Source organism: Providencia vermicola (assembly GCF_020381325.1).
Taxonomy (GTDB): domain Bacteria; phylum Pseudomonadota; class Gammaproteobacteria; order Enterobacterales; family Enterobacteriaceae; genus Providencia; species Providencia vermicola.
Genome location: NZ_JAGSPI010000001.1, coordinates 461,372 through 519,042, shown reverse-complemented (window position 1 = coordinate 519,042; position 57,671 = coordinate 461,372). Strand labels below are relative to the sequence as shown.

The window sequence follows — 57,671 nt, the reverse complement described above, 5'->3', positions numbered from 1 at the left end:
CCAGGTAAACTGGTCATTCCATTAGTGGATTAATTTTAACCATAAATTTTTTTGATTGAGAAAAGCATTAAAGGCAACAGAGAAATCTGTTGCCTTTTTAATTCAATCAGAAATATTAATTGATGCTGTTTATTATCGCTCGCAAATAAAAGTGACAGCGTCACTCAAGAACCTTTCATTGACCTTTTTGCATTCCGTAAGCATGAATCAGGTTACCGATAAAATACTCACAAATTAGTCTTCATTAGCCTCGGAATCTAACTCATCTCGCAGTGCAATAATGGCGTCACGGGAAATTTGGGCTAATGTGCGATAAAACGCCGTCGTGGCATGGGCTTCGACTTTACCTAAAAATGCACCGTACCAGCTGAGAATGTAGCTATCAAATAGTTCTTCTTGTGCTGCAGTTTCATCTTCTGCGGCTTGATCTTCTAACCAAGAAGTAGCCAATAATAACGCCCCCAATGTGCTCACTGGCGCATCCGTTAAGGTCATGCCTCTAACGGTTAAAAACTCACGGATTTCAGCTTCTGTGACTTCTGCATCATAATCATTGGCTAGCATTGATATTGTGGCATTTTCACCGACAAACATGGCTTGGTAGTCAGCACTAATCGCTTTAATATCCAGTCCTTTCGCCATACGTGCCCACAATTCATCTTGCTCTAGAGGCCATGATGCTTTCAATTTATCCTGCGCAATCATATCCATAAGAGGTTTAACAAGAGCGTCATCAGCGCTGCGTTGGAATAATGTGCCTAAAATACGGCAGACGATTGAGAATTCGTTCATATGGGTTTTCCTATTTAAAATTCAGTTGCAACTCAGCTCTTAAGATCAGTATACCGAAAAAATAGGAAACGTATTAGAGAAGAAAAACACAACAAAATTGCAAGCTAACAAAAAGTAGGTAGCTTGCAATTCTTTTAGATGTAATTAGTAACCACGTTCCATATCAACCACTCCCACAGGCGCTTCACCCGCTTCAATGCGCTTGATATTACTGACAATCATATCCATTGCTTCTTTCGGCTGGGTAAATGCAGCCACATGCGGCGTAATCGCAATACGTGGATGGGTCCAGAACGGGTGCATTTGGGATAACGGCTCACTCGCAAACACATCTAATGCGGCTCCAGCAACTTGTCCTGTATCCAATGCAGATAATAAATCTTGCTCTATCAAATGTGCACCACGAGCTAAGTTAATCACATAAGCACCTTGTTGCAATTGGCTAAACAGTTGTTGATTTAAAATCCCAACCGTTTCTGGCGTGCTTGGCAATAAATTGATGACCACACGAGTTCCTGAAAGAAATGCAGGTAATTGCTCATTGCCATAATAACTTTTAACATTAGGGATTTGTTTCTCAGAACGGCTCCACGTTCTGACATGAAAACCAAAGCTGACTAAGCGCTTCGCAACAGCTTGGCCCAATGCGCCAGCCCCCATGACACCAATCACAAACTCTTCATGTTGATAAGCGGGTAGTTGCTTCCATTGACGCTGAGATTGTAACTGCCTATATTCATCCATACGACGAAAGTATGCTAAGACTTTTGCACAGGCATATTCTTCCATTTGGATAGCCATGCCTGTATCTTCAAGGCGCATCACAGGGACTCCTGCTGGGAGTGTACCTGGTTTATCTTGCTCTTGCTTTAAGATGGCATCCACACCTGCACCTAATGCAAAAATACCTTTTAAATCATTGCGCCCTGCAAGGCATTCATAGGGTGGCAGCCACACCATAGCGTAATCTGCACTTTGCTTATCCCCTTTTTCCCATTGGCGAATATTAGCTTGTGGTAATCTAGCACGCATTCCTTCAATCCATTGTTCTGAATCAAAGAATGGATGGTAAAATAAAATATTCATGGCAACTCCTCTTAGGTTTCTAACAGAGTGTGCGCAATGGCGTTTATTTTCAAGTCCATACCGCAACCAAGATCACTTTCATTGAGGATTTTGTTAACTAGCTAACGAATTTTATGCTTAATCCTTGCAGTTCTTATTAACATTAAAAAAATGCTTTGTCTTAACAAGCAACAATTAAGATTAGATATTAAACAAATTGATTTTTATTTAGCTAAACGGACATAAAAGTAAGAAAAAGAATCAATAGGGAGTTGACGCAAGACGCTATTTTCCCTATAGTAGCGCCCCGTTGCACAGCAGGATTTCTCTCTGGTCTGCAACGGATTTAGAAAAAACGGTGAGGTGTCCGAGAGGCTGAAGGAGCACGCCTGGAAAGTGTGTATACGGCAACGTATCGAGGGTTCGAATCCCTCCCTCACCGCCATTTTTTCTGCTAGTTTTCCTCTTCTTTTATCTGTAATTTCCCTTTGTTTTTATTATCCTTTTGCTCAATACCAATACCTTGCTCATGATATTCACGGCTAATATCTTCCCATAATTCTGCATTTTCTACCCCTGCAACTTTTGGGCTGAACACAGGATCAACACCTAATTTTTCCTGCCGTTCATAATCTCGCAGCGCTCTTAGTGCGGGCTTAGAAAGAAACACTATCGCAATTAAATTTAGGTAACTCATACTACCAAACCCAATATCACCTAGGCTCCACATCAAACTCACTGATTGCACACTGCCCATAAATACAATAATTAAGAACACAAACTTAAGTATCAGTTTTAAAACGGGGTAAGCGAGTTTGCGGTCAAGGTAAACAATAGTTGTTTCAGCAATATAGTAATAAGCCATTAAGGTTGTGAAAGCGAATAGGAATACTGCTATCGACACAAAACCTGAGCCTGCAGAGGTAAACACTGTAGAAACCGCCATCTGTGTCCATGCGGTTCCTGCTGCAACACCGGGTACATATTCCACCAGCGCGGTTGCAGAACCATCAGGGAATACATTGTACATATTGGTGACAAGGATCATTAAGCCTGATGCTGTACAGACTACAACCGTATCAATATAAATGGAGAATGCTTGAATAAGCCCTTGTTTTACTGGATGACTCACTTCTGCAGCCGCTGAACTAAATGTTGCCTCGCCAGCACCTGCCACATTGGAAAATACCGCGCGACGAACCCCCCATGATACTGCGGTCCCAACAATCCCACCAAATACTGCATCCATACCCAATGCACTTTGGAAGATTAAATTAAACATCGCAGGGACTTTTTCATAATGGCTGCCCAAAATAATTACCATCATCACTAGGTAAGCTATCGCCATCAAGGGAACGATTTTATCTGCTGCACTTGCGATACGTTTCACACCACCAAAGATAAGCCATGCCATCAATACGGTGACAATCGCCCCAGTCGCCATCGGAGGAAGGTTAAACGATGTCTGGAAAGAGTCAGCAATGGTGTTGGCCTGAATACCTGGCACTAATACACCGTAAGATAAACAAATCACGGCGGCAACAATGATGGCAAACGGCTTCAGCTTTAACCCTTTTTCAATATAATAAGGGGAACCACCGCGATACTGCCCATCTGAACGTTGTTTATAGATTTGAGCAAGTGTAGATTCAATAAAGGCACTCGCGCCACCTAAGAGCCCCATAACCACCATCCAAAAGATGGCACCTGGCCCACCAGCAGCTATTGCAGTAGCAACCCCCGCAATATTACCAACACCAACACGGCCTGATAATGCTAAACAGAAGGCTTGGAAGGAGGAAATCCCCTCTTTTGATGCTTTGTTTTCCTTTAATAAACAAATCATTTTGATGAGATAGCGAAATTGCACGCCACGAGTCGCTAAAGTGAAATAGAGTCCTACGCCCAGTGATAAAAACACCAGTGCATTACCCCATATGTAACCAACGATGGTATTAACGATGGCTTCCATTTTGTACTCCTTCGTTATTGTAATTGTTTATTGTGTGTTTGCAGGGTAAAAAAAACCTGAGCATTGTAGGCTCAGGTCAACGTTATTTATTGATGAACAAACCAGATAACTTTGGTTTGGCTATACTGTTCAAAAGCCTCTAAGCCATTGTCTTTTCCGCCAAAACCTGATTGACGGAAACCACCAAATGGCGTGGTAATATTACCTTCACTAAAACCATTAACTGAGACCGTTCCCGCACTGATTTGGCGAGCAACGCGCATGGCCTGGTGGACGTCCTGAGTATAAAAAGAGGCCGCTAATCCATATTGTGTCTTATTGGCTAGCGTAATTGCCTCTTCTTCCGTTTTAAATGATGTTACTGCTAAGATAGGGCCAAAAACTTCATGTTTAAACAACGACATATCTGACGTCACATTATCGAAAATTGTCGGCTCAATATACCACCCAGAACCAATTTCATGGTGAACCCGACCGCCAATAGCGATTTTCCCCCCTTCTTGATTTGTGATATCTAAAAACGATTTCACTTTATCAAAGTGCGCTTTTTCAACCATCGGCCCAATTGATACATCCGCTTGCCTCGGGTCACCCACCTTCCATTCTTTTGCTGCAATCGCCAGTTTATCCAGCAGGGCTTGTTTAATATTTTCATGTACAATTAATCGAGAGCCACAGCTACAGTTTTCACTCATATTCCAAAAGGCGGCGGCCATGATATGGGGAACGGCCGCATCAAGGTTGGCATCTTCAAATACAATCTGCGGGCTTTTGCCACCACATTCGAGAACAATTTCTTTTAAGTTGCTTTCCGCTGAGTATTTTAAAAATAAACGCCCCACTTCGGTTGACCCTGTGAATGACACCACATCCACGTCTGGGTGACGCCCCAGTGCTTCGCCCACTTTTTCGCCTAACCCACAAACTAAGCTGAGCGCCCCCTTCGGCACGCCTGCCTCATAAGCCAGCTCAACCATTCGATAAGCACTCAGTGACGTTAGCTCAGCGGGTTTCACAATCACAGAGTTGCCGATAGCAAGCGCAGGTGCAACTTTCCATGCAAACATTTGAGCAGGGAAATTCCAGGGTAGAACCGCGCCCACAACACCAATAGGCTCCCTAACTATCAGCCCTAATTCTTGTTGACTTGTTGGTGCTATTTTGCCAAATAATTTATCAATCGCTTCGGCATACCAATAAAAGGTTTCAACGGTTGCAGGCATATCGGTATTGAGGCATTCGGTAATGGGTTTTCCCGCATCAATACAATCAAGTGCTGCAAGTTCTTCGCTGTTTTCAGCTATTAAATCCGCCCACTTGAGCATCACCTCTTTGCGTTTTTGAGGAGAAAGTGCACTCCACTCACCGCTTTTAAAGGTATTTCGAGCAACTTTTACTGCGGCATCAATATCTCTTGCTTCACCGTCAGCGAGATAGCCAATGAGGCTATTGTCAATGGGAGTTCTGTTTTCTAATTTAGATTGAGAAATATTCACTCCATCAATTAAATTACCCGCCCACAGTTTTCCTTGCTTGGCGAGTTCAAAAACCTGCTGTTGATTTAGTTTCATTATCCTCCCCCTTACCCTTTCACTAATTTGACAAATTCGCCTTTAGCTTCAGCGGCTAAATTTGTTAAAGGTAAACGCACAGGACCTGCGTTAAACGTGCCATTTAAGCAACCTGCTTTGGCTTTTTGGTTATAATCACCAGACTCCATGGAATAAATTCCTGGGTATATTTCATTCATGATTCTTTTCGCTTCTTGCCAATCTCCCGTTTGTGTCGCCTTAAAAATAGCGACTTGTTCGGCAGGGAACACATTGCCTGCACCCGCTATCCAGCTTTTTGAACCCCAAAAGAAGAAATCAACGGGTTGGTCATCACAACCACAAATCACCTCGAAGTTGCTAAACGGTGTCTGTAATAGGCGTAAAGCACGGCTGAAATCCCCGCTACTCTCTTTAATGGCAACTATGTTGTCGATTTCAGCTAGCTTAACTACGGTTTCGTACTCAATTTCGATACCAATACGTGCAGGGAAGTTATACATAATGATCGGCAGCGTTGTGGCCCCTGCAACTTTTTTATAATGCCCGTACACGCCTTGTTGGTCAGGCAAACTATACGGTGGTGGTGATAACATTAAACCTTCATATCCAAGGTCTTTAGCTTGTTTTGCGCGAGCGATCGCACCTTCCGTTGATAAATCATTAATACCCGCAATCAACGTTACGCGCCCCTTCGCAATTTTGCTCACGGTAGATAAAACTGTTTTGCGCTCATCTTCATTTAACGCGTAGTATTCCCCTGTCGTACCACAGACCACTAAGCCTGTGACACCTTGGTCAATAAGTTTTTCGGTTAAATCAGCTAATGCGCTAATATTTAATGAATAATCGTCATGAAAAGGGGTAACTAAAGGGACAAGAATGCCATGAAAATTCATCTGAATTCTCCTTAAAATTATAGAAATCGCTCAATGGAAAAAGGGGTGCAGTCGATAACAGTCGGCTGCTCGTGAATAAAACTATTTACAAGGTCAGCCGTAATTGCTGCCTGTGTGAGCCCTAGGTGTTGGTGACCAAATGCAAAAATATATGGCCCTTTATTATCAATAACAGGCAATGAATCGGAGGTTGATGGGCGAAACCCCATCCACGGTGTTGATTGTTCATCATTTAATGGCGCTTTTAGCATAGGGGCGGCGAGTGGCAAAAAGTGACGAGCCCGCTGCATATTTGCAGGGCGCTTTAACCCTGCATATTCAACGGTACCTGCAAGGCGTAAGCCGCCCGCCATCGGTGTCATAATAAAACGCCTGTCCATACTGGATACGGGAATGCTCAACCGCCCTTGTTCTTGCGGTAGCATTAAATGGTAGCCGCGCTCTGTTTCAAGTGGCACATTAATACGGCTAACCATTTTGACTAATGACTTAGAAAATGCGCCGCCTGCGATAACTACTTTTTTCCCCGTAAATTTGCCTTGTGTGGAAGTGACTATGGCTTCTTTGTTTGATGTCGAAGATATCGCAATGACTTCACAGTCGGTCAGTATATTTCCACCTAGCTCAACAAATGACTGCGCAAGTTTTGAATGTAATTTTGCTAAATCAACCACATGCCCAGTGTTTGGGAAAAATAGTCCTCCAAGTTGATTCGTGGCAAGTGCAGGTTCGCGCTCAAGTAACTCGGTTTGATTGATAACTGAGTTGTGTACGTTAATTTCTTGCAAATATTCGCCATGTTGATGGAGCTTTTTGAGTGTTTCTTTTTTTTCAGCGACTAATAATGAGCCTTGCATTTTAATAAGGTCGCTGAGTTGCCATTTTTGAATAAAGGCTTGCCACGAGTCAAAAGCCGCACTATTTAGCGTCATTAACGTCTGGTGAATGTGGGTAAACGGCTTATGGCGCATGTTACCGACTAGCTTTAACATCCACGGTGTTAATGGTAATAAGTAACGCCAATCCAAACGTAATGGGCCAAGTGGGTCGAGCAACATTTTCGGAATTGATTTCAATACAGAAGGGTCTGCAATGGGGAAAACTTGTTCAGTCGCAATGTGCCCTGCATTACCAAATGACGCCCCAGAGCCAATTTCATTTTTATCCACCAGCAGGACGTCAGTGCCATTAGCTTGTGCCGTAAGCGCAATGCTTAGGCCAATAATTCCACCGCCGACAATAATCACTGAATATTGACTCTTCATCGCCATCCCCTTACGCAACCGAAATACCGAAACGAAATGGGTCTTGCGCATCAATCAGCAACGTATTTTGCCCGCTAATATAGGCATTTCCTCGAATTGTAGGAATAATTCCGTTTTCATCCGCAGGCTGGAAACTCGCTTGAAACTCACTACCAATCACACTCGCTTGATGCCAGATTTCTCCCGCTGCGAGCTTTTTATCCGCAGCTAAACACGCTAATTTAGCACTGGTACCTGTCCCACAAGGGGAGCGATCATAAGCACCACCAGGGCATAACACAAAACTTTGGCTATCGGCTTTAGGGTGTGAACCAAATAGTTCGATGTGATCAATTTCTTGGTCATTCTTACCAAAGATTTTTTGGTCAACAAGTGCTTGCTTAATTTTCAAACTCACATCTGTTAGCAATTTAACGTTTTTAAAATCAATCGAAATAGGTGAGTTTTCTACAAGAAAAAACCAATTGCCCCCCCAGGCGATATCCCCTGTGATCATACCGATATCAGGCACATCCACTTGTACTGCTTTACGGTAACGATATGAATATACGTTCTGGATACTCACGCTGCCATCGTTGTGCAGTTCCGCCGTAACATCCCCTACAGGGGTTTCAATCAAGTGCTTTCCGTAAGAAATTTTCCCGAGAAAATGCAAGGATGCGACTAAACCTATCGTTCCATGCCCACACATCCCAAGGTACCCTTCGTTATTAAAAAAGATCACACCAGCTGCGGCTTTTGGATTTTGTGGCTTACATAATAGTGCCCCCACGAGAATGTCATTGCCTCGTGGTTCTAGGATGGTTGTTCTTCGCCATTCGTCATGGTTATCACGCAGTTTTGCCAAACGTATTGCCATGCTTTCACCGCCTAGCTGAGGGAATCCTTCAATCACTAAGCGCGTTGGTTCTCCTGCTGTATGGGAATCTATTACTTCAATTTTAGAATATTCAGATCGCATTGATTAGCACCCTATTAACCATGATTTGTTAATAGATTGCTTGATTTTTGTTAATCAATCTTGATATCTTTTCATCGAACTTATGCGTTTTTCTGCACAATCTAAAAATATTTAAGAAAATTAGTAACAATAATTTAATATTTGGGAGCGCAGCATGATCAATTTAAATAAGTTATTATTAATCAGCCAAGAAAATATGCTTTTTCCTGTTGATAATATTGAAGTTTTACTAAACCATCTCGGTTTAGTCATGCCGTTAATTAATACACTCCCTAATGTCACTTTTTTTGTGAAAGACCATAATGCACGGTATTTACTTGCCAATGATAATTTGGCGATTCGCTGTAAAAAGAATGGTATTAATGACGTAATTGGTAAAAGTGCAGAAGAGTTATTTCATGCTGAATTAGGCCAAAGTTACAGTTCACAAGATTACCTTGTTATGGAAAAGAAAATCAGTGTGATTAATAAACTTGAGTTACATCTTTATAAAGCAGGGTTACTTGGCTGGTGTTTAACCACAAAGGTACCTATATTTAACACTCGAAATCAAGTAATTGGTGTAGCAGGGATTTCTGTCGATTTACAAGATATTAAATCTGTTAGTCCTAAATTAAATAACCAACTTAGCCTTGTTGAACGCTATATTAGTGACCATTTTGATACTGCAATTAAAATAACGAAACTTGCGGATATTTCAGGACTTTCACTTTCACAATTAAATCGTCAATTTAAAGCTATTTTTTTAATTACACCGCAACAATATATTCAAAAAAAGCGTCTCGAACATGCCATTGAGTTATTAGAAGATGACCATTCAATTACAGATATTTCAATAAAATGTGCTTATACTGATCACAGTGCTTTTTGTCGTAAATTTAAAGAAATGACTACCATGACACCCAGCCAATTTAAGCGTATGCGTTCAACACTTGATAAGCAAAAAATAATCGCATGATCGGGCATCTTATTGTTCATCTCTAGTCTTATTGAGCATAAAACAAGCTTTGTTTAATCTTTGTTGATTAATCTAATTTCCTCATTAATTTCAATAGACTAATCGAAAAAACCACCCTGTTTTGATCTTAATATGCCTCAGTGAAATAAATTAACTTAAGATAGCTCTTATTGCGGCTATTTATGAATAGCGTATTGATATGTCCAATGTAAGACACTATTGCATGTCATATAAAAGGATAAAAAATGACCATTTATGATCTGAAACCAAAATTTCAAGATCTACTTCGTCCAATTGTTAGTAAATTATTTAATGCAGGGATCACTGCTAATCAAGTGACTTTGGCTGCATTATTACTCTCAATTATTGTCGGTTTAGTTTTGTTTTTCTTTCCAAACCCACACCTGTTTGTTTTATTGCCGTTTGTGTTGTTTATCCGCATGGCGCTCAATGCTATTGATGGCATGCTAGCACGAGAACATCATCAAAAAAGCCACTTAGGTGCAATACTCAATGAATTAGGTGACGTCGTTTCTGATGTCGCGTTATACCTACCTTTTGCTATTATTTTTCCCCATGCTATTTGGCTAATTTTGCTTATTTTATTTTTCTCACTATTAACTGAGTTTATTGGTGTCACCGCACAAGCAATCGGCGCGTCAAGACGCTATGACGGCCCTATCGGGAAAAGTGACCGAGCCTTTATTTTTGGCGCCCTCGGATTATTTGTGAGTATTTTCCCTCAGCTACTGTTCGCTGGTTGGATAAATTATCTCTTTATTATTCTATCTTTGTTGCTGCTTTATACCTGCTATAACCGTATCCACCGTGCATTGGATGAATTTCGTACGTCTTCGGATAATAATTAAGGAATAATTATGAACGCTCAGACAGATTATCTGACGCAACGCCCTGTTTTAGAATCGCAATTTACAACTAGTGATCACACTTCGCTTTTTTACCGCCACTGGCCAACAGAAACAACAACAGACAAAGCAATTATTTTATTCCATCGTGGTCATGAGCATTCAGGTCGTGTTGCACACCTTGTTGATGAGCTAAACCTTCCTGACTACGCCATGTTCGCTTGGGATGCTCGCGGTCATGGGAAAAATGAAGGTCCAAGAGGCTATAGCCCTTCTCTCGGCACATCCATCCATGATGTCGATGAATTTGTCCGATATGTATCCACGCAATATCAAATCCCTTTAGAAAATATCATTGTTATTGGGCAAAGCGTGGGAGCTGTGTTGGTTTCCGCATGGGTACATGACTATGCGCCGAAAATTCGCGGGATGGTTCTTGCCTCACCTGCATTTAAAGTTAAACTGTATGTTCCTTTTGCCCGCACAGGGTTAGCTTTAATGCAAAAAATGCGAGGCCTGTTCTATGTTAATTCTTACGTAAAAGCGAAATTTCTTACCCATGATGAACAACGTATTGATTCGTTTAACCGCGATCCGCTAATCACTCGCCCTATTGCCGTTAATATCTTACTTGAATTGTATAAAACAGCCGATCGAATCGTTGCAGATGCAAACGCAATTACCTTACCAACTCAATTATTTATATCAGGTAGCGACCATGTTGTTCATCACCGCCCACAACATCAGTTTTTTGAGCGCTTAAATACACCAATTAAAGAAAAGCATATTTTACCAGGCTTTTATCACGATACTTTAGGTGAGAAAGAGCGCCATATTCCTATCGAAAAAATACGTGATTTTATTAGTAAATTATTTAGTCTTCCTGTTTACCGACACGATTACCAGTATGAAGACACATGGAGCTCTAGCGCAGAAAAGTACCGTAAACTGGCTACTCCATTACCTAAATGGTGCCCAAAAAATCTTGCCTTCAAGATTATGAGTAAATCAATGAGCACCTTAGGTAAAGCTTCTGAGGGTATTCGCATCGGTTACGATAAGGGCTTTGATTCAGGATCAACTTTAGACTATGTCTATCGTGATAAAGCGGAAGGAAAAGGCCTATTCGGACGCGTGATTGACAGGCAATACCTCAACAGTATTGGCTGGCAAGGGATCCGCCAACGGAAAGTCAATATTGAAAATACTTTACGCCAAGCTATCCGTGAGTTAACAGATAACAATATACCCGTACGTATTATGGATATTGCAGCGGGTCAAGGCCGTTATATCTTTGATGCGATTAACGATTATGGCAAAGTTGAATCTGTTCTTTTGCGTGATTACAGCCCAATTAATGTAGAACAAGGGCGTTTACATATAAAAGAGCGTTTCCTTGAAGATAAAATCCATTTTGTGGAAGGCAATGCCTTTGACGCTGATGATTTAGCTGCCGTGACGCCCGCACCTACACTGGGTGTTGTGAGCGGTTTATATGAACTATTCCCGAGTAATCAATTAATTAGAGCTTCATTAGATGGATTATCTCGAGCAATACCTTCAGGTGGGCTACTCATTTACACTTGCCAACCATGGCACCCTCAAGTGGAAATGATTGCTCGTGTTTTACCCAGCCACCAAGGCGGACAAGCTTGGGTTATGCGTTGCCGCAGCCAAGGCGAAATGGATGCTTTAGTTGACGAAGCAGGGTTCGAAAAATTAAGTCAATCTATTGATAACTGGGGAATATTTAGTGTATCAATAGCGAGACGTCGTTAATCTTTCAATCTATTATTTGAGGTTGGTTACCATCAACGTAGCCAGCCTCAAGTTTGCCAATATTGGCTATCTCTATTGCTTCCGATAGGCAAAGCCCCTATGTTGTAAGTTAAATATACATTTTCTTTCTACAAACAGGTAATTGCAGTACTCACTATTTATTCTTAGATGATTTTAGAGCACAAAGGAATATTGCAAAGGACGATGACAGCCCTTCACCAAACCACTAAGCTATTATCTAAACAACAAACTTTGTTGTTTGGCCTGTTGTGGCTAATTTTTTTAGCGCCATTTTTCTTTCTCACTTATGGTCAGGTCAATAACTACACAGCTACCTTACCCAATGTACCTTCCTTTGTGTATTCATGGGAAAAATACATCCCATTTGTTCCTTGGACTATTATTCCCTATTGGAGCATTGACCTATTCTACGGATTGTCCTTATTTATCTGTACAACACGGCGTGAGCAAACAATCCATGGCCTACGATTAATTATCGCTTCCGTTTCTGCCTGCGTTGGCTTTCTTTTATTTCCGCTTAAATTTAGCTTTCCTCGCCCAACTACGGATGGTGCTTTTGGCTGGATGTTTGACAGCTTAGAACTTTTTGACCTGCCATTTAACCAAGCCCCCTCATTACATATCATTTTGCTTTGGCTCCTATGGCTACGTTTTCGAGCACATACACCAACACGGTGGCGTTGGCTGCTCCACAGTTGGTCAGTTTTGATCTTAATTTCTGTCCTCACGACATGGCAGCACCATTTTATTGATGTTATTGCTGGCTTTGTGGTGGGTTTGCTTGTCAGTTATTTGCTGCCTATCAATACATGCTGGCAATGGCATTACACGGGGTCCCCACGCAGTTTTAAAATGAGCAAGAATTATGGCATTGGCTCAATCGTTTGCTTTGCTCTCGCTTTTTTGATTCAAGGCGCTGCTTGGATGTTACTGTGGCCCGCTATTGCTTTATTGTTTATTACCCTCGGTTACTTAGGTGCTGGTGCCAGCATCTTTCAAAAAACACCCGATGGTAAGATTTCCCCGTCCGCCGCTATCTTATTATTACCTTATCGCCTCATTGCTTGGGGAACCTATCATTACTTTGCTAAACATTGCAGGCAACCTAGCATTGTGAATCAACATATCGTTTTGGGAGGCCGCCCGCTTTACCCTTTGCAAACTGCAGCTGTTTTAGACATGACTTGCGAATGGCCTCGCAATTCTTTTAGCAAAGGGCTGAAATATTGTAGCCAACCACAAATCGATTTGTTACCACTGAGCGCAGAGGATATCGAGCAATCAGTCCATACGATGGATAGTCTAGCTCAGCACGGTGCTGTCTATATTCATTGCAAACTGGGTTATTCACGCAGTGCCACCGTTGCTGTTGCATGGCTAGTTCACCATGGTGATGCTCAAACGATAGATAAAGCCGTCAAAATGGTTGAACTTGCTAGGCCACAAGTTATTTTAAACCCAGCAACTAAAGAACAATTAAATAATTGGTTTACGCATTATTATTTAAATAGGAAACATAAATGAACCAACTTACAGATAAAAACTGCGGAGAAGTCATCCAGATACTGACGCGAAGTTGGCTCTATTTGGCTATAGGTTCTGTGTTAGGTTTCATTTGCCAACTTAATCTTTTTTTAGGTATAAATAACGGAAAATACTATTTATTTGTTAGCATTATTTTATTTATTATTAGCCATTATTATATTTATCGTTTGTGGCTTGATAATCATTTTTTTAAGATGATTTATCAACAAGGAACAACTGAGCCCTTTGATTATGCACTCAGTTTCTTTATGCATAAAAAGCCGACTAACCGAACGATGGAACAGCGCTGGCAAGGCACAAAGAACTTATTTAAATATGCTATCTTATCTGTTGTTATCCTTTGGATATGGCTATTAATTACGGTAATAACATTATAATGAGTTAGGTTAATTTTTTATTTATTTGCCATGAAAAATTTCTGCTTATTATTTTAAATTCAAGTAAAAAACCATTAATTTTATTTACCTGGTAAATTAGATGGTTTTTACTTTTGTTACTGAAAACGTTATGATAATTACTGTTTCATTGATGCATAACAGATTTTTTGAGCTTAGCTAAGCGTATCCTTATAGGTACATTTTCGTTTATTTTTCACCCTGTTATTTGGTAGGGTATAATGAGTACAAAAAATATTAATAGGTTGCGCCCTTTTAGCGCACTAATAGATTCGTGTTGGAAAGAAAAATACACTGCTGCACGTTTTTTGAAGGACTTAATTGCGGGTATTACCGTTGGGATTATTGCTATACCATTAGCCATGGCCTTAGCGATCGCCAGTGGCGTTCCTCCTCAATATGGCCTTTATACCGCAGCAATTGCGGGGATAATTATTGCCATTACGGGAGGATCTCGTTATAGCGTTTCGGGGCCGACAGCAGCATTCGTCGTCATCTTATATCCCGTATCACAACAGTTTGGTCTTAGTGGCCTATTAGTTGCCACACTGATGTCAGGTGTCATTTTACTGGCGATGGGCTTTGCCCGCTTTGGTAAGTTTATTGAATATATCCCAGTATCAGTGACTTTGGGCTTTACTTCAGGTATTGCCATCACCATTGCCACCATGCAAATCAAAGATTTCTTTGGCTTGCAGATGGAACATGTTCCTGAGAACTATGTAGATAAATTAATTGCCATCGGCAATACATTCCCCACGTTTCAATTCAGTGACACACTAATTGGTTTATCCACACTGTTTGTCTTAATTTTTTGGCCTAAGTTAAAGCTAAAATTCCCAGGGCACTTACCTGCTCTCGTCGTGGGTACATTGGTCATGTGGGTACTTTCATTATTTGGGCAGGAAGTGGCAACCATCGGCTCTGAATTCAGTTATTTCTTACCTGATGGGACTGAAGGGAGTGGTATTCCACCTATTTTGCCTCAGTTTATTTTACCTTGGGAACTTCCTGGTAGTGCGCCAATTAGTTGGGCGATGATCACCGCGCTTATGCCTGCAGCATTTTCGATGGCAGTTCTTGGTGCGATTGAATCACTGCTTTGTGCCGTTGTGCTTGATAACATGACGGGTAAAAAGCACCATTCCAATAGTGAACTGATTGGTCAGGGAGTCGGTAATATTGCTGCACCCTTTTTTGGTGGGATTACGGCGACAGCTGCGATTGCCCGTTCCGCTGCAAACGTCCGCGCGGGAGCTACATCACCGATTTCTGCGGTGATTCATTCAATCTTAGTGTTACTCACCTTACTGGTGTTAGCACCGATGCTTTCTTATTTACCTCTCGCTGCGATGTCCGCATTACTGTTAATTGTGGCATGGAATATGAGTGCAGCAGGTAAAGTGGTGTATTTAATTAAACGCGCCCCTAAAGATGACATCATTGTGCTTATTCTATGTATGTCTTTAACCGTTTTATTCGATATGGTTATTGCCATTACTGTGGGGATCGTATTGGCATCCCTGCTATTTATGCGCCGTATCGCTAATATGACTCGCTCAGCACAACTTGCTGAAACGGATGAAGAAAATAGCCGATTAGTCGTGCGTATTAATGGCCCACTGTTTTTTGCCGCTGCAGAACGTATTTTCGATGAGTTGCGTGTAAAAAGTGCGGGGTATGAAACTATCATCATGCAATGGGATGCAGTACCCGTCTTGGATGCAGGGGGGTTAGAAGCCTTTGAAAAATTCATTGATGCCGTGCGTAAAGACACCCATGTGATGGTTTGTGATATCCCTTTCCAACCACTAAAAACCTTAGCACGCGCTAAAGTTACGCCGATTGATGGAGTATTAAGCTTCCATAATTCCATGGATAACGCATTAGAAGCGGTTAAATCCATTGAACAAACTAAGAAATTAAACACTCCCCCTAATACTGAAGCAGTATAGTTGTACTGTTCAGCCCGCCACCACACAGCAATGTGGTGGCGGATGATCTATTATTCTTTATTGTTCACCTAAACAAAACATTTCATTGCCTGCTTTTCTACCTTTTTCACAGGCCAAACCCCTTAATTTCTTTGCTTTTTGTTGATCAAGGGTCACGGTTCCTGTGTTATCTTCTGCAAATCGAAAGGCAGCCATCCACTCCGCATAACCTGCATATGTCATCGCATCAGCTTTATCAAACCATTCCTGTGCTTTTTGTTCGTCCATTGGCACACCTTTGCCATCTAAATAAATGATCCCTAACATCAATGGGGCGCTAAAATAATCTGGGTTATTAAGCTCAATCACCTCTTCCAACAATTGAATTGATTGTGGGTAATCTGTACTCCCTGCTATCGGATTAATTAATGATTCTGCTAAGCTAATCTTTCCTCGTACACTGCCTTGTTCAACAGCTTTTGTTGCAAATTGCCTTGCAGCGACAAACTCTTGCGTAAAATAACTATCGCTTAGTAAGCTAATATCCGCTAACAAGGTATATCCTTCTGGGTTACCATTTTTTGCCGCTGCATCCGCCCACAAACGTGCACTATTTACATTTTGTATTACACCTAAACCTGAGTAATACATTTGTGCTAACTGATATTGCGCTGAGGCATCGTTTTTAACAGCTTTTAGTTTCACTTCAGAAAAAAGACGTTTATCTTCAGCGGTCAATTCTGGCTGTGCAACAATTTGAAAAGGAAGAATAAATAAGGAAAGAGTAATAATTGTTTTTTTGAGGGTTAGTTTCATAGATGCTCTCAATTAAGCGGCTACAGTGCGGAACCTTGCCCGCCCTTTCGTAAAAAGTATTGGTATAAGTTATTCATGCCAACCCAGTGGTTTTCACACCACTGCGGAGCGAGTAAAGTGGGCTTTCTGGCACTGGCACTAATGCGGTGGTAAACAATGTCTTTCGGTGTGTGACGTACCATGTCCCCAGCTATAGCGGTATATTCATCTAAAGATAATGTAGATAAACGCCCTGCTCGCCAACTTTTGGCCATCACACTACCTTCAACAATATGCAAAGGATGTAGCTTGATACCATCAGTACCACATTCAAGTACCTTTTCTAAGGTTTGCATATTCATCAGGGCATCCTCACCAGGTAAGCCACAGATTAAATGGGTACACACCTTTAAACCGACTTGCCGTGCCTTTTGTGTTGTCTGCTGATAAGCGTCAAATCCGTGTCCACGGTTAATCCGATGCAATGTTTTGTCATGAGCGCTTTGTAGTCCAAGCTCTAACCAAATCTCATAACCTTGCTGTTTGTATTCACTAAGTAACGATAAAACAGACTCAGGCACACAGTCAGGACGCGTCCCCACACACAAGCCAATAATATCGGCTTGTTGCAATGCTTCTTCATACAATTGTTTAAGTAAATTTACTTCTGCATAGGTACTGGTATAGGCTTGAAAATAAGCAAGATAGCGTTTAGCGCGGGAAATTCGGGTGACTTGATCAGATATTTGTTCACTAATGGATTGACTAGATTGGCTCTCATCGGAAAAAGAAGCCACATTACAGAAGGTACAGCCCCCTCGCCCAAGTGTACCGTCACGATTTGGGCAACTAAAACCCCCGTGTAATGTAATTTTATAAATTTTTTCACCGTATCGGCGCTGGAGATCAGCGCCGAACATGGAAACGACTTCAGTGAGTTGCATTTACGCCAAACTTAACGGCTAGTATCTAACTCAGGGAAACCTTTCACCACATCATCAATGGCTTTCATTTGCTTGAGGAATGGTTCCAGTTTATCTAAAGGTAGTGCTGATGGGCCATCACAACGTGCGTTATCTGGATCTGGATGCGCTTCAAGGAATAACCCTGCAATACCCACTGCCATACCCGCTCTCGCTAATTCAGCAACTTGAGCGCGGCGACCACCTGACGCTGCCCCAAATGGATCACGACACTGCAATGCATGAGTTACATCAAAAATCACAGGGCAGCCTTTAGAAGACTGAACCATTACATTAAACCCAAGCATATCAACAACTAAATTGTCATAACCAAAGTTTGCACCGCGGTCACACAGAATAATTTTGTCATTACCACCTTCGATAAACTTCTCAACAATATTCCCCATCTGGCCTGGGCTGATGAACTGTGGCTTTTTAATATTAATGACAGCGTCTGTTTTTGCCATCGCAGCAACTAAATCTGTTTGGCGCGCTAAAAATGCAGGTAATTGAATGACATCAACCACTTCAGCAACGGGTGCCGCTTGTGCTGGTTCATGGACATCCGTAATAATTTTTACGCCAAAGGTTTGTTTCAGTTCTTGGAAGATTTTCATCCCTTCGTCAAGACCAGGGCCACGGTAAGAGTGGATTGATGAGCGATTTGCTTTATCAAATGATGCTTTAAAAACATAAGGAATGCCCAATTTTTGCGTCACAGTGACATAGTGCTCACACACTTTCATTGCCATATCACGAGATTCAAGAACGTTCATTCCACCAAACAACACAAACGGCAAGTTGTTCGCGACATTGATATCACCAATATTGACTACTTTCTGTTGCATACTCTTACCTTTATGATTAAGACAGGCTGTCTGTCATTACGTTAATTAATGTAATACGATTGGATGATTATCCAATGAATAAATTTGAATTTTGATCATTTCAGATACTGGGTCTTCTGGGCAGTGCTCAATAAAATAGTTGAGATCACTTAATGCCACATGATTGCAATCTAAATGTGCCAGTATCAGCCCGCGGTCACGGATTTCATAGGGATCTTCAGGGTCTAGCGTAAGCAACGTTTCGCAAACTTTTAACGCTAGCTCCATTTTTTTCTCTTCCATTAGAGCGGCTTTTAGCGTATCAAAGATTTTACGAATAACGATGCTATTTTCCGCAACATCAAGTTGGTCTTGGAAAAATTCAGAGAATGGGTCGACTGTTCCTTTTAGCCACATATTCAGCGTATGAAATGACAATGACTCACCATTGGCTGGATTAATAAACCATGGTTCACCATCACGTTTTTCAGTAATAATTAATAGCTGAGTGGGAAAAATGGCAGGCCGAATATCAATATCTAGGTGCTGAGCGATATACAATAAAATGGCACCGAGAGTGACAGGTGTACCTTGTTTAGAAATTAAGACTTTATCAAGCCAAAGCATGTCTGATAATGCATAGATACCCTGTGCAGGGCCGAATGACCATTGTTGATAAAACAATGAAATCAATTGCGCCACTTTAGTTTCATTATCCGCATGTAAATCAATGGCCGATTTTGCAGATACAACAAGGCTATCTAATTGAGCTTGGACTTTCATCAGCGGAAAATCATGACGGATACATTGAGAAACGGTCATAATCCCTTCGCTTAAGGGGAGCTGATTAAATTCAATATTCGCTATGGTCTTCATTACATTCCTACTACTGTGCCCACTTAACCATTCCATTGACCGAGTGAAATTCTTTCTTGCCCACCGTAATCGAGACACGTCTCAATTTGGGTGTACCCATGTATTGCAAATAAATCACGCACAGCCGAACCTTGTGTCCAGCCATGCTCGAGAAGTAACCAACCTTGATGTTTAAGGTAGTTTTTTGATTTATCAATAATATGTGCTAAATCAGCCAACCCTTCATTTTTTGCAATTAATGCCGTTGCTGGTTCAAATCGCACATCACCTTCACTGAGATGCTTATCATTTTCGTCAATATAAGGTGGGTTACTCATAATCATATCAAATTGTTGAAATGATAGGGAAGCAAACCAATCACTTTGCATAAATTGGACGTTAGCAATATTCAAACGTTGTTGATTTCGTTGAGCTAATAATACGGCTTCTGGATTAAAGTCAATGCCAATAACTTGGCTACTGGGCAGCTCAGAGGCTAACGCTAATGCGATTGCCCCTGTTCCTGTGCCTAAATCCAATAAATGACAAGGTTGATTTATTAAACGTTTTAAGGCTTGTTCAACCAAACATTCGGTGTCTGGTCTTGGAATTAATGTGGCAGGTGAAACATATAGTGGTAGCGACCAAAACTCGCGCTCGCCAATAATATAGGCTATTGGTTCACCTTTTTCACGGCGCTGCAATAGCTGCTCGGCCTGTTGCTGTTCCAATGCGGTCAGCGGTGTTTCACTAAAAGCAAAAAGGTAGGTACGGCTGCGCCCCGTCACATGTTCAAGCAGAATTTCAGCATCCCGCTTTGCGCTATCGCTTGCAGACAGTCGGCTGACTGCCTGCTTTAGCCATTCGCTATACTGCATTATTCCTGCTCGGATAATGCAGAAAGTTGGTCTGCTTGGTATTCGTTGATGATAGGTTGGATTAAAGCATCTAATTTCCCTTCCATCACTTCATCCAAACGGTATAACGTCAAGTTAATGCGGTGATCCGTAACTCGCCCTTGTGGGAAGTTATAGGTACGGATACGATCTGAGCGATCCCCCGAGCCTAGCAAATTACGGCGCTCAGAGGCTTCCGCTGCGTGGCGTTTATCCATTTCGGCTTGGCGAATACGCGCGCCTAACACTGACATCGCTTTCGCTTTGTTTTTATGTTGTGAACGTTCGTCTTGGCACTCCACCACAATCCCAGTTGGAAGGTGAGTAATACGAATTGCCGAGTCAGTGGTATTAACGTGCTGGCCACCCGCTCCTGATGAGCGGAAAGTGTCAATACGTAAATCCGCAGGGCTGATGTCAGGTAACTCCGCTTCAGGCAATTCAGGTAAAATGGCAATAGTACACGCAGAGGTGTGAATACGCCCTTGTGATTCAGTTTCAGGAACGCGCTGAACACGGTGCCCGCCAGATTCAAATTTTAAACGTCCGTATACACTATCGCCCGAAATTTTAGCGATAACTTCTTTATAGCCGCCATGTTCACCATCACTGGTGCTCATTAATTCAACGCGCCAGCGGTTATTTTCTGCATACCGACTGTACATGCGGAATAAATCGCCAGCAAAAATCGCGGCTTCATCACCACCTGCACCCGCACGGATTTCCACGAAACAGTTATATTCGTCATCAGGATCTTTTGGAAGTAACAACAATTGCAGTTGTTGTTCGAGCTCTTCATTGCGCGCTTTGGCTTCTTTTAGCTCTTCTTGAGCCATTTCTTTCATTTCAGGATCGTCTAACAGCATTTGCGCGGTTTCAATATCGTCCTGCACTGTGCGCCATGCGTTAAAGCATTTTGCCACATCAGATAATTGAGCATATTCTTTTGATAAAGCACGAAAACGGTCTTGATCGGCAATCACACCTGCATCTGCAAGGTGCGCTTCGATTTCTTCGTAGCGTTCTTGTAATGCTTCTAGTTTTGCGACAATAGAAGGCTTCATTCGTTATATAAGACCTATGATTAAAAAGTGGTTATTGATGGTCCAGCCCTAAGCTGTCCCTAAGTAGATTTAGACGCTCAACATCACCATTTCCCGCTGCTTGTTGCAGCGATTTGGTCGGAGCGTGAATAAGGCGGTTGGTAAGTTGCTGCGATAACTGCATAATCACTTGCTCAGGGTCAGCGCCTTGTCGAACAGCCGCTAAGGCTTTTTCGGCCATATTCGCTCGAATTGCTTCAGCTTGCTCTCGGTAATCGCGAATTGTAGACACTGCGGCTTGTGAACGCAACCAATCCATAAAATGGCTGCTTTCTTGTTCAACAATAAACTCCGCTTCGACCGCTGCGGCTTTACGCTGCGCTAAATTTTGCGCAATGATGGACTCAAGGTCATCAACCGTATACAAATACACGTCACGAAGTTTTTCAACATCTTGTTCAATATCCCGTGGGACGGCAATATCAATTAACAACATTGGCTTACTGCGGCGAACTTTCATTGCCCGCTCTACCATGCCTTTACCAATGATAGGCAGCGGGCTCGCTGTCGAGCTAATCACTATGTCAGCTTCAGCTAAACGGTTATCAATATCCGCTAATGAAATCACTTGTGCATTAACTTCATTAGCTAACAACTCTGCACGTTCACGGGTTCGGTTGGCTATCATCATTTTTTGCACGCCGTGCTCACGCAAATGGCGAGCCACTAACTCAATAGTTTCTCCTGCACCCACTAACAAAATATTCAAATGTTTGAGTGACTCAAAGATTTGACGCGCCAATGTACACGCAGCAAAAGCAACAGAAACTGCATTAGCGCCAATATCCGTTTCTGTCCGCACGCGTTTTGCGACAGAGAACGATTTTTGAAATAGACGTTCTAATTCACGGGATAGCGAATGGCTATCTTGTGAAAGTGCAAACGCCTTTTTCACCTGCCCGAGAATTTGCGGTTCGCCTAAAACCAAAGAGTCGAGGCCACTTGCGACTCTCATTAAGTGGCTTACTGCATGGGAGTCTTTGTGCCAATACAGGCTAGGTTGTAAATCTTTGGCAGTAATTTCGTGAAAATCACACAACCACTTAATCAGCTGTTCTTGCGCTTTGTCTTGTGACTCAAGGCTCAAATACAGCTCAGTTCTATTACACGTAGACAGCACAACGCCGCCATTCACTTGAGGTTGTTTAAGAAGCTCCTCAAGTGCATGGTCGATTTTTTCAGGACCAAATGTTACCCGCTCACGCAGGGCGACTGGTGCTGTTTTATGATTGATGCCTAAGGCTAATAAGGTCATTGCGCTTTACGACTTGCTCACATTGCTAATTATTCTTTCAGTAACGCTATGCTCATTAATGAAATAGTGCATTACTGCTATTTATATTTGTCTATTGTAGATGATCCTCGCGACGCTTTCTATGCCTCACAAGGTTCTATCATTCAGAAAGATGACCCATCCCAAAAAATAAATGAAAAAAATAGTTTTAACGATTATTTTTCCTGATGAAAGCAATCACTAACCTCTCTGATTTTTATTGTTAGCAAATTATTAATCACAATGCTAACGACTACAATAACATGCATAAAGAATGCAATTATTTCGCACAGAAAGCAAATGGCTATCCTCTATCACTTTAATCAACTTTAGGCAAATAACCCTATTCTGATTGATCCAATCACCAGATTAGCGCACAATTTTGCTCATCAATACGTTATCTTATTTATAACCTAGCGCAATTCGCTCTAATTCATGATGTTATCTGTGCCCTAAAACATTGAGATTGACTATGCAATTAACCCAAGTTTTGTCGTTCGCTTTACCTGTTAAGGGCTTTATACGCCTCTTGCCACTCTCTTGCCTTCTATTAACCGCTTGTGTCACTACGTCACAAAATACCACGACAGGCACAGGCTCAGCGTCTGATGCACAATGGAAAGCTCACCAGCAAGCATTGAACCAACTACGTGATTACCAAACACGCGGCTCGTTTGCGTATAATGGCGGCGAAACTAAAACGTATGCAAAATTTTTCTGGCAACAATATACGCCAGAAAAGTACCGTTTATTGTTGACTAACCCACTTGGTAGCCGTGAATTAGAGCTCACCGTTGAGCCTGATTTGGCACGTTTAACCACCAAGGATGGGCAAACTCACATGAGTGATGTACCTAGCGAGCTAATTTATCAATTGACTGGAATGGAAATCCCTCTGGATGACCTAACGGCTTGGTTAGTCGGCTCGCCAGGACGGGCAACAAATTTCACCTTAGATGAAAATCACTTATTGAAAAATGTGACGTTTGAACAAAATGGGGAAAAATGGGTGTTAGATTATATTTCTTATGATACTAAAACCTCACCTATGCTGCCAAATTACCTTGAGCTACGCCAAGGTGGACGATTAATTAAACTGAAAATGGACAGCTGGACACTGAAAAAATGACATTAACCTGGCCTTCCCCCGCTAAATTAAATTTATTTTTGTATATTACTGGCCAGCGTCCCGATGGTTATCATGAATTACAAACACTGTTTCAATTTTTAGATTATGGCGACGAAATCACAATCACAACACGCCATGATGACCAATTGAATTTGCTCACGCAAATGGCGGGCGTTCCCCCTGAAAAAAACTTAATTTTGCGGGCTGCAACATTATTACAACGCTATTGCCGTGAAACACTTAACTGTACCGAGCCCCTTGGTGCTGATATCACTATCGATAAAATTCTCCCTATGGGAGGAGGAATTGGTGGCGGTTCATCCAATGCTGCAACCACATTAATTGCGCTTAATGAGCACTGGAAAACACAGGTCTCCGATGAGGTTCTTGCTGAATTGGGCAAAACTCTCGGCGCGGATGTGCCTGTCTTTGTTCGAGGCCATGCAGCGTTCGCTGAAGGTATCGGTGAAATATTAACCAAAGCTTCCCCTCAAGAGAAATGGTATCTGGTTGCTCATCCCGGAATTGAAATATCAACCCCGATGATCTTCACAGATCCAAAATTAAATCGAAATTCTCCAAAACGCTCCCTAGCCGCATTATTACTGGCTCCGTACGCAAATGACTGCGAACCAATCGCAAGAAAACGTTTTCGTGAGGTTGAACAGCTTGTTTCTTGGCTGTTAGAATATGCTCCGTCTCGCCTAACAGGAACAGGCGCATGTGTTTTTTCTGAATTTGAAACACAAGCGGATGCCCTTAAGGTGTTAAATAAAGCCCCATCGTGGGTGCAAGGGTTCGTCGCTCAAGGCGTTAACGTATCCCCACTGCACAATTTCCGCGCTGGGATAACCCGTGTATTGCACCAATAAGTAATGAAACAACGCTCATTGCTCTTGGTCAACAATATCTCTCTGGACGCAAGCCTGAGGTTTTTCTCGTGCCCGATATGAAGCTTTTTGCTGGTAACGCTACACCGGAACTAGCACAACGTGTTGCTAACCGCCTTTACACTAATCTTGGAGACGCGGCTGTTGGTCGTTTTAGCGACGGCGAAGTCAGTGTTCAAATTAATGAAAATGTCCGCGGTGGTGATATTTTTATCATCCAGTCAACTTGTGCACCAACTAATGACAACTTAATGGAATTAGTTGTTATGGTCGATGCCCTGCGCCGTGCATCTGCTGGTCGTATTACCGCTGTTATCCCTTACTTCGGTTATGCAAGACAGGATCGTCGCGTACGTTCTGCCCGTGTACCAATCACCGCTAAAGTTGTTGCCGATTTTCTGTCCAGTGTTGGTGTTGACCGTGTTCTCACGGTTGACCTTCACGCAGAGCAGATCCAGGGCTTCTTTGATGTGCCTGTTGATAATGTATTCGGTAGCCCAATTCTTCTGGAAGATATGCTTCAGAAAAACTTGGAAAACCCAATCGTTGTATCTCCAGACATCGGCGGCGTGGTACGTGCTAGAGCTATCGCAAAACTCCTGAATGACACTGACATGGCAATCATTGATAAACGTCGCCCTCGTGCAAACGTTTCTCAAGTTATGCACATTATTGGTGATGTTTCAGGTCGTGATTGCATCTTAGTTGACGATATGATTGATACTGGTGGTACGCTGTGTAAAGCGGCTGAAGCGCTGAAAGAACGCGGTGCTAAGCGTGTGTTCGCATACGCAACTCACCCCATTTTCTCAGGCAATGCTGTAGACAACATCAAAAATTCAGTCATTGATGAAGTCATTGTTTGTGACACTATTCCACTGTCTCCTGAAATCAAAGCGCTGAGCAACGTTCGCACTTTGACCTTGTCAGGTATGCTGGCTGAGGCTATTCGTCGCATTAGCAACGAAGAGTCTATCTCAGCAATGTTCGAGCATTAATACCCCTTTTGAGTAATTAGTGTTTCAACGGTGATGGAATATCACAACTAAAAATTAAGCCCCTACAGTTATCTGTAGGGGCTTTATGATTTCAGAGGGTTATAACGACAGATACCTATTTCTATGGCTATTTCCTATTCACACAACCTATACGCCATAAAAATAACCAACTTCTTTGAAAAAAAAGACAAAACCTATGTAGCTAGGCGACTTCGCTGTTAAAAACACTGACTATCACCCAGCTATCTACCATCTATAATTATTACTAACTTAATTACTAAGAAGAATAATTATGGATAACGGTGATTATCTTTACGTGAGTAATGTTTTAAGACCCAATAGCGGTCAGCCACTTTTTCACGTCCACCGACTCTCGCTCCCACTAACCATACCATTGCACCCACGAAAATTCCGAAGAGTGAGCCGTTAGTGACAAGCTCTGATAGACCAAAGTTGATGACATGGGCAAATAGGTTAACCCCAATGCTTCCAATCATCATGACCATTCCTAACCCCATGAGAACATTACCAATTATATGAGCACTTTTCCGTTTCATATCTACCTCCAGTATCAGTGAACTGATAAGCAAGCAACTGTAAATAAATTCGGTGGTTCTTTATATTTATGTAAGAATTATAGTGCATTAAGTAAAATTTTTTGCGATAGGCATCACAAGGTACGAAGTTAACAATAATATCTAAACATAAAGTGCTTTTTATCAAAAAAACATAAAAAACGAATAGTTCATATCGCAACTATAATCAGAGTGATGTTTTTTATCTGATTTTTGTACATCCTCCCCATCCCGAGGTAAACTAGGCGCTTAACTCCATAAACTGACAGTGAAATAGTCGCCGTGAGCAAAATTAAATTAATTGTTGGCCTTGCAAATCCGGGGGCTGAATACGCACAAACCCGCCATAATGCAGGGGCATGGTATGTTGACCTACTGGCGCAGCGCCACAATCAACCCCTAAAAGAAGAACCTAAGTTTTTCGGCTATACCGCACGCATTAATCTTGGCGGTAATGATATCCGCTTATTGGTACCAACCACCTTTATGAACCTCAGTGGAAAATCAGTCGCGGCAATGGCGAACTTTTATCGTATTAACCTTGATGAAATTTTAGTCGCCCACGATGAGCTTGATATTCCACCTGGTGTAGCAAAAATGAAGCTTGGTGGTAGCAATGGTGGCCATAACGGGTTAAAAGACATTCAAAGCAAATTCGCCAATAACCCAAACTTTTACCGCTTACGTATTGGTATTGGCCATCCAGGCGATAAAAACAAGGTTGTTGGTTTCGTTTTAGGTAAACCACCGCTGTCTGAGCAAAAACTGATTGATGATGCCATTGACGAAGCAGTAAGGTGTACTGACATTCTATTATCGGATGGAATGGACAAAGCGATAAACCGTTTACATAGCTTTAAAGCGTCTGCATAAGAGTTCATTTCATCAAAATCGACTTTTTGTGTATAATCAGCGCCAATTTCTAAACATTGGGTGCAGCACTCGCCTGCCCCTCGCTATTTAAGGTGAGAAACATATGGGTTTTAAATGCGGTATCGTTGGTCTGCCAAACGTGGGTAAATCCACATTATTTAATGCATTGACCAAAGCCGGCATCGAAGCAGCCAACTTCCCTTTCTGTACAATTGAACCAAATACGGGTGTTGTGCCAATGCCAGACCCACGTCTTGATCAATTAGCTGAAATTGTGAAGCCACAGCGTATTTTACCAACCACCATGGAATTCGTAGACATCGCAGGTTTGGTAAAAGGCGCATCTAAAGGCGAAGGTCTGGGTAACCAGTTCTTAACTAACATCCGTGAAACCGAAGCTATCGGCCACGTAGTGCGTTGTTTTGAAAACGACAATATCATCCACGTCGCTGGCCAAGTTAACCCAGCTGAAGATATTGATGTTATCAATACTGAATTAGCCTTGGCGGATCTTGATACCTGCGAACGAGCTATCCATCGCGTACAAAAACGCGCTAAAGGTGGCGATAAAGACGCAAAAGCCGAATTGGAAGCATTAGAAAAATGTCTGCCACATTTAGAGCAAGCAGGCATGCTGCGTACCTTGGATTTAACCACAGAAGATAAAGCAGCAATCCGCTATTTAAGCTTTTTAACGTTAAAACCAACCATGTATATCGCGAACGTCAACGAAGATGGTTTTGAAAATAACCCGTTCTTAGACAAAGTGTATGAAATTGCTCAAGCTGAAGGCTCTGTAGTTGTGCCAGTGTGCGCCGCTATTGAATCTGATATCGCTGAGTTAGATGACGAAGAACGCGACGAATTTATGGCAGATTTAGGCATCGAAGAGCCAGGCTTAAACCGTGTTATTCGTGCAGGTTATGAATTACTCAATCTGCAAACCTATTTCACCGCAGGCGTTAAAGAAGTTCGTGCATGGACAATCCCTGTAGGTGCAACCGCACCACAAGCCGCAGGTAAAATCCACACTGACTTCGAAAAAGGCTTTATTCGCGCACAAACCATCGCATTCGATGATTTTATTCAATACCGCGGTGAGCAAGGTGCCAAAGAGGCAGGTAAAATGCGAGCAGAAGGGAAAGACTACATCGTTAAAGACGGTGATGTGCTGAACTTCCTGTTTAATGTGTAAGCCTATTCGCTAGCATAAAAATCAGCATAAAGCTCATCAGTCATGTGAGCTTTATGCGTTTCGCCCTACACTTCACTTTTCTTCCCTGCTAATCCATTCGCCTTAACTTGATAGGTAAAACAATTTATTCGCTTATTAGAAAGACTAAGGTGTTTCACTAAAACCTAGCTTCTTTGATAAATAAATTGAAAAATTATTTAAAATGTCACTTAAATAGCCTTTTAAAGAAAGATCGCTTTATGATTTGCTCTTTTTTAACATACTCAACGCAAGATCATGCCATGCTTTTGCTCGGCGGCTCTGCCGGTTATTTTTTAGCGTGGCTAAGGCTAAATCATAGGCAAGTATTGGCTCAATCACAGGGATAATCGATAACCCCGCAGAACTCGTCTTGTGCCACATGCTATCTGGAAGTAGTGTTATTCCTACCCCAGCCCTCACCATTGCGGTGACTAAATCGAGGTGGCTACTTCGCCCTGAGATCACAGGCTTATACCCATAGATTCCACAAGCACTTATGACAAGCTCATTAATCCGGAAATCATCAGAAAAGAAAATAAATGGCTCATTAATTAATTCAACAAATTTGACGCTATCTCGCCTTGCCAAGGGGTGCTGCTCATTAACCAATAACATTAATCTATCTGTCGAAAAAATATCTAGATCAAAGCGCTCATCGTCAAATGGGAGCATGACTGCTGCGGTTTCTACCTCGCCATTTAACATGGCATCACGCATCTTCCGCGTTCCTAATTCCAGGATTTTTAACTCCACTTGGGGGTAATGCAAGCTGAATGCCATAATGATGTCAGCAAAATAGGTTGAGGCAATCACAGGGGGCAACCCAACCGGTAAAACCCCCGTTAGTGGCCCTGATTTTTCTTTTAATGCCTGTTCCATACTTTTAAATTGAGCCAAAATTTGCTTCGCGTGGGTCAACAAAATCGTCCCTTCATCTGTCAACCTGACCCCCTCATTCTCTCTAATCAATAAGGTATACCCTAATTCATCTTCTAACTTTTTAATGCTGCGACTAATTGCAGGTTGAGTCACAAACAGGTGTTCCGCAGCACGGCTAAATCCATTGAGTTGAACAACCTCAACAAAATAACGTAACGAACGAATATCCATATCTCACCTATGATTTTTAGTTATAGTTAGAATGATTATAAATGATTTCCTATTCAGAAAAATACACGCTAAAAATAATATTAAGCAACATTATAATCTAATGTAATTAATAGGAGTCAATATAATGAACCTGACCGTCATTGAATATGTTTTGAATCGTCTACAAGAAATCGGTATCAACGATGTTTTTGGCGTCGCAGGGGATTACGCTTTCCCAATTGAAGACGCTGTGTGTGAAAATAAGTCGATGCGCTGGATTGGTAATTGTAACGAACTCAATGCCTCATATGCAGCCGATGGATATGCTCGTATAAAGGGTGCCGCCGCACTTTCCACCACCTTTGGAGTTGGGGAGCTAAGCGCTTTAAATGGCATTGCGGGCGCTTATGCCGAGCACTTACCTATCTTTCATCTCGTCGGTATGCCTGCCAGTGGTGTGCAAAAAAACCATCGATTAGTCCACCACACATTAGGCAATGGTGACTTTAATGTTTTTTACCAAATGAGCCAACATTTAAGCTGCGCTCATGCCATTTTAACGCCTGAAAACTGCATCACTGAAACTGAACGTTTAATTTCAACCGCTTTACAAGAACGCCGCCCAGTCTATCTAGGTTTTCCTTCTGACTACGCCATTATGCCCGTTATAGCAGATAAAAACGCTGACATGCCCACTATACCTAAAAGTAATAGTGAATCACTCTCAGCTGCGGTAAGCGCTATCTTAGAGAAGTTAAATTCATCCACTCAAGCCTGTTTTGTTCCAGGAATATTAACGGCACGTTTAGGCCTTGCGCAGCAAGTGCAAACACTGATTGATAAAACAGGGTTACCTTACACCACGATGTTTATGGATAAGGCCGTATTGAGCGAATCCAACCCAACTTATATTGGACTCTATAATGGGCACTTAATGAACCCTAAAGTTGCCGATTTTGTCGAAAGCTGTGACTGTTTAATTGGAATTGGCGCCGTTTTAACTGACTTTAACTCAGGCAGTTTTACCGCAAAAATAAACAGCGAAAACCGTATTAATATTTTATCAGACCGCGTTATTGTCGGCTCTGCTGTTTATCCACAAGTCTATATGAATGATGTGCTTGACCAGTTGAATCAGCTTGTGCCTACGTTAAACCATAAAGTAATCCAAGCCGAAGGGTTAGGTACTCCCCACCTAAACGAACAAGATAAAATTACAGCCGAATATCTTTATCCTCGTCTTGAAAGCCTGTTCCGTGAAGACGATATCATTTTTGCTGAAACAGGGACTGCATCAATGGGCTTAGGCTTTGCTTTGCTACCCAAAAATACCCAGTTCCATAACCAAACCTTATGGGGATCGATTGGTTGGGCAACACCTGCCGCTTTTGGTGCTGCGATAGCCGAGCCCAATCGCCGTATCATTCTGGTCACAGGGGAGGGCTCACACCAGCTTACTGCGCAAGAAATCAGTCAATTTGCCCGCTTTAACTTAAAACCGATAATTTTTGTGCTTAATAATGATGGCTATTTAATCGAAAGGCTACTTTGTAAAGATCCTGAGGCTTATTACAACGATTTGCCGCAATGGAATTATGCTCAGTTGCCCCATGCATTAGGCTGCGAAGATTGGTATTGCCAACGCGTCAGCAGCTGCTATGAACTTGATGCTGCGATCAACACGGCACAATCTTCTGATCATGCGGCTTATATTGAAGTGGTGATGGACAGGTATGCATCTTCTGAATTGGCGAAGAAATTGGGTGAGTCTGTCAGTTCATTATATTCATTTTAAACATACTTGAATTGGCAGCGTGTTTCTCTTATCACCAAGCTGCCAATTTATTGTGCCCATTACTCAAATACCAAACCCACATTTTCCCGTGCTTCGGTGAGAACTTTTGACACACTTAATGCTAATGCCAGTAATTCATCACTTTGCTGGCGCTTTTGTGACGCAACCTGATCGCGAAAATAAGCAAATTCATAAATCATATGGTTAATGGACTCATCGCGGATCACTATTGAGGTTTCACCCTCGATGCATACCTCCACTTTTTGGCAAAGGCTTGGGGCACCCTGCACTTGGATGTATCCTTTTGTCCCTTGGATAATGAAAAAACCAGGGCTCGCTGAGTCTTTTGCCCCCACGCAAGACGCTGTTGCAGTCGCATACTGTGCCGTGAATATCCCTGACGTATCAATACCATTAAACCCTTTATTACATACATACTGGCTGTTATCAGGTTTACCCATTAATGCAACCAATAAATAAATGTTATAGAGGTTAATGTCATATAACGCCCCACCCGCTTGTTTTGGGTCAAATGCCCCATGAACGCTCCCTTGCAGGTAATCATTATAACGGCTTGAATATTGCGAATAGTTACCTTGAATGGCTTTTATTTCACCAATTTTACCCATATTTTGTTTAATAATTGCAAATTCTGGCGTATGAATTGAAGTGATCGCTTCAAATAAAAAAAGATTTTGTTTCTGGGATAATAAAATTAATTCTTGCAGTTGTTCCCAGTGCGGCGTAAATGGTTTTTCGCAAATCACGTGTTTATTGGCCATTAGTGCTTGTTCGGTATACTGGTAATGCAAATGATTTGGCAGCCCAATATATACTGTGTCAACTTCCTCATCCTGTAATAACACTCGGTAATCCGTATAAAGTTTCGCAATACCAAATTGCTGACAAAGCACTTTACCTTTTTCTTCACTTTCGGGCCTAACGCACAATGCAACTAATTCAATCCCTTGCATTGTTTTTAATGCATCGAGCGCCATCATAATTATTTTGCCTGAACCAATGAGTGCAAGTTTCATTTACGTTACCTATCGCGAATAAAATCAGTTTTAATTTGTTCATTAATAACAAGACATGAGCAGACAATCAATGAATACTCACCTTCTATCAGTCTTACTTTTGTTTACGATTAATCGGGGTCGTTTTGATTATCGCGGGTGTTATGATCAATTTTACTAGGCAAACCAGATAATTGATATTTCGGGGCTATTTTGGCATCAATCCTATTTTATTTGAGCGAATCGCCCTTAAATCACCCAAGTGTTTAAAATTAAGATAACTAATTGTTTTATTTAAAAATAAATAGTTATCCCTCCTAATTTTTACGCATCTTCTATTTTAAAAACCCCAACTTACCTCACAATTTATTAACAACTCTCTTGAATCATTTTTTGTTATTCCCCATGCTAATTTTTTTAAATAAACCAGTGGTTTACTGTATAAACCGATCGAGGTTGGCATGAAAGACAATATTGTGACGGCTGTTGATGACGCCCTTTTGCTCCTAATGTTATTAGGTGAGAAAAATAACCTTGGGCTAAGCGAACTCTCCCGTTTATCGGGTATGAATAAATCGAAGGTTTACCGCTTGCTCTGCACTTTAGAAAACCGCCATTTTGTACAAAAAAATGATAATCCCGTTACTTATCATTTAGGCCATCAATTGTTAAGTTTAGGGAATTGTGCACGTCAACAAATTGACTATATCCAAGTGGCTGACATTGAAGCAGAACGGCTGCGCCAACGCTTCGATGAAAACATTCAATTGCGTATATGTGATAACGACGATGTCCTTCAGGTTTTACATAAGCCTTCAGGACAATCGCTTCAAGTCCGTAGTGAAGCAGGCAACCGTCGTGCCCTCGGCTCTGGTGCATCAGGGCGAGTCTTGCTTGCCTATTCACCTTTAGATGTGCAATCCCATTTTACCGCGAAAAACCCCTCTCTTATCCAAACATTGGCAGATATACATACTCGAGGCTTCGCCATTACTCGCGGGGAGTTGACTGCAGGAATTGGTGCAATCGCTGCGCCAATTTTTACGCAAAATGGGGATTGTATTGCAGCACTCAGTATCAGCCTCCCCCTTAGCCGTTTTTCTGATGACAAAGAAAAAGAAATGACGGAGCAACTTCTTCAGTCTGCTCTACGTATCTCGAGGCAACTCGGTTATATCCCTAATAATTAATACAATAAAAGAGACTACACCATGCAACCAACACAAACCCTCAAGCAAAATGCATCGCCAGGTTGGCAGATGAATCCTGTTTTAGTTATGTTAACCATTGTGATTATTGCCTTTTTAATGACCTATTTTGTTGAGTCTGGGCAATATGAACGCGATGGTAAAAAAGTCATTCCTGACTCTTATCAGACAATTTCCAAAGAAGTGAACTTTGAGCAAGTCTTAGGAACCGCAAAACCTGCTGAAAATGAAGCAGCTCCCGTCAGCTTAATTCAGCTATTTAAAGCCATCCCTGAAGGGATTATTAAGCAATCCCCCCTTATTTATATGGTGCTATTTATTGGTGGAATGTTTGGCATTCTGAATAAAACAGGGGCTATCGAATCAGGGCTTGGAAGGCTATTGCATGTCACTCGGGGGAATATTTACTTATTAATTCCTTTTTTAATGATTGTTTTCTCGATGGGAAGTACCTTTATGGGGTTAGCCAAAGAGTACCTTTTGGTGATCCCGATGGTCATTGCCCTGATGAAACGTGTTGGGCTTAATGAGCTTATCGGCCTCGCAATTGTTGCTATCGCCGTTAAGGTTGGTTACCTCGCGTCAATTACTAACCCTTATGCATTATCGATTGCTCAACCACTGGTGGGACTACCTGTATTCAGCGGTTTAAGCATGCGTGTTGCCGCCTACTTTATTTTTATCAGTTTAGGAATTTTATTTGTCTTTTACAGCATCCGTAAAACAACATTAACTCGCTATGTTGTTGAAGAAAATAGCCAGTCAAGCGTGCTGACAGGCCGCCATAAGTTAATGTTAATTATTTTAGCCATTGGCGTGGCTTTTTTAGTCTATGCATCTAATCGCTGGCACTGGAAGAATAATGATTTATCCGCTTATTATTTGTTTCTAAGCGTCGTTTTAACTTTTTGCAGTGGCCTAACGGCCAGCGCAGCAGCGGATGCTTTCGTTAGCGGGATGAAAAAAGTGCTGATTGCTGGCGTACTTATTGGGCTCGCAACGGCAGTTGAAATTATTCTTTCCCAAGGCAAAATTTTGGATACGATAATTCACCAACTGGTTGGCTTAGTGGGTAACCATGGGGCTTATGTTTCCTCATACAGTATGTTTATTTCTCAATTATTATTAGATGTCGCCATCCCATCCACCTCAGGTCAAGCTGCTGTCACTATGCCAATATTAGGCCCCGTAGGTGAGATTTCAGGTGTTTCCCCGCAAACGACTGTTTTTGCTTTCTTAATGGGGAATGGGCTGACTAATATGATCACGCCGACGTCCAGCGGATTGCTGATCTTTTTAGCGACTGCAGGTGTCAGTTGGACCACATGGGCAAAATATATTTTCCCACTCTTTTTAATTTTTATGGCTGTCGGTATCGGCTTACTAACCATCGCAGTCAGCACAGGATATTAACCATATGGATATGAAGAATTTCCGCATCGTTATGCGTGATGGTGTAGCCCTATCAACGGATGTCTATTTTCCGCAAGACGCCGATAATTTCCCTTACCCCGTCATTATCGAGCGCACACCTTATGACAAAACAGCCCCTTCTCGTTCTGAAAAAACGGTCACTGGCCACCAAATAACGCGTCAAGAGATGGCGTGCTATTTCACCAATGCAGGCTTTATTGTTATTTATCAAGACTGCCGCGGTCGTTATGAGTCTGAAGGTAAATTCACCAAATATATTAATGAGGCAGAAGATGGTTTCGATACACTCCAATGGATTATGGCACAGCCTTGGTGTAACGGAAAAATCGGTTCTATGGGGCTTTCTTATGCAGCCCATACACAATTAGCCATGGCCTGTTTGAATCCACCAGGCTTATCTACCATGGTGCTCGATTCTGGGGGCTTTGCCAATGCATTTCAATGCGGTATTCGTCAAGGGGGAGCCTTTGAGCTCAAGCAAGCCACTTGGGCGTATAAACAAGCAAAACTAAGCCCACTCGCTCAACAATCCCCTGACGTTTCAGCTGCTTTAGCACAAGAAAATATTCATGATTGGTTTACGGCTATGCCATGGCACCAAGGGCACACATTACTAAAACATGTGCCTGAATATGAATCTTATTTGTTCGAGCAATGGGAGGAAGAGTGTTTTACCGATTATTGGAAAAAAATAGGCATTTATGCTGAGGGCTACTACGACCAAATCCCCGATATCCCCGTGCTATTTATGTCCAGTTGGTATGACGCTTATGTTAGCTCAACATTAGATAACTACCATGCATTTGTCACAACCAAGCAATCACCACAAAAATTAATCATGGGGCCTTGGCTACATGGGGACCGCAATATTACCCACAGCGGTGACGCTGAATTTGGTGAAGTTGCCGCTTTTGAAAACAATGTCAGTGAAGATTGGTTAGCCTGCCGCTTAGTTTGGTTCAACACGCATTTAAAAGGCCTTAACCCACCAAAGCCGCAGCAAGACATTACTTTTTTCATGATGGGGGGTGGTAGCGGTAAACGCAATCCCGAGGGGCGTTTAGAACATGGTGGTGAGTGGGTTCACCATCAACAATGGCCACTCCCCAATATGGAAAAGACACCTTTTTTCCTATGGGGAAATCAGTCACTTCAGCGTGAAGAGTGCCCCAAACAAGCAACAATATCTTATTGTTATGACCCTAAGTACCCTGTTCCAACTATTGGCGGTGCATTAACATCAGGCCAGCCTATCTTTTGGGGGGGTGCGTTCGATCAACGTGAACTGCCTGATTTTTTTGGTAGTCAACAAAATAACCTGCCGCTTTCCGCGCGCCCTGACGTTTTAGTTTTTGAAACCGACATTTTACAAGATGATATTTGTTTGGCGGGTGATATTGAAGTGTCTTTATGGATCAGCAGTGATGCCTTAGATACGGATTTTACAGCTAAATTAATTGATGTTTATCCACCTAGTGAAGATTACCCGCAAGGTTATGCGATGAATATTACCGATGGGATCTTCCGCTGCCGTTTTCATCAGGGGTATGAGCAAAAAACCTTGTTAAACCCGAATGAAGTTGTCGAAATTAAAATTAAACCCTTTGCTTGCGCTAACCGTTTTGTGAAAGGGCACCGTATTCGGTTAGATATTTCCAGTAGTAATTTTCCCAAATACGATTTCAACACCAATACAGGTGAAACTATCGCAGGGGATAGAACATGGAAAGTAGCACAAAACAGTATTCATATTTCAAAGAGATACCCATCGAAGGTTGTATTACCCGTCGTTAAGAAAGCGTAATCACTTTCGATAGGTACGATTAAGATATTGGCCTGCTTAATTGCTAAAGCAGGCCAATGAAGAAGCCATGTTTTTACTGCGCTTTAACCCAGAACACACCATCCCCGTCTAATGCCGTGAAGGTTTTGTGCAGATAATCGCTATCCGCTTGTGGGTCAAGTTCGGCAAATAAATTGGGATGAAGAAACTTCGCTATCGCTTCCACCGCAATAATATTAAACGGCGTATCATAATATTGCTGGTATAACGCCAAAACCTGCTTGTTTTGATATGCCGCTAAAGAGCGGAGTTTAGGGCGTTCCATCAGCTTGATTAGCCTAGCCTGCGATTTGGCTTTATCGCCTGTATACCCTAAAGGCACTGAAGCGCTACCTTTACGTGTGCTATCCCAATCCGCGGCAGTCATTAAATAATAGTCAGGATTACTGTGAATTAACTGCTCTTCGTTAATTTCCCCCCCCATTCCAGTACTGAACCACTGTGAACCGAGATTATTTCCCCCTGCCGTTTCAACAAACTCACCAAAATTACCATTGCCAAAGGTTTTACAGCAGTAATCTTCACCTGAAATCCCCGCAGCCCTTTCAATAAACACACTTGGGCGTTGGCTTTTATCGAGTGTTGCCACTTTACTGCGGATCAAATCCAACCTTTGTTGGTAAAACTGGTTAAATGCCTCTGCTTGTTGTTCCTCACCAAACACTTTGCCTAATAACGCCATGCTCGGCATGGTATTTTTCAGCGGGTATTGGCGAAAATCGATAAAAATCACAGGCAAGCCGCTTTTTTCCAGTAACGAGAGTGTGCCACTTTCTGTTAACTTACTTTTCAAACCGATATCAAAAATCAGTAAGTCTGGTTGAGCCACCAAAGCCTTTTCAACACTAAAATCGGTCGTGTAAGGGTTTGGGAAAACAGGGATTTTGATCAATTCAGGAAACTTTTTACTGTATGCAGTACTCAAGTCGGGTGCTTTTTTGATCAGTGCGTCGTCCCAAGCAATAATCCCTTTTAATGGGCTTTGTGGATGCAATATATTCAATGCCACCAGCACACGGCTATCCGCCAACATCACCCGTGAAACGGGGGCATTGACGGTAACCTCCCGCCCCGCGATATCAGTTACTGTCATGGGTGCAGCGAAACTCGTCGCTGCACAGAACACACTAAGTACTCCAAATAAGCAATATTTATTGATAAATCGACCTATCATCATCCTGCCTTATCTTAACTAAAATTTCACCGATGCTTGAACATAATATGTCCTTGGCTGCCCAACGTAGATCCCATAGTTGTTATCTGTCGAGCGAGTAAAATAGGTTTGATCAAATAAGTTTTTAATGCCAGCCGATAACGTTAAATCAGACAAACTTTTACCAAAGTGGTATTCCCCACGCGCATCCCACACCATATAACCGGGTATTGTGCCATATCGGCCATCTGCACTTGGTTCTGTGACATAATGATTTGTTGTTCCTGGTGATTCCTGAGTAGATTGCGCATAGGTATTCAGGTTCCATACCCAATTACCTGTTTCATAACGGCTACCTGCGGTGATCACTTGGCGTGAATAGAACGGTAAGTCTTTATGCGCAAAATCCCCTTTCTTACTGACCGCCTTGGTATAGGTGTAGGTGCTATACACACTCACACCATCAAGGGCATCCGTGAGATCCGCTAAGTTGTACCTTGCCGCTAACTCAACACCTTGATGAGTCGTTGCCCCTAAATTAGTCCAACCCGTTGTATTCTCAACATAAAGAAGTTGATCGTCGAAATCGATATAGAACAATGTCGCTTCTAAAGAGAGTGCTGTATTGTCGTATTTCGTACCCACTTCGTAGTTATGGGCTTTTTCTGCGCTTAACCCGTTAGCCGGTGAATTACCAACCCCTTTCGTATTCAATTGGAAGTACTGCAAGCTACCAAATGAGGTGCTGGCATTGGCAAATAATTTCCACTCATCATCAATGTGGTAAATCACCGCCAGTGCAGGAAGTGGCTCACTGTAACGCTTGCTGCGGTTTTGATTTTTAAAACTGTCGTTTAAGTGAATATTGATGTTTTCGTAGCGAATACCTGGAATGATAGTCCAGTTACCGACATCAATGGTGTCATCAAGGTAAATCGCATGTGCTTCCGTTCCGCCCGAGGTGTGCTGGTAGTAGTCATTGGTGCTTGGACGTGTGTTTTGTGTGCCAGCTTGATACCAATTTGAGCGATAGGCTTTTTCATCCGCCGTTTCATTTAAATAACGGTAGCCGACGGTCACTTCATGGGACATATTATCGAAACGGAACAATTGTGAATAACTTGGCTCAATGGCATACGCAGTATAGTGCCGCGGGTAAGAAACCAAACGTCTCTCGTTGGCTTTGTCTTTATGGTCGCTTTCAATATAGCTACCACGGTAGCTTTTGCTAAACCACGTCATTAATTCGAATTGTTTGTCATCTTCTTCATGTTTATATTTCAATGACATATCTTGGCGATTCCCTTCAAAACGGTCATAAGGCCGCGTTGATTGGAATGGGTCTGCATTATATTGTGCTTGGGTTAACCCACCTGGCATCCCAGACATCGCGTGATAATAGTGAAAATTCGCTAATAGCTCGTCGTTATCCGTGATGGCATAACGGGTTTTCAACATAAAATCATCAATATCTGTATTATCATTGCTTTTGCGATAACCCTGCCCGTGTAAACCCGAATATAAGATCATGGCACCCGCTGAATCATCAGCTTTAGAGCCACCTAAAGAGGCATCCACTAAGGTTTTTAAACCACCTGTTTTCGCCCCTTGAGTTTGCACCGCAACCCCGCCACCAAACTCTTTTGGAATGGGTTTGGTCACAAAGTTAATCACTCCCCCCACGTTTTGCGGCCCATAACGCACAGAAGCGCCACCGCGGATCACATCGATAGATTCAATACTGCCTAACGAAAGTGGTGACATAGAGAGCTGTGGCTGACCATAAGGCGCTGCCGCCAATGGCATCCCATCAAGCAAAATAGTAGAACGTGGTGACAAGCGTGATGTTAAACCACGCACCCCCACATTTAATGAGACATCACTTCCCCCAGTTCCATTGCTTTCACGTACTTGAACACCAGGGATACCTTTTAACGCATCCGCAATGGTTTCACTGCCCGTTTCTTTAATTTGTTGCTGTGTTTTAACGGTTCGCGCACCTGGGTGGTTAAACACCACTTCGCTGTCTTCGGTATTTTCAAGCCAGTTACCCGTGACGGTGATTTGGTCATTTTTAGCGTTATCAGCCGCAAAAGCATAGTGAGAAATCAATGAAGCAGAAATTGCCAATGGCAAAAGTAGTTTGTGAGTTTTCAAGTTCATAAAAGGCGAGTTAAGAAAGAAGATTAAGATCAATAATGATAATTATAATCATTAGTAATAATCAATCAGATTTACTCTTTTTTTTATAACAAAAACATCTAACCAATTAAATTATTAGCCATTATTCTTTTTTAGGCTAAAAAAAAGACAAATAAAAATCCGAAGGGGTTACCTTCGGATTTCAGACTGCTGACAAACCAATTAGGTTTGGCTGCAGGTTGGATAGGTTTTGAAAATAAATTAGGAAAATCAATTTATTGATTTTCGGCTGATAATACAAAGCAGGAAAAACCACGCTTTTATCCTGCTTTGTCAACAACCTCCATCCGAAGGGGTTACCTTCGGATTTCAAATAACTCAAGAGTTAAAATTAACCTCCGAGAGAGAAAAACACGATGCGCCCCACACCTTCACCAGCAAAAATACATAACGCAGCAAATGACATGACAAACGTTGCATTCGTTGACTGGCTTGATTTTTGACACAATAAACGCCCAACAAATACGACTCCTACTGCAATCAATGCCACACGGGCAATGCTCAGGCTAAGCAAACCTTCTGGCAATTCACGAGGGGTCATACCCATATAAATCGGCTCACCAATATTGCTCAGTAATGATAATGCACCGAGTAGCATCAATAAAATACCGACCACACCCACGCCTAATGTGGTTTTCACCACGCGTTTCAGTTGATCTTCTTTACCTAAAGCACGCAAGGAACCTACTAGCAGTGAAGCCGCGATAACGCCACCCACCAGCAATACAGCCCCAAAGAAACTGGCGTAAGTAAATAAGCCACCCCACAAGTTAAAGAGCGTGTTTGCGTACAGCGCCGACATGGCATACATATACACCAAGCCCGCGATAGCGCTGAGAACTAATAATGCATTATTCGCTTTATTTTTGAGTAATAACAAGGCTGTACTCAAAAATAACAATGCCATGTAAATCGCAGTTGCCCATACTTCACGGCTCATCCAAGAACTAGAAACATGAACCATGGTGTAAAACATGTGTAATGGATTACCCATATGGAACAACGAGCCCAATAACCCTACGCATCCTAAAATAAAACTCGCAACTACGGGCTTTTTAATAAGTTGCTTTTTTTCATTTTCTTCGAGGATACGACAATAGCACAGCAACGAAACAACCAAGCAGCCTACTGATGCTTGCATAAATAAGGTGAAAATCACCAATGGAAATTCATGCATGATAATTCTCCTTATCCTTTCGTGCCAACAACAAGGTTGGGTTTGGTGATGCTTGAACTTGGCAGGCCATCAATATCCGCATTGGTTCCGTATTTTTTACGCAGTTCGCTTATCAAGCCAAACTCTATTGCACGCATTGGGCAAGAATCGACACACATTGGGTTCCCCCCCTGCTCACGTAAATCAATACAGGTATCACACTTGGTCATCATGCCGATGCTGGCATCAAATTGTGGGGCTTCATACGGGCAAGCCCATGTGCAATAACGGCAACCGACACATTTATCGTGGTCAACCAAGACAACGCCATCTTCTTCGCGTTTGTGCATAGCCGTTGTTGGACAGTGGCTAACACATTGCGGGTCATCACAATGATTACACGCAATAGATAAATGCCAACGATGTGGGCGGGGATATTCACCCACTTCGATATCGTACACACGGCGAAAATTACGCCCAACCTCAAGGTCATTTTTATCTTTACATGCCACAACACAGGTTTTACACCCAATACAAGTGGCAACATTGATATAAAATCCGACTTGTTTATCCATTATTCATTGCCCCTTAAAAAATAATACGCTGTGGAATTGCAACATCAGGGACTAACTGGTCACCATCCCATTTTTCGATGTTACATAACATGGTATTCCACCCTGATGTTCCTAACCCTGTTGGGACTTGGATCGTCAGCGTATTATCTGCACCAGCCATATCTATCCCTGTTTTTTCATCCACATCCGTCCAACTACCATGAGGTAATGCAACTACCCCTGGTTTCATGGTTTGCGTGACTAGCGCTGGGCGGACAATTCTGCCGTGAGGGCTGGTAACCAATACCGTTTCGCCATGCTTAATTCCTAAACGTTTAGCATCAGAGGCATTAATATAGATTGGGCTTGGCCACTGCTCACGCAGCCACGGCACATTATCTAAGGTACTGTGTGACCGACGTAAATAGTGCGGGTTATAAATTTGGAATGGATAATCCCCCTTCTCTTTTTTGGCAAAGTCTTTAAAACTCGCCTCATAACCGCTAGCTGAAGGAATATATTCAGGAATTGGCGGTAATTTCGTCCAACCGCATTCATCGGCTTTTTCCACCAATGTTTGGCAATAAATTTCAAACTTACCACTCGGTGTTGGGCGAGGATTCGCTTGCGGGTCACGAATAAAATCTTCGTAAGCAATGTAACCGTAATTATCTCCTTGCGTGCGCTGCACTTGATATTTACCAACAGTTAGGAACTCATTTAACGTTAAACGACCTTGCTGAGGCTTCCCTGTGACTTGCCATTCATCGATATCTGCTTGGGTAATAGTGAGCAGAGGTTCTTTAGTCTGACCATCTTCCCCGATAATGGTTGCCCCATTAAGTTTATTGAAAAACTGTTGTTTTTCTGAAACAGGGAAGACTTCATCCACATTGATCCCAAGGCGTTTGCCCAGTTCTTTGGCAATCCATTGATCACTTTTTGCCTCATAAAGTGGCGGGGTCACATTCACGGCAGCAATAATAACTTCACGATTACTTGGGTTTAAAATCGTCCCTTCGCGCTCCCATTCTGTGGTAACAGGCAGGACGATATCAGAGTATTTAGCGCAGGTATGTGGCACATAAGCTGCTGTTACCACGAGTTCGACATCTTTTCGATAGGCTTCAATACTTTGAGTTATATTTGCACGAGTCTGCAATGTCGCATTGAATGGGTGAATGATCATTTGAATATTCGCATCCACATCTCCCACTCCGCGCTGGCGGAATTTTTTCTCCAACAATGCACGATTAAGTTCATTATGGTTGATTTTCAAACTCACAGGGTTGGGGATGGATGGCAATCCACTTGCGCCTGCCATCACTAAGCGTGTGCCGTTATTTCCCGCGGCAAAATGACAACTCACCCCCGTCATACGCCCTGGACGCCCCATGTGTCCAGTCATAAAGCCCAATGTTGAGAATGCTTGAACCCAGCCCTCTCCATTATGGATACGTGCAGGTGCCCAGCCCGTCAGTAAAGCAACGCGGTTTGTGCCCCCGATTTCACGGGCTAATGTTCGAATATCTGTCACTGATAACCCACAAATATTCGCTGCCCATTCAGGGGTTTTTGGCTCACCTGAATAAGTGCCTAATAAATAATCTTTAAAATTACCTTTTGGGTCAGCGCCCGCTGGCATATTTTTCTCATCGAAACCAACCGTACAACGGCGTAAAAATTCCCAATCAATTAATGGGTTTTCTGAACTATCCATTTCTAACAGTGCATACATGATACCCAATGCAAGTGCATGGTCGGTGCCAGGGTTGATGGGATACCAATCCGCATCCATTAGTTCAGCCGTCGTGGTATAACTTGGGTCAATGCTGATAAAACGTGCACCTGCTTTTTTAGCTTGATAATAGTTATAGGTTGGGCTTCCAGGGCTACTCCATGCAGGGTTCGCCCCCCACATAACAATGAGCTGCGAGTTACGCATATCAAATCGATCATTGGTACCAAAGGTATAAAAGCCTTCCAATAAACCGAGGTGAGCAGGCGTTTCAAACCAAGCGCCCCATGAGGTAGTTCCCCAATCCCCAACAAAACCACCGGCTTTGGCGTACACATTTTGGATATCAACACCGTTCCCACCCGTGATCCAAATCGATTCCTTGCCATATTTTTCTTTAATACGTTTCGATTCTGAGGCTACAATATCAAGGGCTTCATCCCAACTGATGCGTACCCATTGGTCACGTCCACGCAAGCTTTTATCACCGCCACCTGGTGCCCAACCTTTACGTTTCATTGGGTATTTTAAGCGGTCAGCACCAAAAACTTGCTTACGCTGAGAACGCCCGCGCAAACAACCTCGTTGCTGTGGAAAATCGGGGGAATCGGCAACCACATCATCTGTTTTTTGCCTCACTACCACACCATCTACCACCAGCGCTTTATTCACACAACGCCCGCCACAGTTATGCCAGCACGCAACGGGCTTCCATTTCCCTTTGGTGATAGTATCCGTCGCTTGTACAATAGCTTTTTCTTCTTCTGGTGTGGATGCATAAAGCCGTTTACTCAGCGGTAATGTAGCCATTACCGATGCTGCCGAAGTCCATGCTAGAAATGAACGACGACTTAAGGCTATTTTCTGTCTTTCTGACATTGCTCTTACCTCTTCCTTTCGTTTTATTATTATAAATTGACTAATTCATTGATTTTATTTTGATCACTTCGTAAAAAGGGTTCTAACAGTGCACTCAATTGACGGTAAAATGGGGTGTTCGCTTGGTTATGCAGATCACGACAAAATGGGGTAATAAACGCCAAGAGGTGGTCATTTAAGAATACAGACGACACCTGCAATAACGCTTTTGATTCGTCAGTGAGCTCAGGTTCTAAATCGGTAAGCTCAACAATTTTCTGGCTGAGGTTCCACATAAAATCCAGCTCATAACCTATATGATCCGCAGCTTCGAATTCTTTCTGTCCTAATTCAAATCCATATTTTTGATAGAATGATTTCACTGCAAGGGTGCTTTCTTGGAATAACAGTTTGTCCCGCGAGACATAAGTGGACTCCCATGGCGCTGCTGCGGGCGCATCTGGCCCAATAAATAAGCGTGTGAAGTCCCAATGTAAATCCTCAAAGCCATCTGTACCCGCTTGTAAGCTGCGTGCCTGTAAGTCTGTTTTCATCGCACTAATCGCATCGGCCATCACTGGCAAATGGTCTTCACAAGGGAATAGCGCCAATCCCCCTTCACACAAATATTGCAGTAGTTCAGGCGTTGGCTCTTCCATGAATAAGCGACGCAATACGTCATAAGCAAACTGCCTCCCATACAAAAAATCTAAAATGGGGTTTTCATTTTTCATAGGAACCTCCCTGTATATCGGTCAATAAAAATTCAGTGGGTGTGGTTAATTCAATACGCACTTCTTTAATCAATGGATTGCCATTTTCATCTGGCTCAACAATATGAGACGTGAGTGCGATAGGAAGATTTGCTAGCGTCTGTAGACACAAAATCGATTCAGGGTTGAATTGCAAAAAGCCGTGGAGCAATTCATGTTGAAAGGGCACATTGGCTTGTTTTAAATAATGAGCCGCTTTCTCACAGTCGTCGCCAAACACCTTGGCACTTTTGAAAAAATAATCCTTTGTAGAGAAAAAATAATGCGGGCCCATCACCTGCTCATCATGCTGAAAAAATGCGTTATTTTGGTACACCTGCCCCGTATGTTTATTCTCTAAAGAGCAATAATGCACACCAAGAGACAAACCCTTTTCTAGCGCAAATTTTAGTACGCGTAAGCAAGCTAACTCGCTATCAGCAACCGCAAGTCCCCCTGCATACCAGTAGTTGTAATACACCTCATAGGGTGGGTTTTTTAGATTAAAATTGCGGGATTTATACTCATGGCTATTCGTCAGGGGAAAGCAGAACTCTAATAAATTGATACCGTCAACTCCAATATCATCTAACTGCATCAATAACTGGTACATTTGCTCTTCAGTATTGGGAATTACGGGCATTTCCACCATCACCGTAGGGAAAATTTCGCGAGCTAAGGCGATACGGCGTAAAACGTTTTCAATGCGTTCTTTTGAATCATCAATTTTGATGCTAAAACGTACCTCTTGCAGGCCTGCCTTCGCTAATGAAAGGGCCGTAGTGCGGTCCAGCGGGTCACCTGCGGTATATAAACGGGTATGAACTTGCGGTAACTTTTGCTGTACACGTTGAAAGAATTGAATGCTTTCTTCACGAAATAACAGCGGTTCCCCACCCGTTAGTGCGATGTGGGATAATGGATAGTTTTGCTCTGCAATAGCGTCGACCTCGCCTATCGCATCACGCATCTCCCGTTGAAAACCTTCATAATTTTCTTGATTAGGGTTAAAGCAGAAATAGCAATCACGGTGACATTTTAACGACAAAAATGTCGTGTGGCTCCCTTCCCCCGTTCGGCACTGTACACAAGCGCTAGAAAGCCACCCGCAATGAATACTTTTGCCATTATTCGCAAAAATTGCCCCTAATGTTTTCAGCTCATTTTTCAGTTGTTGAATTTCAGTTTGCTGTGAAAAAGGAATTTCAAAATCTAAACCATACGCTGAAATAGCAGATTGCGTCTTTTTCTCAATCACTAAATAGCGCATAGCATAGCGTGAAAATTTATCATTTTTGAGTGTGGACAGAGTGCTATCTGTTATCGGATAGATCATTAAATTACCTTTAATAAGGGATACAGTTTTATTAACTATGTTGTGATAAAATATAGCAGGCCATGATCGCCCAATTATTTGACTGATATTAATAGCTGAACAACAGATGTATGTGCTGAATCTTAGGTAAGATTTGTTTTATTTTAACTGCAAATTAAAATTATCTATCATTTGCTATATTAATAAACCCAGTATAAATAATTAAAGCAAAATGAAATTGCGCAGGATCAACAAAAATTTCTATTTCAGTGTAATTTCCTCTCAGTTATCAATTAAAAAAATCTTATATACTCAAAGCATTACAATAAATCATCACATAATCCCATTACGAATGGTTATATAGCAATTTACACATCAAATAAAAATAGTGTTAAAAACATCAAGAAAAATAATATTTACTCTAATATTTAAAATGAATGATTCTTTTTCAAAATGTAACATTAAATTTCAAATCAATAGATAATCACTCTCATTGATGCCACCTATTTCATTTTTAATCCTACACTTAAATTTAATCGAAAATATTTTTAATTAATATGAGTCACCGTTATCTCAATAATCAGATACTGGTCTTTAATTGATTAGAAAAAATAATCCCCTCCCTAAATTATTTTTCAACATAAAAAATACTTTAGGATTATTTACATCGTTTTTATTGTGTGGCTTCGTTATAATTTCGTCAATTAATCACGCTTAGTCATTAATTAAATTAAACTTAAAGGAAATAAATATTATTAACAGGCAGTATATGCAAGACAAAACAATTCAATTTAGTAAATTTTTAAGCTACGTTTTACGCCACAAACCTGAAGCTATTTCACTCACTCTCGACCAAGATGGTTGGGTTAATGTTGATGATTTATTATTACAAGCCAACCGTCACGGGAAGAAGCTTACCCGTGAAATATTAGAGTATGTAGTTGAAAATAATAATAAAAAAAGGTTCACTTTCAATACTGAACAAACCATGATCCGCGCCGCACAAGGCCATTCAACTCAACAAGTTAATCTCAATCACCTTTCACATACACCCCCAGAGTTTCTTTATCATGGAACCGCAATACGTTTTGTCGATTCAATTAGACAACAAGGGTTATTAGCAGGTAATCGTCATCATGTGCATTTGTCGGACAACACAGAGACGGCAACCAATGTAGGTTCACGGCACGGCAAGCCCATCGTTTTGGTAATTGAAGCCAAAAAAATGGTGGAATCAGGTTATCTATTTTACTTATCCGATAACCACGTTTGGTTAACTGAACATGTTCCCGCCAAATTTATCCAACCGTAATAGCTAAAGCGGCAACGCATATGTGACCTTAACCGTTTCCATGGGGACTTCGGTCTTAATACTTTGGATACTGTTTATTTGTGTTAAATGATCCGCATGAAAACGGCGATATGAAGCAAGGTCTTGAGTGACAATGCGGATTAATGCATCACACTCACCCGCCATCAGATGGCATTCCACCACTTCAGGCATCTGTTTAATGTCTTCAACAAATTGGTTTATGGTTTTCGCATCCTGCGTTTTAAACCAAATGCGCGCAAATAACGACAACCCCGCGCCTATTTTTGCGCCATCAAGTACCGCCACATAACGTTTTATCACTCCCGCCTCTTCGAGCAATTTTACACGACGCAAACAAGGAGACGGGGAAAGCCCAACCTCTTTAGCCAGCTCAACATTCTGTATTTTTCCATCACGCTGTAGCACCTGTAAGATACGTCTATCAATGGCATCAAGTTTTATCATATTCATTTTTATTGAAACCCAAAGCTCACTTATTAATAGTTATTGATATTCAATGCTAATTTATTGTTATTTTCAAGCAATAAAACAACCCTATACTACTGCATTGTCGTTATAATTTTTACGCAGCTGGCCAGTTGCCTCATCAACAATAAAATCAAAGAGGTCATCCTATGGAGTTACACACATTAGCATTATTCAGTGCTACAGTGATCCCACTGATTTGCACACCAGGCCCTGATATTTTATTTATTTCAGCACAGGGGCTTTCAGGTGGGCCAAGAGCCGCTTGGAAGGCTAATTTAGGGATTATTTTAGGTTATATAGCCCATGCGATACTGGCGGCACTTGGCCTTGCTGCGATTGTTGCAACCTCACCAATAGTATTTCATACAATAAAATGGGTTGGTGTTGCCTATGTAGCCTACCTCGCTGTTCGGATGCTCATGTCTGCAATGAAAGCCAGTGAAGTCAAAATACAAAAAGTATCGAATAAAGCAGTGATTGGTAAGGCATTTTTAACCAGTTTTTTAAACCCTAAAGGCTTACTGGTGTATTTCGCAATTTTACCTAATTTTATTCAGTTGAGCGAAAGTGTTGCAATTCAATCGCTAATCCTTTCTGCCACTTTTATTGTATCTTGTGTGGTGATTTATGGGGTTATTGGAATGTTGTTTGCTTCCATGCATAAAAAACAAGGTTATAACGACAATAAACGCCGCATTACAGAAGGCGTTGCAGGTGGCTTGTTAACCTTTGCAGCTATAGGATTAGCGGCAAGTTAACGTGGTAATAGTTCAATATAAATCAGCTGGCTATTGGCACTAAGAGGGGCCACTTCACCCTCGCCGATATCCGGCAACCACCAACCGCCTTGACCAACCGCCATTCGGTTACAGTTCCCGCCAGACACAGCCCATTCGCCACGTCGCACAAAAACTAGGCCTGCTTGATTGTTCGGCAGTTTACACGGCTCTGTTACTAAAGCACTTTTTACCACCCAGCGATCTGCGCGGAAAATAAAATTCAATAGCTGTGTATTCGGCTGGCTCACATTGATAGCCGCATATTGCTGAGCTGAAAATTGAGCATGATCACCAACATGGCTCAACCGCTGCGTAAAGTTTTTATTATCGGTTAATGTTATTTCTTGGTTATTGAGCAAAATAACTAACCTTTCACCTTCGGCGTAGCGTTTAAGGTAGCTATCTTGATTAATCGTCGCGATGCTTGCACGTAATGAATAATCTGAAGCCACGGGCCAGCAAAAAACTTCTTGACTGGCCCCTCCTCCATCATTCCATTTGAGATGTGGCAAATCAGTGATATCAAAACATTTAATTTTCACATTACCTCCCAAAACGTTGTCATTCACTGCTTTAGATGTGTACTTAGAGTCGCAAAGTTAATCTTTCAAGGCAATGAATTTACAACGATAATGTGACTAATCGCGCTTCTCTTTAATTAATTGGTGACATAACCGACCTAATGTTTTCATCGCCTCTTCAATACGCTCAGTCCATGTAAAAGAAGCATTTAAGCGAAATGCATGGTTAAACTGATCACTGGTCGAAAACATACTGCCTGGTGCAATGCTGATACCTTCTTTTAATGCTAATTGGTATAAGCGAATTGCATTAAACGGCGGCTCAAATTCTAACCATAAAAAGTAACCACCTTTAGGCATATTCACTTTTACGGAGGACGGCATATATTTAGCTATTGCCCCTAGCATCTGATGCTGTCGTTGTTCCATGGTGACTCGCAATTTACGTAAGTGACTGTCGTAACCCCCTAAAGAGAGGTACTCAGCAATAGCGAGCTGCGTGGGAACACTCGCAGACACTGTACTCATCATCTGCAAATGCTGGATTTTGGTTGCGTGATGCCCTGCAGCCACCCACCCAACACGATACCCAGGAGCCAAACATTTGGAAAATGATGAACAGTGGAAAAAGTGCCCTTTAGTATCTAACGCTTTGGCAGGAATAGGTTGTTTGTTGCCAAAATACAATTCACCATAAACATCATCTTCAATTAATGCAATTTGGTGTTTATTTAAAATATCCACCAACCGCTTTTTATTGGCTTGTGGCATTGTGCCACCCAGTGGGTTTTGATAATGCGTCATCAACCAACAAGCTTTAATCGGATATTTGTCGGCAATGTCCTCTAATGCATCAAGATCGATACCAAATAAAGGGTCAGTTTTAATCGCGATCGCTTTGAGTTTTAACCGTTCAATCGCCTGCAATGACCCATAAAATGCGGGAGATTCAATAACGACCCAATCTCCAGGTTGGGTCACTGACTGCAAACTTAGTACCAGCGACTCCATCGCACCTGCAGTAATCACAATTTCATCTGGAGCGACATGGATACCTTGTGTCGCATAACGCTGGGCAATATTACGACGTAATTGCTCATTTCCTGGCGGTAAGTTAGCGGGTGTATTAAATTTTGATAAACGCCTCGCGACGGATGCCAATGATTTAGCGAGTTTAGGATCATCCAATAACGCAGGTTCTGGAAAAGCAGAGCCAAATGGGATAATATCTGGATCCTTACAGGCCTGTAATACCCCAAATATTGAGGCGTTAATCTCTACATTTTCATTTAAATGGAGTCCTTTTCCCCCTTTTGCCGCCGCAAAGGCGTTATTTCGGTTGGCTACATAGTATCCAGATTGTGGACGTGCGGCGACCCAACCTTGGCTTTCAAGTAATTGATATGCTTGCACCACGGTCATTAAACTAAGACCCGATTGCTTAACACTTTCCCTAAGTGAAGGTAATCTGTCACCAACTTGCCAGATATTGTCTTCAATTTGTTGACGAATTTGCGCTGCTAACTGTTCATATCTCGTCATAGCCGCCTCAACTGTTATAGTTAATATCCCGATAATTGTTACTATTATAGTTTATCGTCTCATGTTCTACTTATCCACACATTCACCTGACTTTTTTTAACTATAAGCACAAAACATTTTTAGTCGGATTGCGATACTTAGCATTCCGGTGTGAACAATTTTTTTGCTAGGGATAAGCGCCTCGATTGTGATCACCAAGGCTTTAAATGCAGCGTGCCATTAACATATCCACTCAGGGGTCAATATGTTTGGACTAACTGCGCTGGAGCTTGCCCGTATACAATTCGCGTTTACGGTCTCGTTCCATATTATTTTTCCAGCCATTACTATTGGGCTCGCAAGCTTTCTTGCGGTGCTACAAGGCTTATGGCTAAAAACACGTGACGAAGACTATATAAAACTGTTCCATTTTTGGACAAAAGTTTTTGCGGTTAATTTCGGAATGGGCGTGGTATCAGGATTGGTGATGGCATACCAATTCGGTACTAACTGGAGTTTCTTTTCAGACTTTGCAGGCGGGATCACAGGCCCGTTACTCACGTATGAAGTGCTAACCGCCTTCTTCCTTGAAGCAGGTTTCCTCGGTGTCATGTTGTTTGGCATGAACCGTGTCGGTGAAAAACTGCACTTTTTTGCTACCTGCATGGTCGCGCTAGGCACCATTATTTCCACTTTCTGGATTTTGGCATCTAACAGCTTTATGCAAACACCACAAGGTTTCGAAATCATCGATGGCCGTATCGTCCCCGTTGATTGGTTAGCGGTGATCTTCAACCCTTCTTTCCCATACCGTTTATTGCACATGACGACGGCAGCATTCCTTGCTGCGGCATTCTTTATTGGCGCATCTGCGGCATGGCATTTACTCAAAGGCAATAAATCCAGCGCAATGAAGAAGATGTTCTCCATGTCGTTGTGGTTGATTTTAGTTTTAGCACCTGTCCAAGCGTTAATTGGTGATGCGCATGGATTGAATACACTGAAACATCAACCAGTTAAAGTTGCCGCGATGGAAGGTCACTGGGAAAACAAACCAGGTGAAGCCACACCGCTTATTTTGTTTGGTATTCCAAACCAAGAGAAAGAAAAGACCGAATATGCCATCGAAATTCCGTATCTTGCGAGCCTAATTTTAACTCACAGCATTGATAAACAAGTGCCTGCGTTAAAAGAATACGCACCAGAAGACCGACCAAATGTATTCATGGTGTTTTGGTCGTTCCGTGTAATGGTCGGTTTAGGCTTATTAATGATAGCCGCAGGGGTTTGGGGCTTATGGCTTCGTTACCGTAAAAACCTGTATGAGTCCAAAACATTCCTGCGATTTATGTTCGTCATGGCCCCTTCTGGCTTGATTGCTATTTTAGCGGGCTGGTTTACGACAGAAATTGGTCGCCAACCTTGGGTGGTGTACGGTTTGCAGCGCACCTCAGATGCCGTCAGTGCCCACGGTGAAATGCACATGAGCATCAGTTTAATCGCCTTCTTTGTGGTTTACGGTGGCGTATTCGGTATCGGCTACATGTACATGATGAAATTAATTCGTAAAGGTATCGCGGAGGACGCAGCTCATGGGCATTGATTTACCTCTCATTTGGTTTGTCATCATCGTATTTAGTATGTTGATGTATATCGTGATGGATGGCTTCGATTTGGGTATCGGTATTCTCTATCCCGCTCTAAAAGATAGCCAAGACCGTGACTTAATGATGAACAGCGTTGCCCCCGTTTGGGATGGTAACGAGACGTGGCTTGTGCTCGGCGGTGCTGCCTTATTTGGTGCATTCCCGCTTGCCTACGCTATTGTGTTAGATGCCCTATCCATACCGCTAACTTTTATGCTGTTGGCCTTGATTTTCCGTGGTGTGGCATTTGAATTTCGCTTTAGAGCGGATGAATCTCACCGTCGCCATTGGGATCACGCGTTCATTTGGGGCTCTATTTTCGCGACATTTGTTCAAGGCGTCGTTGTGGGTGCTTTTATCCAAGGCTTCCACGTGGAAAACCGTACCTTTATGGGCGGCTACTTTGATTGGTTTGCCCCCTTCCCTCTGTTTTGTGGTTTTGGCTTAGTTGTTGCTTATGCTTTACTGGCTTGTGGTTGGCTAATCATGAAAACCGAAGGACATCTACGCCGTACCATGTACCGCATTCTGCGCCCATTGACCCTATTAATGGTTGCAGTGATAGCGGTTATTAGCTTGTGGACGCCAATGCTCAATCAAGCCATTTTTGACCGCTGGTTCACACTGCCAAATCTGTTCTTCTTTTTGCCTGTTCCATTACTGGTTCTGGGTTGTACATGGCTAATCTTAAAAAGTGCAAAGCGCCAACAGCATGATAGCTTGCCATTTTTATCCGCTTTGATGTTGATATTCCTCGGCTTTACAGGCCTAGGGATCAGTATATGGCCAACATTAATCCCACCAGCGATTAGCTTCCGTGACGCCGCGGGCCCCTCTGAAAGTTTAGGCTTTATGTTAGTGGGCGCGTTATTCATTATTCCTGTTATTTTGGTTTATACCTATTGGAGTTACTATGTCTTCAGAGGAAAAATTACCCCAGACCAAGGCTACCATTGATACCGCAGTAACCTCCCCTTGGTGGAAAAAACTCGGTTGGATGGCACTGATTTGGCTAGGAAGTGTACTAGCGCTGTTTGCTTTCTCTTCCGTGTTTAAATTGATGATGACCGCCGCTGGGATGAAAGTGAAGTAGATAACTTAAGTGCCTTATGTTAATACCTAAGGCACTTTTTTGTTTTATGTGAGGCAGATAGGATGAATATAAATGGTTAAATAATTAATATTCGTGATATGATAATGATAATAATTACCAAATAATAAAATTATCATTAACGAAGGAGACCGTCCGTGGCTACTGAACAACCCGTTGAAAAAAATATCTACCGCCCGGCGCCACCGCAGCTTATTCAAGTTAAATCCATTACTGATATCAGCCCCTCGATCCGTAGCATCACTTTTACGGGTGAAAAACTTGCAGACTACCCAACCGACTGCGAAGGCGGGCATTTAAAAATATTTTTAGCCCCTGACTTATCCAGCCAACCAGCACTGCCTATCCTTAGTAAAGAAGGCCGTAGTTGGCCTGAAGACAAACCTCGTCCATTTGTACGCACCTATACCGTAAGAGCCATTCGCCCTGACGTTAGCGAAATCGACATTGAATTTGCCATGCATGACGGTGCGACAGGGCCTGCCTATTTATTTGCCCGCGATGCCAAACCAGGTCATTGGATGGGGATCACCAATCCTGGTGGTCCAGACCCACTCCTGCCAAGCCGCAAACACTATTTTATGGCGGGGGACTCCAGTTCACTGCCTGCCATTGCCGCATTATTAGAAAAAATGCCAGCAGATGCCCAAGGAAAAGTGGTACTACGTATGGATAACCCAGCGGATGTACGCCCACTTAAAAAACCTACTCAAGTTGAAATCATTTGGATTTGTGGTGATATTAGCAAAACCACTGAATTAATTAGCACCTTTAAATCGTGGGATATTCCTGCCACAGATTGTGCATTTTGGATAGCGGGTGAAGACCAAATAATTCGTGATTTACGCCGTTTTGTTCGCCGTGAAAAAGGGTTTGGTCGTGATGATATCTACGCAATCCCCTACTGGAGACACGGCTATGATGAAGAAGGTTATCACCATGAACGCCATGCTGTAATGGATAACCCTGACGATTAATTCCGTTTTAAATTACCCTCAACGCTTATCAGTTGTATTATCGCTGATAAGCGTCTCCCTACCTGTCTTCTGCCCATTTTTTGAGTTTACTTGCATTGTATCACGCTATTTTGCGCATTTTTTTATTGCGATAAATGTTATGTTATAACATAATAAAACTAGATATTATCAAAATAGGAAATGACAGTGCATAAACACACATTATTAAATACAGCGCTTAGCGCAGTTTTTGCCATTAGCAGTTTTTCTGCTATTGCACACGGTTCACATAGCCATGCACATCCGCAATCGGAAAAAGCTCTTCAAGCCTCGAAAGGTATCTTTGAAGATTCAGATGTCAAAGACCGCTCGTTAAGCGATTGGCAAGGCGTATGGGAGTCAGTAAATCCATTATTATTAAATGGTAAGTTAGATGCTGTTTTAGAAAGCAAAGCACAGAAAAATAAAGATAAAACCGTTGAAGAATACCGCGCTTACTATAAAAAAGGCTACGCCACAGATGTTGACAGCATTGGCATCGAAAATAATATGGTTGAATTTACCCAAAACGGTGTCGTCAATAGCTGCCAATATGCGTACTCAGGCTATAAAATTTTACATTATACTTCGGGCAAAAAAGGCGTTCGCTACCTGTTTGAGTGCCAAGATGCTAAATCCAAAGCGCCAAAATACATTCAATTTAGCGACCATATTATCGAGCCACAAACGTCAGGTCATTTCCACTTATATATGGGAAATGAATCACAAGAAAAACTCCTAGGACAATTAGACAATTGGCCAACCTATTACCCTTATTCATTAACTGATGAGCAAATCGTTCACGAAATGCTGTACCATTAATCATCAGTGCGGATAAAAAATATGCCCCAGTAATCACTTATGGGGCATATTTTCATCACCCTTAAGGCAAATCAATTAGTCGTTATAGGCTAATAGTGCTTTATGGCACAATTGAGATCTCACACAATCATCAATGGTAAAGTTGACCATCGAGACCATTTCATCACTACTGAAACGTTGTAGCGCATCCGCAAGACCAGACTGCACCCCATCAGGTAAGTCACACTGAGTCACATCCCCGTTAACAATAACCGTGACGTTTTCCCCCAAACGCGTTAAAAACATCTTCATTTGGGTGACAGTGACATTTTGCGCTTCATCTAAAATCACAATGGCATTTTCAAAAGTTCGACCACGCATATACGCAAATGGCGCGATTTCAACTTTCGCAATTTCAGGACGCAAGCAATATTGCAGAAATGAACTCCCTAACCTTTTGGCTAGAACATCGTATACAGGGCGAAAATAGGGGGCAAATTTCTCAGACATATCCCCAGGTAAAAAACCAAGGTCTTCTTCCGCCTGAAGAACAGGCCTTGTTACAATGATCTTGCTGATATCTTTATTAAATAAGGCATCTGCGGCCAACGCGGTACTGATGAAGGTTTTACCACAACCTGCTTCACCATTGGCAAAAATTAACTGTTTGTGTTTAATCGAATTAATATAGAGCTTCTGAGCTTCATTTCGTGGCAGGATTGGTGAGCCATCACGACGTTCCTTTGCCATACCAATAGGCTCAATGCCAGTCAGTTCAGCGAAGGACGCAACGTTATTCATGTCAAACCGACCAGAACGTTCTTTACGTGATGAGCGTTTCATTTCACGACGTGCTTTTGTTGCAGCTTTCTGTCTACTCATAGTATTAACCCTTCCAGGTATCAGTGATGTCAATTTCAGATGACTAACTATTCAGAACAGAGAGGAGCTCCCTTCAAGCTCTTAGTTAACGATAAAACGGTGTAATGTGGTTCAATCCTCTTTCTTTTTAACAGGCCATAAAAAAACCGGTTAGTCATCTCACCATGACAATTTCATGATGGAGGCTAACCGGTCTTGTGTTCGTATTAATAAATACTGACTTCCCATTAGTTTCTCCTGTGACAGCGATACCGTTAAACTAATGAATCTGTATGACACTAATATGACAAACTGCAATATTTTTTGTGACTCAATGAGGCGCTGTTTTTATTACAGTTTTTACTTACCCTAAATATAGCGCTAATTTTTTTCAGAAGGCAACATTTTTTTAACACATTTTTGTATTTTATTTGTCACATCAAAATTTCACTAAAAAAAACGCCAATAATCAATTCGTTATTGGCGTTTAAATGACCATTAACGTGGTTTGCAGTTGCCAGCTAGGTGATAACCCGCTTCTTGGGCCGCATTTTCGTTAGCAAATATGATTGCATTTTTATCTGATAACGTCTTAAAACCAGAACAATGGGAGAAATGATACTTTTTGGAATTTTTATTACCTTTAATTTCAGCTGAAATTGCTAAGTTAGTTTGCTTTTCAGACTGTTTAGGCAATATTACAGTTGAAGATGGAGAAACTCTCACTCCTTCTCCCCCATTTTTATGGTTTAAGCTCCACTGTTTTTCCCCTGTCACAAATGGATTATGGTGCCCCATTACTTTAGCAATACGTTCATCACGGGTACGCTCCCACTGGTTTGGTGGAAATTTTTTATCCCATGCCATCAAGAGTTGTTGTTGCTGACGTGACATGGATAAATTATAACGGTCATGCATATAAAAATAGACACGAGCAACCTGCCCTTTCACCTCATCGCGGGGCTCAAAGACTTTTTGTTTAAAATCGACACGGCTACGACACATTCCATATGGATACGGGGTATTTGTGGATAATTGACCGAAGCTAAAATTACTTCTATCTCCATTTACCTCGCCAATGGAAGGCGCTAGGTTATGCAAATCAGCTTCCATACGAGCAAAAACAGG

General features: G+C 42.1%; 52 protein-coding genes and 1 tRNA gene (2 of these 53 running past the window's edge). 24 read left to right on the top strand and 29 right to left on the bottom strand.

All coding sequences use genetic code 11. The features are described 5' to 3' along the window. On the top strand, positions 1–33 hold the end of the coding sequence (locus KDJ85_RS02435) for a lipoprotein (RefSeq protein WP_225818321.1). 528 nt of this gene lie to the left of the window's left edge; the window shows 33 of its 561 coding nt (coding positions 529–561); its start codon lies beyond the left edge, outside the window; its stop codon occupies positions 31–33. A gap of 201 nt (positions 34–234) precedes the next feature. Here the strand turns inward: KDJ85_RS02435 and KDJ85_RS02430 are convergent, their stop codons facing one another. Together KDJ85_RS02430 and ghrA are read right to left on the bottom strand one after the other, a co-directional pair. Further along, positions 235–792, bottom strand: a complete 558-nt coding sequence (locus tag KDJ85_RS02430; protein WP_225818320.1) for a TorD/DmsD family molecular chaperone — start codon at positions 790–792, stop codon at positions 235–237. A 144-nt stretch (positions 793–936) separates the two neighbouring features. Continuing rightward, positions 937–1,878 carry a glyoxylate/hydroxypyruvate reductase GhrA gene (gene ghrA, locus KDJ85_RS02425; RefSeq protein ID WP_225818319.1) on the bottom strand — a complete coding sequence of 314 codons (942 nt, stop codon included), beginning with the start codon at positions 1,876–1,878 and terminating at the stop codon, positions 937–939. A 336-nt stretch (positions 1,879–2,214) separates the two neighbouring features. On the opposite strand from ghrA, the gene KDJ85_RS02420 reads away from it, so the two are divergent. Next, a tRNA-Ser gene (locus KDJ85_RS02420) sits at positions 2,215–2,302 on the top strand. Between the two features lie 9 nt (positions 2,303–2,311). Here KDJ85_RS02420 and KDJ85_RS02415 read toward each other — a convergent pair. From KDJ85_RS02415 to KDJ85_RS02395, 5 genes are all read right to left on the bottom strand, one after another. Further along, the gene (locus KDJ85_RS02415; protein WP_225818318.1) at positions 2,312–3,829 is read right to left on the bottom strand and encodes an alanine/glycine:cation symporter family protein; all 1,518 of its coding nucleotides are present in this window, start codon (positions 3,827–3,829) and stop codon (positions 2,312–2,314) included. 86 nt (positions 3,830–3,915) lie between these two features. Next, positions 3,916–5,400 carry an aldehyde dehydrogenase gene (locus KDJ85_RS02410; protein WP_225818317.1) on the bottom strand — a complete coding sequence of 495 codons (1,485 nt, stop codon included), beginning with the start codon at positions 5,398–5,400 and terminating at the stop codon, positions 3,916–3,918. An 11-nt stretch (positions 5,401–5,411) separates the two neighbouring features. Next, positions 5,412–6,278: a 4-hydroxy-tetrahydrodipicolinate synthase gene (dapA, locus tag KDJ85_RS02405; RefSeq protein WP_225818316.1), complete on the bottom strand. Its 867-nt coding sequence runs from the start codon at positions 6,276–6,278 to the stop codon at positions 5,412–5,414. 17 nt (positions 6,279–6,295) lie between these two features. Then, complete coding sequence (locus KDJ85_RS02400) at positions 6,296–7,543, bottom strand: NAD(P)/FAD-dependent oxidoreductase (RefSeq protein WP_225818315.1); 1,248 nt, start codon at positions 7,541–7,543, stop codon at positions 6,296–6,298. A 10-nt stretch (positions 7,544–7,553) separates the two neighbouring features. Then, positions 7,554–8,504, bottom strand: coding sequence for a 4-hydroxyproline epimerase (locus tag KDJ85_RS02395; protein ID WP_225818314.1), 951 nt, complete (start codon positions 8,502–8,504; stop codon positions 7,554–7,556). A gap of 154 nt (positions 8,505–8,658) precedes the next feature. Here KDJ85_RS02395 and KDJ85_RS02390 point away from each other — a divergent pair, with 154 nt between their 5' ends. The 6 genes from KDJ85_RS02390 (at position 8,659) to dauA (ending at position 16,023) form a co-directional block, all read left to right on the top strand. Next, on the top strand, positions 8,659–9,462 hold the full coding sequence (locus KDJ85_RS02390) for an AraC family transcriptional regulator (RefSeq protein WP_206084140.1): 804 nt from the start codon (positions 8,659–8,661) through the stop codon (positions 9,460–9,462). 245 nt (positions 9,463–9,707) lie between these two features. Then, positions 9,708–10,331 (top strand): CDP-alcohol phosphatidyltransferase family protein, encoded by a 624-nt coding sequence (locus KDJ85_RS02385; RefSeq protein WP_225818313.1) that lies wholly within the window; start codon positions 9,708–9,710, stop codon positions 10,329–10,331. A 9-nt stretch (positions 10,332–10,340) separates the two neighbouring features. Next, positions 10,341–12,107, top strand: a complete 1,767-nt coding sequence (locus tag KDJ85_RS02380; RefSeq protein WP_225818312.1) for a bifunctional alpha/beta hydrolase/class I SAM-dependent methyltransferase — start codon at positions 10,341–10,343, stop codon at positions 12,105–12,107. 204 nt (positions 12,108–12,311) lie between these two features. Continuing rightward, the gene (locus tag KDJ85_RS02375) at positions 12,312–13,652 is read left to right on the top strand and encodes a phosphatase PAP2/dual specificity phosphatase family protein (protein ID WP_225818311.1); all 1,341 of its coding nucleotides are present in this window, start codon (positions 12,312–12,314) and stop codon (positions 13,650–13,652) included. Further along, positions 13,649–14,050 (top strand): hypothetical protein, encoded by a 402-nt coding sequence (locus tag KDJ85_RS02370; protein WP_225818310.1) that lies wholly within the window; start codon positions 13,649–13,651, stop codon positions 14,048–14,050. Before KDJ85_RS02375 ends, KDJ85_RS02370 begins: the two co-directional genes overlap by 4 nt. 239 nt (positions 14,051–14,289) lie before the next feature. Next, positions 14,290–16,023: a C4-dicarboxylic acid transporter DauA gene (gene dauA, locus KDJ85_RS02365; RefSeq protein ID WP_225818309.1), complete on the top strand. Its 1,734-nt coding sequence runs from the start codon at positions 14,290–14,292 to the stop codon at positions 16,021–16,023. A 57-nt stretch (positions 16,024–16,080) separates the two neighbouring features. Here dauA and KDJ85_RS02360 read toward each other — a convergent pair whose 3' ends face one another. Genes KDJ85_RS02360 through hemA form a run of 7 tightly spaced genes read right to left on the bottom strand, consistent with a single transcriptional unit; the run spans position 16,081 to position 22,695 of the window. After that, complete coding sequence (locus KDJ85_RS02360; protein ID WP_225818308.1) at positions 16,081–16,818, bottom strand: tetratricopeptide repeat protein; 738 nt, start codon at positions 16,816–16,818, stop codon at positions 16,081–16,083. A 20-nt stretch (positions 16,819–16,838) separates the two neighbouring features. Continuing rightward, the gene (mnmL, locus tag KDJ85_RS02355; protein ID WP_225818307.1) at positions 16,839–17,741 is read right to left on the bottom strand and encodes a tRNA modification radical SAM protein MnmL/YtqA; all 903 of its coding nucleotides are present in this window, start codon (positions 17,739–17,741) and stop codon (positions 16,839–16,841) included. A gap of 11 nt (positions 17,742–17,752) precedes the next feature. After that, positions 17,753–18,607, bottom strand: a complete 855-nt coding sequence (kdsA, locus tag KDJ85_RS02350; RefSeq protein WP_225818306.1) for a 3-deoxy-8-phosphooctulonate synthase — start codon at positions 18,605–18,607, stop codon at positions 17,753–17,755. A gap of 45 nt (positions 18,608–18,652) precedes the next feature. Then, positions 18,653–19,462: an invasion regulator SirB1 gene (gene sirB1 / locus KDJ85_RS02345; protein WP_206084129.1), complete on the bottom strand. Its 810-nt coding sequence runs from the start codon at positions 19,460–19,462 to the stop codon at positions 18,653–18,655. Positions 19,463–19,485: 23 nt separating this feature from the next. After that, complete coding sequence (prmC, locus tag KDJ85_RS02340; protein ID WP_225818305.1) at positions 19,486–20,319, bottom strand: peptide chain release factor N(5)-glutamine methyltransferase; 834 nt, start codon at positions 20,317–20,319, stop codon at positions 19,486–19,488. After that, complete coding sequence (prfA, locus tag KDJ85_RS02335) at positions 20,319–21,401, bottom strand: peptide chain release factor 1 (protein ID WP_225818304.1); 1,083 nt, start codon at positions 21,399–21,401, stop codon at positions 20,319–20,321. Before prfA ends, prmC begins: the two co-directional genes overlap by 1 nt. Before the next feature lie 31 nt (positions 21,402–21,432). Continuing rightward, entirely contained in the window at positions 21,433–22,695 is a 1,263-nt protein-coding gene (gene hemA, locus KDJ85_RS02330; protein WP_225818303.1) for a glutamyl-tRNA reductase, read from the bottom strand. Positions 22,696–23,185: 490 nt separating this feature from the next. Between hemA and lolB the strand changes: the two genes are divergently transcribed. The 3 genes from lolB (at position 23,186) to prs (ending at position 25,730) form a co-directional block, all read left to right on the top strand. Further along, positions 23,186–23,842 carry a lipoprotein insertase outer membrane protein LolB gene (lolB, locus tag KDJ85_RS02325; RefSeq protein ID WP_225818302.1) on the top strand — a complete coding sequence of 219 codons (657 nt, stop codon included), beginning with the start codon at positions 23,186–23,188 and terminating at the stop codon, positions 23,840–23,842. Further along, positions 23,839–24,714 (top strand): 4-(cytidine 5'-diphospho)-2-C-methyl-D-erythritol kinase, encoded by an 876-nt coding sequence (gene ispE / locus KDJ85_RS02320; protein WP_225818301.1) that lies wholly within the window; start codon positions 23,839–23,841, stop codon positions 24,712–24,714. The genes lolB and ispE overlap by 4 nt, the downstream gene beginning before the upstream one ends. A gap of 68 nt (positions 24,715–24,782) precedes the next feature. Next, complete coding sequence (gene prs, locus KDJ85_RS02315) at positions 24,783–25,730, top strand: ribose-phosphate diphosphokinase (protein WP_004910604.1); 948 nt, start codon at positions 24,783–24,785, stop codon at positions 25,728–25,730. A 290-nt stretch (positions 25,731–26,020) separates the two neighbouring features. Here the strand turns inward: prs and ychH are convergent, their stop codons facing one another. Beyond that, positions 26,021–26,287 (bottom strand): stress-induced protein YchH, encoded by a 267-nt coding sequence (gene ychH / locus KDJ85_RS02310; RefSeq protein WP_206084123.1) that lies wholly within the window; start codon positions 26,285–26,287, stop codon positions 26,021–26,023. A 300-nt stretch (positions 26,288–26,587) separates the two neighbouring features. On the opposite strand from ychH, the gene pth reads away from it, so the two are divergent. Together pth and ychF are read left to right on the top strand one after the other, a co-directional pair. Further along, the gene (gene pth, locus KDJ85_RS02305) at positions 26,588–27,178 is read left to right on the top strand and encodes an aminoacyl-tRNA hydrolase (protein WP_225818300.1); all 591 of its coding nucleotides are present in this window, start codon (positions 26,588–26,590) and stop codon (positions 27,176–27,178) included. A gap of 103 nt (positions 27,179–27,281) precedes the next feature. After that, entirely contained in the window at positions 27,282–28,373 is a 1,092-nt protein-coding gene (gene ychF / locus KDJ85_RS02300; protein WP_206084121.1) for a redox-regulated ATPase YchF, read from the top strand. 237 nt (positions 28,374–28,610) lie between these two features. On the opposite strand, the gene KDJ85_RS02295 is transcribed toward ychF, so the two are convergent. Then, positions 28,611–29,504, bottom strand: a complete 894-nt coding sequence (locus tag KDJ85_RS02295; RefSeq protein WP_225818299.1) for a LysR family transcriptional regulator — start codon at positions 29,502–29,504, stop codon at positions 28,611–28,613. A 124-nt stretch (positions 29,505–29,628) separates the two neighbouring features. Here KDJ85_RS02295 and KDJ85_RS02290 point away from each other — a divergent pair, with 124 nt between their 5' ends. Further along, complete coding sequence (locus KDJ85_RS02290) at positions 29,629–31,278, top strand: alpha-keto acid decarboxylase family protein (RefSeq protein WP_225818298.1); 1,650 nt, start codon at positions 29,629–29,631, stop codon at positions 31,276–31,278. A 59-nt stretch (positions 31,279–31,337) separates the two neighbouring features. Here the strand turns inward: KDJ85_RS02290 and KDJ85_RS02285 are convergent, their stop codons facing one another. After that, on the bottom strand, positions 31,338–32,315 hold the full coding sequence (locus KDJ85_RS02285; protein ID WP_225818297.1) for a Gfo/Idh/MocA family protein: 978 nt from the start codon (positions 32,313–32,315) through the stop codon (positions 31,338–31,340). A gap of 440 nt (positions 32,316–32,755) precedes the next feature. Between KDJ85_RS02285 and KDJ85_RS02280 the strand changes: the two genes are divergently transcribed. From KDJ85_RS02280 to KDJ85_RS02270, 3 genes are read left to right on the top strand one after another with little or no spacing between them, the layout of a single operon-like run. Continuing rightward, positions 32,756–33,484: an IclR family transcriptional regulator gene (locus KDJ85_RS02280; protein WP_225818296.1), complete on the top strand. Its 729-nt coding sequence runs from the start codon at positions 32,756–32,758 to the stop codon at positions 33,482–33,484. A 21-nt stretch (positions 33,485–33,505) separates the two neighbouring features. Beyond that, the gene (locus KDJ85_RS02275) at positions 33,506–34,915 is read left to right on the top strand and encodes a YfcC family protein (protein WP_225818295.1); all 1,410 of its coding nucleotides are present in this window, start codon (positions 33,506–33,508) and stop codon (positions 34,913–34,915) included. A 4-nt stretch (positions 34,916–34,919) separates the two neighbouring features. Further along, positions 34,920–36,740, top strand: a complete 1,821-nt coding sequence (locus KDJ85_RS02270) for a CocE/NonD family hydrolase (protein ID WP_225818294.1) — start codon at positions 34,920–34,922, stop codon at positions 36,738–36,740. Positions 36,741–36,813: 73 nt separating this feature from the next. On the opposite strand, the gene KDJ85_RS02265 is transcribed toward KDJ85_RS02270, so the two are convergent. The 7 genes from KDJ85_RS02265 to KDJ85_RS02235 all read right to left on the bottom strand — a co-directional run bounded on the left by KDJ85_RS02265 (position 36,814) and on the right by KDJ85_RS02235 (position 46,528). Further along, entirely contained in the window at positions 36,814–37,953 is a 1,140-nt protein-coding gene (locus tag KDJ85_RS02265; protein ID WP_225818358.1) for an ABC transporter substrate-binding protein, read from the bottom strand. An 18-nt stretch (positions 37,954–37,971) separates the two neighbouring features. Next, entirely contained in the window at positions 37,972–40,095 is a 2,124-nt protein-coding gene (locus KDJ85_RS02260) for a TonB-dependent receptor family protein (protein WP_225818293.1), read from the bottom strand. Positions 40,096–40,465: 370 nt separating this feature from the next. Further along, positions 40,466–41,311 carry a dimethyl sulfoxide reductase anchor subunit family protein gene (locus tag KDJ85_RS02255; protein WP_225818292.1) on the bottom strand — a complete coding sequence of 282 codons (846 nt, stop codon included), beginning with the start codon at positions 41,309–41,311 and terminating at the stop codon, positions 40,466–40,468. Positions 41,312–41,322: 11 nt separating this feature from the next. Beyond that, positions 41,323–41,865, bottom strand: coding sequence for a DMSO/selenate family reductase complex B subunit (locus KDJ85_RS02250; RefSeq protein ID WP_206084107.1), 543 nt, complete (start codon positions 41,863–41,865; stop codon positions 41,323–41,325). 13 nt (positions 41,866–41,878) lie between these two features. Continuing rightward, entirely contained in the window at positions 41,879–44,461 is a 2,583-nt protein-coding gene (locus tag KDJ85_RS02245) for a molybdopterin-dependent oxidoreductase (protein ID WP_225818291.1), read from the bottom strand. 29 nt (positions 44,462–44,490) lie between these two features. After that, positions 44,491–45,174 (bottom strand): TorD/DmsD family molecular chaperone, encoded by a 684-nt coding sequence (locus tag KDJ85_RS02240; protein WP_225818290.1) that lies wholly within the window; start codon positions 45,172–45,174, stop codon positions 44,491–44,493. Next, positions 45,164–46,528: a radical SAM protein gene (locus KDJ85_RS02235; protein ID WP_225818289.1), complete on the bottom strand. Its 1,365-nt coding sequence runs from the start codon at positions 46,526–46,528 to the stop codon at positions 45,164–45,166. The genes KDJ85_RS02240 and KDJ85_RS02235 overlap by 11 nt, the downstream gene beginning before the upstream one ends. 748 nt (positions 46,529–47,276) lie before the next feature. Between KDJ85_RS02235 and KDJ85_RS02230 the strand changes: the two genes are divergently transcribed. Beyond that, complete coding sequence (locus tag KDJ85_RS02230) at positions 47,277–47,819, top strand: RNA 2'-phosphotransferase (protein WP_225818288.1); 543 nt, start codon at positions 47,277–47,279, stop codon at positions 47,817–47,819. Positions 47,820–47,822: 3 nt separating this feature from the next. On the opposite strand, the gene KDJ85_RS02225 is transcribed toward KDJ85_RS02230, so the two are convergent. Then, positions 47,823–48,290 carry an Lrp/AsnC family transcriptional regulator gene (locus tag KDJ85_RS02225; protein WP_225818287.1) on the bottom strand — a complete coding sequence of 156 codons (468 nt, stop codon included), beginning with the start codon at positions 48,288–48,290 and terminating at the stop codon, positions 47,823–47,825. A gap of 164 nt (positions 48,291–48,454) precedes the next feature. On the opposite strand from KDJ85_RS02225, the gene KDJ85_RS02220 reads away from it, so the two are divergent. Beyond that, on the top strand, positions 48,455–49,066 hold the full coding sequence (locus KDJ85_RS02220; protein ID WP_225818286.1) for a LysE family translocator: 612 nt from the start codon (positions 48,455–48,457) through the stop codon (positions 49,064–49,066). On the opposite strand, the gene KDJ85_RS02215 is transcribed toward KDJ85_RS02220, so the two are convergent. Together KDJ85_RS02215 and KDJ85_RS02210 are read right to left on the bottom strand one after the other, a co-directional pair. Beyond that, complete coding sequence (locus tag KDJ85_RS02215) at positions 49,063–49,629, bottom strand: HutD/Ves family protein (RefSeq protein WP_225818285.1); 567 nt, start codon at positions 49,627–49,629, stop codon at positions 49,063–49,065. The two genes, KDJ85_RS02220 and KDJ85_RS02215, sit on opposite strands and share 4 nt — an antisense overlap. A gap of 96 nt (positions 49,630–49,725) precedes the next feature. Further along, a complete protein-coding gene (locus KDJ85_RS02210; RefSeq protein ID WP_206084100.1) occupies positions 49,726–51,150 on the bottom strand; it encodes an aminotransferase-like domain-containing protein in 1,425 nt (474 codons plus the stop codon). A gap of 244 nt (positions 51,151–51,394) precedes the next feature. On the opposite strand from KDJ85_RS02210, the gene KDJ85_RS02205 reads away from it, so the two are divergent. The 5 genes from KDJ85_RS02205 (at position 51,395) to zinT (ending at position 55,703) form a co-directional block, all read left to right on the top strand. Beyond that, the gene (locus KDJ85_RS02205; protein ID WP_206084099.1) at positions 51,395–52,732 is read left to right on the top strand and encodes a cytochrome ubiquinol oxidase subunit I; all 1,338 of its coding nucleotides are present in this window, start codon (positions 51,395–51,397) and stop codon (positions 52,730–52,732) included. Then, complete coding sequence (gene cydB, locus KDJ85_RS02200; protein WP_225818284.1) at positions 52,722–53,732, top strand: cytochrome d ubiquinol oxidase subunit II; 1,011 nt, start codon at positions 52,722–52,724, stop codon at positions 53,730–53,732. Before KDJ85_RS02205 ends, cydB begins: the two co-directional genes overlap by 11 nt. Beyond that, the gene (locus KDJ85_RS02195; protein ID WP_206084097.1) at positions 53,689–53,868 is read left to right on the top strand and encodes a DUF2474 domain-containing protein; all 180 of its coding nucleotides are present in this window, start codon (positions 53,689–53,691) and stop codon (positions 53,866–53,868) included. The genes cydB and KDJ85_RS02195 overlap by 44 nt, the downstream gene beginning before the upstream one ends. Before the next feature lie 155 nt (positions 53,869–54,023). Beyond that, positions 54,024–54,863: a siderophore-interacting protein gene (locus KDJ85_RS02190; RefSeq protein WP_225818283.1), complete on the top strand. Its 840-nt coding sequence runs from the start codon at positions 54,024–54,026 to the stop codon at positions 54,861–54,863. Positions 54,864–55,049: 186 nt separating this feature from the next. Then, positions 55,050–55,703 (top strand): metal-binding protein ZinT, encoded by a 654-nt coding sequence (gene zinT, locus KDJ85_RS02185; RefSeq protein WP_420851539.1) that lies wholly within the window; start codon positions 55,050–55,052, stop codon positions 55,701–55,703. 75 nt (positions 55,704–55,778) lie between these two features. On the opposite strand, the gene phoH is transcribed toward zinT, so the two are convergent. Both phoH and KDJ85_RS02175 read right to left on the bottom strand, forming a co-directional pair. Then, on the bottom strand, positions 55,779–56,564 hold the full coding sequence (phoH, locus tag KDJ85_RS02180) for a phosphate starvation-inducible protein PhoH (protein WP_206084094.1): 786 nt from the start codon (positions 56,562–56,564) through the stop codon (positions 55,779–55,781). 477 nt (positions 56,565–57,041) lie between these two features. Continuing rightward, positions 57,042–57,671, bottom strand: the 3' portion of a protein-coding gene (locus tag KDJ85_RS02175; protein WP_225818357.1) for an endonuclease. Its footprint extends 339 nt past the window's final position; 630 of the gene's 969 nt are visible here — the last part of the coding sequence; its start codon lies off the right edge, out of view; its stop codon occupies positions 57,042–57,044.

Bases quoted from the DNA above. Each gene is read 5' to 3' on its own strand.
- ychF (WP_206084121.1), top strand. From the start codon at position 27,282: ATGGGTTTTAAATGCGGTATCGTTGGTCTGCCAAACGTGGGTAAATCC.
- mnmL (WP_225818307.1), bottom strand. From the start codon at position 17,741: ATGCAACTCACTGAAGTCGTTTCCATGTTCGGCGCTGATCTCCAGCGC.
- dauA (WP_225818309.1), top strand. From the start codon at position 14,290: ATGAGTACAAAAAATATTAATAGGTTGCGCCCTTTTAGCGCACTAATA.
- KDJ85_RS02260 (WP_225818293.1), bottom strand. From the start codon at position 40,095: ATGAACTTGAAAACTCACAAACTACTTTTGCCATTGGCAATTTCTGCT.
- ispE (WP_225818301.1), top strand. From the start codon at position 23,839: ATGACATTAACCTGGCCTTCCCCCGCTAAATTAAATTTATTTTTGTAT.
- sirB1 (WP_206084129.1), bottom strand. From the start codon at position 19,462: ATGAAGACCATAGCGAATATTGAATTTAATCAGCTCCCCTTAAGCGAA.
- KDJ85_RS02360 (WP_225818308.1), bottom strand. From the start codon at position 16,818: ATGAAACTAACCCTCAAAAAAACAATTATTACTCTTTCCTTATTTATT.
- KDJ85_RS02385 (WP_225818313.1), top strand. From the start codon at position 9,708: ATGACCATTTATGATCTGAAACCAAAATTTCAAGATCTACTTCGTCCA.
- KDJ85_RS02210 (WP_206084100.1), bottom strand. From the start codon at position 51,150: ATGACGAGATATGAACAGTTAGCAGCGCAAATTCGTCAACAAATTGAA.
- KDJ85_RS02235 (WP_225818289.1), bottom strand. From the start codon at position 46,528: ATGATCTATCCGATAACAGATAGCACTCTGTCCACACTCAAAAATGAT.
- KDJ85_RS02395 (WP_225818314.1), bottom strand. From the start codon at position 8,504: ATGCGATCTGAATATTCTAAAATTGAAGTAATAGATTCCCATACAGCA.
- KDJ85_RS02275 (WP_225818295.1), top strand. From the start codon at position 33,506: ATGCAACCAACACAAACCCTCAAGCAAAATGCATCGCCAGGTTGGCAG.
- hemA (WP_225818303.1), bottom strand. From the start codon at position 22,695: ATGACCTTATTAGCCTTAGGCATCAATCATAAAACAGCACCAGTCGCC.
- KDJ85_RS02290 (WP_225818298.1), top strand. From the start codon at position 29,629: ATGAACCTGACCGTCATTGAATATGTTTTGAATCGTCTACAAGAAATC.
- KDJ85_RS02205 (WP_206084099.1), top strand. From the start codon at position 51,395: ATGTTTGGACTAACTGCGCTGGAGCTTGCCCGTATACAATTCGCGTTT.
- KDJ85_RS02285 (WP_225818297.1), bottom strand. From the start codon at position 32,315: ATGAAACTTGCACTCATTGGTTCAGGCAAAATAATTATGATGGCGCTC.
- KDJ85_RS02220 (WP_225818286.1), top strand. From the start codon at position 48,455: ATGGAGTTACACACATTAGCATTATTCAGTGCTACAGTGATCCCACTG.
- cydB (WP_225818284.1), top strand. From the start codon at position 52,722: ATGGGCATTGATTTACCTCTCATTTGGTTTGTCATCATCGTATTTAGT.
- KDJ85_RS02375 (WP_225818311.1), top strand. From the start codon at position 12,312: ATGACAGCCCTTCACCAAACCACTAAGCTATTATCTAAACAACAAACT.
- ghrA (WP_225818319.1), bottom strand. From the start codon at position 1,878: ATGAATATTTTATTTTACCATCCATTCTTTGATTCAGAACAATGGATT.
- KDJ85_RS02250 (WP_206084107.1), bottom strand. From the start codon at position 41,865: ATGGATAAACAAGTCGGATTTTATATCAATGTTGCCACTTGTATTGGG.
- prmC (WP_225818305.1), bottom strand. From the start codon at position 20,319: ATGCAGTATAGCGAATGGCTAAAGCAGGCAGTCAGCCGACTGTCTGCA.
- KDJ85_RS02400 (WP_225818315.1), bottom strand. From the start codon at position 7,543: ATGAAGAGTCAATATTCAGTGATTATTGTCGGCGGTGGAATTATTGGC.
- lolB (WP_225818302.1), top strand. From the start codon at position 23,186: ATGCAATTAACCCAAGTTTTGTCGTTCGCTTTACCTGTTAAGGGCTTT.
- KDJ85_RS02225 (WP_225818287.1), bottom strand. From the start codon at position 48,290: ATGAATATGATAAAACTTGATGCCATTGATAGACGTATCTTACAGGTG.
- prfA (WP_225818304.1), bottom strand. From the start codon at position 21,401: ATGAAGCCTTCTATTGTCGCAAAACTAGAAGCATTACAAGAACGCTAC.
- KDJ85_RS02280 (WP_225818296.1), top strand. From the start codon at position 32,756: ATGAAAGACAATATTGTGACGGCTGTTGATGACGCCCTTTTGCTCCTA.
- KDJ85_RS02245 (WP_225818291.1), bottom strand. From the start codon at position 44,461: ATGTCAGAAAGACAGAAAATAGCCTTAAGTCGTCGTTCATTTCTAGCA.
- dapA (WP_225818316.1), bottom strand. From the start codon at position 6,278: ATGAATTTTCATGGCATTCTTGTCCCTTTAGTTACCCCTTTTCATGAC.
- KDJ85_RS02410 (WP_225818317.1), bottom strand. From the start codon at position 5,400: ATGAAACTAAATCAACAGCAGGTTTTTGAACTCGCCAAGCAAGGAAAA.
- KDJ85_RS02415 (WP_225818318.1), bottom strand. From the start codon at position 3,829: ATGGAAGCCATCGTTAATACCATCGTTGGTTACATATGGGGTAATGCA.
- KDJ85_RS02230 (WP_225818288.1), top strand. From the start codon at position 47,277: ATGCAAGACAAAACAATTCAATTTAGTAAATTTTTAAGCTACGTTTTA.
- phoH (WP_206084094.1), bottom strand. From the start codon at position 56,564: ATGAGTAGACAGAAAGCTGCAACAAAAGCACGTCGTGAAATGAAACGC.
- KDJ85_RS02295 (WP_225818299.1), bottom strand. From the start codon at position 29,504: ATGGATATTCGTTCGTTACGTTATTTTGTTGAGGTTGTTCAACTCAAT.
- KDJ85_RS02380 (WP_225818312.1), top strand. From the start codon at position 10,341: ATGAACGCTCAGACAGATTATCTGACGCAACGCCCTGTTTTAGAATCG.
- kdsA (WP_225818306.1), bottom strand. From the start codon at position 18,607: ATGCAACAGAAAGTAGTCAATATTGGTGATATCAATGTCGCGAACAAC.
- ychH (WP_206084123.1), bottom strand. From the start codon at position 26,287: ATGAAACGGAAAAGTGCTCATATAATTGGTAATGTTCTCATGGGGTTA.
- KDJ85_RS02195 (WP_206084097.1), top strand. From the start codon at position 53,689: ATGTCTTCAGAGGAAAAATTACCCCAGACCAAGGCTACCATTGATACC.
- KDJ85_RS02240 (WP_225818290.1), bottom strand. From the start codon at position 45,174: ATGAAAAATGAAAACCCCATTTTAGATTTTTTGTATGGGAGGCAGTTT.
- KDJ85_RS02265 (WP_225818358.1), bottom strand. From the start codon at position 37,953: ATGATAGGTCGATTTATCAATAAATATTGCTTATTTGGAGTACTTAGT.
- KDJ85_RS02430 (WP_225818320.1), bottom strand. From the start codon at position 792: ATGAACGAATTCTCAATCGTCTGCCGTATTTTAGGCACATTATTCCAA.
- KDJ85_RS02270 (WP_225818294.1), top strand. From the start codon at position 34,920: ATGGATATGAAGAATTTCCGCATCGTTATGCGTGATGGTGTAGCCCTA.
- KDJ85_RS02255 (WP_225818292.1), bottom strand. From the start codon at position 41,311: ATGCATGAATTTCCATTGGTGATTTTCACCTTATTTATGCAAGCATCA.
- KDJ85_RS02370 (WP_225818310.1), top strand. From the start codon at position 13,649: ATGAACCAACTTACAGATAAAAACTGCGGAGAAGTCATCCAGATACTG.
- KDJ85_RS02390 (WP_206084140.1), top strand. From the start codon at position 8,659: ATGATCAATTTAAATAAGTTATTATTAATCAGCCAAGAAAATATGCTT.